The sequence below is a fragment of the Marinomonas phaeophyticola genome, assembly GCF_026966905.1.
GTDB lineage: Bacteria > Pseudomonadota > Gammaproteobacteria > Pseudomonadales > Marinomonadaceae > Marinomonas > Marinomonas phaeophyticola.
Genome location: NZ_JAPUBN010000015.1, coordinates 1 through 57671 on the forward strand (window position 1 = coordinate 1; position 57671 = coordinate 57671).

At 41.2% G+C, this 57671-nt stretch carries 49 protein-coding genes, 2 rRNA genes and 2 pseudogenes (1 of these 53 running past the window's edge); 21 read left to right on the plus strand and 32 right to left on the minus strand.

The window, feature by feature from the left end; translation table 11 throughout:
- The 3 genes from O1D97_RS09105 to uvrD all read right to left on the minus strand — a co-directional run.
- Nucleotides 1-309 (minus strand): 23S ribosomal RNA (locus O1D97_RS09105); the annotation flags it as partial.
- 393 nt (nt 310-702) lie between these two features.
- Nucleotides 703-2240, minus strand: a 16S ribosomal RNA gene (locus tag O1D97_RS09110).
- A 489-nt stretch (nt 2241-2729) separates the two neighbouring features.
- Nucleotides 2730-4928, minus strand: a complete 2199-nt coding sequence (gene uvrD / locus O1D97_RS09115) for a DNA helicase II (RefSeq protein ID WP_269124897.1) — start codon at nt 4926-4928, stop codon at nt 2730-2732.
- Between the two features lie 199 nt (nt 4929-5127).
- Here uvrD and O1D97_RS09120 point away from each other — a divergent pair, with 199 nt between their 5' ends.
- The 3 genes from O1D97_RS09120 (at nt 5128) to O1D97_RS09130 (ending at nt 7520) form a co-directional block, all read left to right on the plus strand.
- Nucleotides 5128-5325: a PA3496 family putative envelope integrity protein gene (locus tag O1D97_RS09120; protein WP_269124899.1), complete on the plus strand. Its 198-nt coding sequence runs from the start codon at nt 5128-5130 to the stop codon at nt 5323-5325.
- A 280-nt stretch (nt 5326-5605) separates the two neighbouring features.
- On the plus strand, nt 5606-6805 hold the full coding sequence (locus O1D97_RS09125; protein ID WP_269124900.1) for an amino acid aminotransferase: 1200 nt from the start codon (nt 5606-5608) through the stop codon (nt 6803-6805).
- An 88-nt stretch (nt 6806-6893) separates the two neighbouring features.
- Nucleotides 6894-7520 (plus strand): DsbA family protein, encoded by a 627-nt coding sequence (locus O1D97_RS09130; RefSeq protein WP_269124902.1) that lies wholly within the window; start codon nt 6894-6896, stop codon nt 7518-7520.
- A gap of 23 nt (nt 7521-7543) precedes the next feature.
- On the opposite strand, the gene O1D97_RS09135 is transcribed toward O1D97_RS09130, so the two are convergent.
- The gene (locus O1D97_RS09135) at nt 7544-8776 is read right to left on the minus strand and encodes an aminotransferase class V-fold PLP-dependent enzyme (RefSeq protein WP_269124904.1); all 1233 of its coding nucleotides are present in this window, start codon (nt 8774-8776) and stop codon (nt 7544-7546) included.
- Between the two features lie 124 nt (nt 8777-8900).
- Here O1D97_RS09135 and O1D97_RS09140 point away from each other — a divergent pair, with 124 nt between their 5' ends.
- Nucleotides 8901-9371, plus strand: a complete 471-nt coding sequence (locus O1D97_RS09140; protein WP_269124906.1) for an Lrp/AsnC family transcriptional regulator — start codon at nt 8901-8903, stop codon at nt 9369-9371.
- Nucleotides 9372-9377: 6 nt separating this feature from the next.
- Here the strand turns inward: O1D97_RS09140 and O1D97_RS09145 are convergent, their stop codons facing one another.
- Nucleotides 9378-10925: a GntR family transcriptional regulator gene (locus O1D97_RS09145; RefSeq protein ID WP_269124908.1), complete on the minus strand. Its 1548-nt coding sequence runs from the start codon at nt 10923-10925 to the stop codon at nt 9378-9380.
- 149 nt (nt 10926-11074) lie between these two features.
- On the opposite strand from O1D97_RS09145, the gene O1D97_RS09150 reads away from it, so the two are divergent.
- Nucleotides 11075-12304: an aminotransferase class V-fold PLP-dependent enzyme gene (locus tag O1D97_RS09150; protein WP_269124910.1), complete on the plus strand. Its 1230-nt coding sequence runs from the start codon at nt 11075-11077 to the stop codon at nt 12302-12304.
- A 5-nt stretch (nt 12305-12309) separates the two neighbouring features.
- Complete coding sequence (locus O1D97_RS09155; RefSeq protein ID WP_269124912.1) at nt 12310-12708, plus strand: SufE family protein; 399 nt, start codon at nt 12310-12312, stop codon at nt 12706-12708.
- An 8-nt stretch (nt 12709-12716) separates the two neighbouring features.
- Here O1D97_RS09155 and O1D97_RS09160 read toward each other — a convergent pair whose 3' ends face one another.
- Nucleotides 12717-13640 (minus strand): LysR family transcriptional regulator, encoded by a 924-nt coding sequence (locus O1D97_RS09160; RefSeq protein WP_269124914.1) that lies wholly within the window; start codon nt 13638-13640, stop codon nt 12717-12719.
- A 209-nt stretch (nt 13641-13849) separates the two neighbouring features.
- Between O1D97_RS09160 and O1D97_RS09165 the strand changes: the two genes are divergently transcribed.
- From O1D97_RS09165 to O1D97_RS09190, 6 genes are all read left to right on the plus strand, one after another.
- Nucleotides 13850-14854: an ATP-binding cassette domain-containing protein gene (locus tag O1D97_RS09165; protein ID WP_269124915.1), complete on the plus strand. Its 1005-nt coding sequence runs from the start codon at nt 13850-13852 to the stop codon at nt 14852-14854.
- Between the two features lie 35 nt (nt 14855-14889).
- On the plus strand, nt 14890-15681 hold the full coding sequence (locus tag O1D97_RS09170) for an ATP-binding cassette domain-containing protein (protein WP_269124917.1): 792 nt from the start codon (nt 14890-14892) through the stop codon (nt 15679-15681).
- A 46-nt stretch (nt 15682-15727) separates the two neighbouring features.
- On the plus strand, nt 15728-17257 hold the full coding sequence (locus O1D97_RS09175; RefSeq protein WP_269124919.1) for an ABC transporter substrate-binding protein: 1530 nt from the start codon (nt 15728-15730) through the stop codon (nt 17255-17257).
- Between the two features lie 113 nt (nt 17258-17370).
- Nucleotides 17371-18294 (plus strand): ABC transporter permease, encoded by a 924-nt coding sequence (locus tag O1D97_RS09180; RefSeq protein WP_269124921.1) that lies wholly within the window; start codon nt 17371-17373, stop codon nt 18292-18294.
- Nucleotides 18295-18298: 4 nt separating this feature from the next.
- On the plus strand, nt 18299-19150 hold the full coding sequence (locus O1D97_RS09185) for an ABC transporter permease (RefSeq protein WP_269124923.1): 852 nt from the start codon (nt 18299-18301) through the stop codon (nt 19148-19150).
- Nucleotides 19147-20907, plus strand: coding sequence for a M14 family metallopeptidase (locus O1D97_RS09190; protein ID WP_269124925.1), 1761 nt, complete (start codon nt 19147-19149; stop codon nt 20905-20907). The genes O1D97_RS09185 and O1D97_RS09190 overlap by 4 nt, the downstream gene beginning before the upstream one ends.
- Nucleotides 20908-20970: 63 nt before the next feature.
- Here O1D97_RS09190 and tcdA read toward each other — a convergent pair whose 3' ends face one another.
- On the minus strand, nt 20971-21750 hold the full coding sequence (gene tcdA, locus O1D97_RS09195; RefSeq protein WP_269124927.1) for a tRNA cyclic N6-threonylcarbamoyladenosine(37) synthase TcdA: 780 nt from the start codon (nt 21748-21750) through the stop codon (nt 20971-20973).
- A gap of 172 nt (nt 21751-21922) precedes the next feature.
- Here tcdA and O1D97_RS09200 point away from each other — a divergent pair, with 172 nt between their 5' ends.
- The gene (locus O1D97_RS09200) at nt 21923-22663 is read left to right on the plus strand and encodes a TrmB family transcriptional regulator (protein WP_269124929.1); all 741 of its coding nucleotides are present in this window, start codon (nt 21923-21925) and stop codon (nt 22661-22663) included.
- A 79-nt stretch (nt 22664-22742) separates the two neighbouring features.
- Here the strand turns inward: O1D97_RS09200 and O1D97_RS09205 are convergent, their stop codons facing one another.
- The 14 genes from O1D97_RS09205 to mnmE form a co-directional block, all read right to left on the minus strand.
- Entirely contained in the window at nt 22743-23159 is a 417-nt protein-coding gene (locus tag O1D97_RS09205; protein WP_191601684.1) for a F0F1 ATP synthase subunit epsilon, read from the minus strand.
- A gap of 62 nt (nt 23160-23221) precedes the next feature.
- Nucleotides 23222-24598, minus strand: a complete 1377-nt coding sequence (gene atpD / locus O1D97_RS09210; RefSeq protein WP_269124932.1) for a F0F1 ATP synthase subunit beta — start codon at nt 24596-24598, stop codon at nt 23222-23224.
- A 28-nt stretch (nt 24599-24626) separates the two neighbouring features.
- Nucleotides 24627-25487, minus strand: a complete 861-nt coding sequence (gene atpG / locus O1D97_RS09215) for a F0F1 ATP synthase subunit gamma (protein WP_191601686.1) — start codon at nt 25485-25487, stop codon at nt 24627-24629.
- Between the two features lie 87 nt (nt 25488-25574).
- Nucleotides 25575-27119 (minus strand): F0F1 ATP synthase subunit alpha, encoded by a 1545-nt coding sequence (atpA, locus tag O1D97_RS09220; protein WP_269124934.1) that lies wholly within the window; start codon nt 27117-27119, stop codon nt 25575-25577.
- A gap of 39 nt (nt 27120-27158) precedes the next feature.
- Nucleotides 27159-27695, minus strand: coding sequence for a F0F1 ATP synthase subunit delta (locus O1D97_RS09225; RefSeq protein ID WP_269124936.1), 537 nt, complete (start codon nt 27693-27695; stop codon nt 27159-27161).
- Between the two features lie 11 nt (nt 27696-27706).
- Nucleotides 27707-28177, minus strand: coding sequence for a F0F1 ATP synthase subunit B (locus O1D97_RS09230; RefSeq protein ID WP_191601689.1), 471 nt, complete (start codon nt 28175-28177; stop codon nt 27707-27709).
- 57 nt (nt 28178-28234) lie between these two features.
- Entirely contained in the window at nt 28235-28492 is a 258-nt protein-coding gene (gene atpE, locus O1D97_RS09235; protein ID WP_009834415.1) for a F0F1 ATP synthase subunit C, read from the minus strand.
- 84 nt (nt 28493-28576) lie between these two features.
- Complete coding sequence (gene atpB / locus O1D97_RS09240) at nt 28577-29398, minus strand: F0F1 ATP synthase subunit A (RefSeq protein WP_191601690.1); 822 nt, start codon at nt 29396-29398, stop codon at nt 28577-28579.
- A gap of 52 nt (nt 29399-29450) precedes the next feature.
- Nucleotides 29451-29855: an ATP synthase subunit I gene (locus tag O1D97_RS09245; RefSeq protein ID WP_269124947.1), complete on the minus strand. Its 405-nt coding sequence runs from the start codon at nt 29853-29855 to the stop codon at nt 29451-29453.
- A gap of 203 nt (nt 29856-30058) precedes the next feature.
- A complete protein-coding gene (locus O1D97_RS09250) occupies nt 30059-30940 on the minus strand; it encodes a ParB/RepB/Spo0J family partition protein (protein WP_269124949.1) in 882 nt (293 codons plus the stop codon).
- A gap of 48 nt (nt 30941-30988) precedes the next feature.
- Nucleotides 30989-31759 carry a ParA family protein gene (locus O1D97_RS09255; protein WP_269124951.1) on the minus strand — a complete coding sequence of 257 codons (771 nt, stop codon included), beginning with the start codon at nt 31757-31759 and terminating at the stop codon, nt 30989-30991.
- Nucleotides 31759-32391, minus strand: a complete 633-nt coding sequence (gene rsmG, locus O1D97_RS09260) for a 16S rRNA (guanine(527)-N(7))-methyltransferase RsmG (protein WP_269124952.1) — start codon at nt 32389-32391, stop codon at nt 31759-31761. The genes O1D97_RS09255 and rsmG overlap by 1 nt, the downstream gene beginning before the upstream one ends.
- Nucleotides 32392-32430: 39 nt before the next feature.
- A complete protein-coding gene (mnmG, locus tag O1D97_RS09265; protein ID WP_269124954.1) occupies nt 32431-34320 on the minus strand; it encodes a tRNA uridine-5-carboxymethylaminomethyl(34) synthesis enzyme MnmG in 1890 nt (629 codons plus the stop codon).
- Nucleotides 34321-35064: 744 nt separating this feature from the next.
- The gene (gene mnmE, locus O1D97_RS09270; RefSeq protein ID WP_269124956.1) at nt 35065-36444 is read right to left on the minus strand and encodes a tRNA uridine-5-carboxymethylaminomethyl(34) synthesis GTPase MnmE; all 1380 of its coding nucleotides are present in this window, start codon (nt 36442-36444) and stop codon (nt 35065-35067) included.
- Nucleotides 36445-36924: 480 nt separating this feature from the next.
- Here mnmE and O1D97_RS09275 point away from each other — a divergent pair, with 480 nt between their 5' ends.
- Together O1D97_RS09275 and O1D97_RS09280 are read left to right on the plus strand one after the other, a co-directional pair.
- Complete coding sequence (locus tag O1D97_RS09275; protein WP_269124958.1) at nt 36925-37596, plus strand: GntR family transcriptional regulator; 672 nt, start codon at nt 36925-36927, stop codon at nt 37594-37596.
- A gap of 236 nt (nt 37597-37832) precedes the next feature.
- Nucleotides 37833-39347 (plus strand): aldehyde dehydrogenase (NADP(+)), encoded by a 1515-nt coding sequence (locus tag O1D97_RS09280; protein WP_269124960.1) that lies wholly within the window; start codon nt 37833-37835, stop codon nt 39345-39347.
- Between the two features lie 110 nt (nt 39348-39457).
- On the opposite strand, the gene O1D97_RS09285 is transcribed toward O1D97_RS09280, so the two are convergent.
- The 8 genes and pseudogenes from O1D97_RS09285 to rpmH form a co-directional block, all read right to left on the minus strand.
- Nucleotides 39458-40474: an Ldh family oxidoreductase gene (locus O1D97_RS09285; protein ID WP_269124962.1), complete on the minus strand. Its 1017-nt coding sequence runs from the start codon at nt 40472-40474 to the stop codon at nt 39458-39460.
- Nucleotides 40475-40508: 34 nt separating this feature from the next.
- The gene (locus O1D97_RS19605) at nt 40509-41102 is read right to left on the minus strand and encodes an NAD(P)/FAD-dependent oxidoreductase (protein ID WP_330221470.1); all 594 of its coding nucleotides are present in this window, start codon (nt 41100-41102) and stop codon (nt 40509-40511) included.
- Nucleotides 41074-41763, minus strand: coding sequence for an FAD-dependent oxidoreductase (locus O1D97_RS19610; RefSeq protein WP_330221463.1), 690 nt, complete (start codon nt 41761-41763; stop codon nt 41074-41076). The genes O1D97_RS19605 and O1D97_RS19610 overlap by 29 nt, the downstream gene beginning before the upstream one ends.
- Before the next feature lie 141 nt (nt 41764-41904).
- Nucleotides 41905-42851: pseudogene (locus tag O1D97_RS09295) on the minus strand (4-hydroxyproline epimerase).
- Entirely contained in the window at nt 42839-43801 is a 963-nt protein-coding gene (locus O1D97_RS09300) for a dihydrodipicolinate synthase family protein (RefSeq protein ID WP_269124964.1), read from the minus strand. The pseudogene O1D97_RS09295 and the gene O1D97_RS09300 overlap by 13 nt, the downstream one beginning before the upstream one ends.
- A gap of 390 nt (nt 43802-44191) precedes the next feature.
- Nucleotides 44192-45847: a membrane protein insertase YidC gene (gene yidC, locus O1D97_RS09305; protein ID WP_269124966.1), complete on the minus strand. Its 1656-nt coding sequence runs from the start codon at nt 45845-45847 to the stop codon at nt 44192-44194.
- A 99-nt stretch (nt 45848-45946) separates the two neighbouring features.
- On the minus strand, nt 45947-46345 hold the full coding sequence (rnpA, locus tag O1D97_RS09310; protein WP_269124967.1) for a ribonuclease P protein component: 399 nt from the start codon (nt 46343-46345) through the stop codon (nt 45947-45949).
- Nucleotides 46346-46353: 8 nt separating this feature from the next.
- On the minus strand, nt 46354-46488 hold the full coding sequence (gene rpmH / locus O1D97_RS09315; RefSeq protein ID WP_191601716.1) for a 50S ribosomal protein L34: 135 nt from the start codon (nt 46486-46488) through the stop codon (nt 46354-46356).
- A 512-nt stretch (nt 46489-47000) separates the two neighbouring features.
- On the opposite strand from rpmH, the gene dnaA reads away from it, so the two are divergent.
- The 6 genes and pseudogenes from dnaA (at nt 47001) to O1D97_RS09345 (ending at nt 54662) form a co-directional block, all read left to right on the plus strand.
- On the plus strand, nt 47001-48539 hold the full coding sequence (gene dnaA, locus O1D97_RS09320) for a chromosomal replication initiator protein DnaA (protein WP_269124970.1): 1539 nt from the start codon (nt 47001-47003) through the stop codon (nt 48537-48539).
- Nucleotides 48540-48573: 34 nt separating this feature from the next.
- On the plus strand, nt 48574-49671 hold the full coding sequence (gene dnaN / locus O1D97_RS09325; RefSeq protein ID WP_269124972.1) for a DNA polymerase III subunit beta: 1098 nt from the start codon (nt 48574-48576) through the stop codon (nt 49669-49671).
- A gap of 117 nt (nt 49672-49788) precedes the next feature.
- Nucleotides 49789-50896: pseudogene (recF, locus tag O1D97_RS09330) on the plus strand (DNA replication/repair protein RecF).
- Nucleotides 50897-53320, plus strand: a complete 2424-nt coding sequence (gene gyrB / locus O1D97_RS09335) for a DNA topoisomerase (ATP-hydrolyzing) subunit B (protein ID WP_269124974.1) — start codon at nt 50897-50899, stop codon at nt 53318-53320.
- A 179-nt stretch (nt 53321-53499) separates the two neighbouring features.
- Entirely contained in the window at nt 53500-53700 is a 201-nt protein-coding gene (locus tag O1D97_RS09340) for a hypothetical protein (RefSeq protein WP_269124976.1), read from the plus strand.
- A 68-nt stretch (nt 53701-53768) separates the two neighbouring features.
- Complete coding sequence (locus tag O1D97_RS09345) at nt 53769-54662, plus strand: DMT family transporter (protein WP_269124978.1); 894 nt, start codon at nt 53769-53771, stop codon at nt 54660-54662.
- A gap of 76 nt (nt 54663-54738) precedes the next feature.
- On the opposite strand, the gene O1D97_RS09350 is transcribed toward O1D97_RS09345, so the two are convergent.
- The 3 genes from O1D97_RS09350 to O1D97_RS09360 all read right to left on the minus strand — a co-directional run.
- Nucleotides 54739-55089 carry a RidA family protein gene (locus tag O1D97_RS09350; protein ID WP_269124980.1) on the minus strand — a complete coding sequence of 117 codons (351 nt, stop codon included), beginning with the start codon at nt 55087-55089 and terminating at the stop codon, nt 54739-54741.
- Nucleotides 55090-55184: 95 nt separating this feature from the next.
- Nucleotides 55185-57152, minus strand: a complete 1968-nt coding sequence (gene fhuB, locus O1D97_RS09355) for a Fe(3+)-hydroxamate ABC transporter permease FhuB (protein ID WP_269124981.1) — start codon at nt 57150-57152, stop codon at nt 55185-55187.
- 3 nt (nt 57153-57155) lie between these two features.
- A protein-coding gene (locus O1D97_RS09360; RefSeq protein WP_269124983.1) for an iron-siderophore ABC transporter substrate-binding protein crosses the window boundary here: on the minus strand, nt 57156-57671 show its 3' portion. Its footprint extends 414 nt past the window's final position; 516 of the gene's 930 nt are visible here — the last part of the coding sequence; its start codon lies beyond the right edge, outside the window; the stop codon is at nt 57156-57158.

Here is a 57671-nt window from a genome sequence, read left to right on the forward strand (position 1 = left end):
GGCCAAGCTTTCCAGCTTGTTCTACTAACACCAAATCAACTTAAGGGCTAATCCCCTTTCGCTCGCCGCTACTTAGGGAATCTCGGTTGATTTCTTTTCCTTCGGGTACTTAGATGTTTCAGTTCCCCGAGTTCGCCTCATTAAGCTATGTATTCACTTAATGATACCCGCAAGCGGGTGGGTTTCCCCATTCGGAAATGTTCGGATCAAAGTTTGTTTATCAACTCCCCGAACCTTATCGCAGATTACCACGTCCTTCATCGCCTCTGACTGCCAAGGCATCCACCGTGCACGCTTGGTCACTTGACCATATAACCCAAAGTAGTTTTTTAATCCCTCACTTTTCTAAAAGAAAAGTCAGTATCAAAACAACACTCAGATCACATACCAACGATGCTTTTGTGTCATCACTGGATTTTACGATTTAGAAAGTCATCCAGGTTATTCTCAATAAAGAGAAAGATGCTTTCCACCGGTTTGACGCTTGATTATCGTCTATTTCAAAAAGTCACATTGTTAAAGAGCAAGTTTAGTGCAAAGCACTAAGTCAGACATTCATGAATAACGCGAACATTATGATGACTGGTCATCACATAATCGCTTTCATCAACCCCTTGCTTAGGACTCTATCCTAGAACAATTGCTGCTATAAAGTAGTCATCAGATAATTTGTGTGAACGCTCACCAGAGCTTCGTATCGTTTAAGGAGGTGATCCAGCCCCAGGTTCCCCTAGGGCTACCTTGTTACGACTTCACCCCAGTCATTGACCACTCCGTGGTAACCGCCCTCCTCGAAAGGTTAAGCTAGCTACTTCTGGAGCAATCAACTCCCATGGTGTGACGGGCGGTGTGTACAAGGCCCGGGAACGTATTCACCGTGACATTCTGATTCACGATTACTAGCGATTCCGACTTCATGGAGTCGAGTTGCAGACTCCAATCCGGACTACGACGCACTTTGTGGGATTCGCTTACTATCGCTAGTTCGCAGCCCTCTGTATGCGCCATTGTAGCACGTGTGTAGCCCTACTCGTAAGGGCCATGATGACTTGACGTCGTCCCCACCTTCCTCCGGTTTGTCACCGGCAGTCTCCTTAAAGTTCCCACCCGAAGTGCTGGCAAATAAGGATAAGGGTTGCGCTCGTTACGGGACTTAACCCAACATTTCACAACACGAGCTGACGACAGCCATGCAGCACCTGTCTCAGTGTTCCCGAAGGCACTCCAAAATCTCTTTCGGATTCACTGGATGTCAAGAGTAGGTAAGGTTCTTCGCGTTGCGTCGAATTAAACCACATGCTCCACCGCTTGTGCGGGCCCCCGTCAATTCATTTGAGTTTTAACCTTGCGGCCGTACTCCCCAGGCGGTCTACTTATCGCGTTAGCTTCGCCACTAAGTCATTACAACCCAACGGCTAGTAGACATCGTTTACGGCGTGGACTACCAGGGTATCTAATCCTGTTTGCTCCCCACGCTTTCGCACCTCAGTGTCAGTATCAATCCAGAGTGTCGCCTTCGCCACTGATGTTCCTTCCTATATCTACGCATTTCACCGCTACACAGGAAATTCCACACTCCTCTATCGTACTCTAGCCTGCCAGTATCGGGTGCCATTCCAAGGTTGAGCCCTGGGCTTTCACATCCGACTTAACAAACCACCTACGCGCGCTTTACGCCCAGTAATTCCGATTAACGCTTGCACCCTCTGTATTACCGCGGCTGCTGGCACAGAGTTAGCCGGTGCTTCTTCTGAGGGTAACGTCACAGCAATCGAGTATTAATCAATTACCTTTCCTCCCCTCTGAAAGTGCTTTACAACCCTAAGGCCTTCTTCACACACGCGGCATGGCTGGATCAGGCTTGCGCCCATTGTCCAATATTCCCCACTGCTGCCTCCCGTAGGAGTCTGGGCCGTGTCTCAGTCCCAGTGTGGCTGGTCATCCTCTCAGACCAGCTAGAGATCGTCGCCTTGGTAGGCCTTTACCCTACCAACTAGCTAATCTCACGCAGGCTCATCTAATAGCGAAAGGTCCGAAGATCCCCTCCTTTCCCCCGTAGGGATTATGCGGTATTAGCATGCGTTTCCACATGTTGTCCCCCACTACTAGGCAGATTCCTACGCGTTACTCACCCGTCCGCCGCTCGACGCCTGTAGCAAGCTACATCGTTTCCGCTCGACTTGCATGTGTTAAGCCTGCCGCCAGCGTTCAATCTGAGCCATGATCAAACTCTTCAGTTTAAGATCTTTTGCTGATAAATCAGCTTGCTTACTCAAATTTAACTCTAACTAAACTTACATGTTTGTTTGATAAATCAAACAAACATGAACGAATTGAAAGTGTTTGGACTCTCGTAAGACTTCAAAATATTTTCGAAGTCTCCAGCGAGCGCCCACACAAATTATCTGATTAACTATTTTAAAGAGCGTGCTAACTAAAATAAGACAAGAAGAACAAACTGCGTTGTTTTTTCTTGTTGGACACTTACTCGTTGTTCTGAGTGGTTGTCCGTGTCAGCGAGGGCGTATATTAAGGATCTACAGATTTAGTGCAACCCTTTTTTGGTATTTATTGTAAAAAAGAGCGATAAAAGTCAATGAGGCACGTTTTAGTATGTTTTTTAATCAAAACAACGCAAGACCAGATCATTAACTGTACAAGCACCCCAAAGCCATCACATAGTTACGGTTACTTACACGATAACATTCAAACCATAAGCTAAATGTATACTACAAGACTTCTAGTTTAGCGAAAGCCAATACCAACCACTTAGTGCCTTCATCATCAAAGTTCACCTGCACTCGCGTTTGTGGCCCTTGCCCTTCACTATTAATAACCAAACCTTCCCCAAAAACAGGGTGATTCACTCTATCTCCCATACTAATATCGATCACTGGTTTTTGCATACTACTTAGAACTGAACTTGTTGGTCGGTTCACCGTCGGTCTTTGCATCGACACAGGACGACTGACTTGTGAACGCAAACGAACTTCTTCAATGCAGCCTGTTGGAATTTCGCTAATAAAGCGTGAAGGGCTATTAAAAGATTCACTGCCGTATAAACGACGAGATTCCGCATAAGTAATGTAGAGTTTTTCCATCGCTCGAGTGATGCCTACGTAACAAAGCCGCCTTTCTTCTTCTAAACGACCCGGTTCTTCAAACGACATTTTACTTGGGAACAAGTTCTCTTCTACACCGGTTAAAAATACTAAAGGGAACTCCAACCCTTTCGCCGCATGTAATGTCATTAATTGAATAGAGTCTTGGTATTCATCCGCTTGGGCTTCTCCAGCATCTAATACCGCTTTATCCAAAAAGGCCATTAATGGGGAACTAAATTCTTCATCATCAGAACTCCAGCTAAAACCACTAGCCGCACTAACAAGCTCTTTTAAGTTTTCTACACGAGCTTCGCCCTTTTCACCTTTTTCTTTTTCATGGAATGGGATTAAACCTGCTTCCTGGATAATCTGTTCAAAAACATCACCTAAACCAAGCTCTGGCTGTTGAATACAAGATGACATCCCTTCAATAAGTTCTAAAAAGCTGCGAATGGCATTAGTGGCTCTTGCAGGCAATAATCCTTGCTGAGCGACCACCTGCGCAGCCTTCCAAAGAGAATACCCTTGATCTCGGGCAAGTTCTCTGAGTGTACCAATACTGCGTTCACCAATCCCTCTTGGAGGAACGTTAATCACACGCTCTATAGCGCCATCATCATTTGGGTCAATTGCCAACCGTGCATAGGCTAATGCATTTTTAATTTCAAGACGATCGTAAAATCGATGTCCACCATAAATGCGATAGGGAACTTGCTCCCTCACAAGGCACTCCTCAACCACCCGTGATTGGGCGTTAGATCGATACAGTACGGCCATATCGCTGAGGTTTGACCCTTTATCACGCCATTTTTTAATAATATCAATTATAAATCGTGCTTCATCTTGTTCATTAAAGCCTGCATATAGTGAAATCGGCTCACCTTCCCCACTGTCAGTCCAAAGCTCTTTCCCTAAACGGTCGTCATTATTACTAATTAATCCATTGGCGGCTTTTAGTATATGCCCCGTTGATCGATAATTTTGCTCTAAGCGAATGGTATTTACATCTGGGAAATGTTTACTAAAGTTGTGAATGTTTTCAATTTTTGCTCCACGCCAACCATAGATAGATTGGTCATCATCTCCTACGGCAGTGATAGAGCCTTGATTACCCACTAAAATACGCAACCAGGCATATTGAATACTGTTGGTGTCTTGAAACTCATCTACCAATACATGAGCGAAGCGTTCTTGGTAATGCCTTAATAAAGAAGGGTTTCCAAGTAAAAGTTCATGAGCTCTTAATAGTAACTCGCCAAAATCCAGTAACCCTCCTTGTTCGCAGGCTTCTTCATAATGGAAATAAAGTTCTTTCATACCTCGAGTAAAAGGATCATGACTATCAACAACGTGGGCCGCTCGGCGACCTTCATCTTTTTGAGCATTAATAAACCAACACACTTGTTTGGGAGGCCAACGAGTATCATCAATATTAAAGGCTTTCATTAGTCGCTTAATTAAACGCAGTTGATCATCACTATCCATGATTTGAAAATTTTCTTTTAATCCCGCATCTCGCCAATGCGCTCGTAATAATCTATGGGCTAACCCATGAAAGGTCCCAACCCACATTCCTTGAGGAGGCACACCAACAAGTTGTTCTATTCGAGCTTGCATTTCTTTTGCCGCTTTATTGGTAAAGGTTACCGCCAACAAGCTATAAGGAGAGAGCTCATAAGCATGCATTAGCCATGCAATCCTATGAACTAGAACCCGTGTTTTACCACTACCAGCGCCGGCTAAAATCAAGGTATTTTGTAACGGAGCTGCAACAGCGTCTCTCTGCTTGTCATTTAAGTCATCTAAAATAAAAGAAACGTCCATTCATTGCCCACCGTATTTAAACTGTCATAAAAGTTACGTATAAAAGATCTTGTTGTTTTAAAAACAGGTTGATTTTTGATCAATAATAGTGTTTTTTAAACATGTTACTTGTTGTATGCCTATTTTGGCTTTTTTCACTGGTCGATGACAGTAATCAATACAATCTCTGTCATCTTGATAGGTTCAGAGAGGAAACGCGATGAGCAAGTCTACTGAAATGTTGAGCGAAGTTAAAACAAATATTCTTTATGCGTCTATGAGTATAGATAATGAGAAAAATGAACAGCATCAAAAAGAGGACAGTGTCCGTATGTTAAAAGCCAGGCGATCGATAGAAGATTATTTGGAAGAAAAGCGCCTACATGAATGCATTGCTAATGGCTGGGATATTAACTAGCCCATATTAACCCGGCTTATACAGGGTTAACATAAAAGCATTGATTGCCGTTTTTGCAATTTGCTTGCATTAGCGTTAGCCCTTTATGCTCTTTTTATTTATACAAAGGTTGGTGTCGATATCCTTTGCCTAGAATTTACACTCCCACATATTATCTTCAATCATATAAAAGAGACTCAAGGTAGCAGTGTCAGACTGCATCGAGTAATATATGCGCGAGAATTTTTAATCACATCTCAAAAATAATAAAAAACGGTATTAACCCTATTGGGGAGTCACCATGTTTGCACATATACAAGCTGCTCCAGCTGATCCAATTCTTGGCCTAAACGACGCTTATAAGAATGAAACTAACCCAAATAAAATCAATTTAGGTGTTGGTGTTTATAAAGATGAGCAAGGCAATACACCTATTCTGCAATCCGTAAAGCAAGCAGAAGAGCGATTATTAACCGAAGAATTAACCAAAAGCTATTTAAGTATTGAAGGTACTGATAATTATCGACAGTCAGTTCAAACCCTACTATTTGGCGAAAATCATCCTATTATTAACAAGAAGTTAGCCCACACCGCCCACACACCAGGCGGGACAGGAGCACTACGAGTAGCCGCAGAATTCATAAAAAAACACCTACCTGAAGCCACTATTTGGGTAAGTAATCCTACTTGGGCCAATCATCAAGCCATTTTTCAATCCGTTGGATTAGAAGTAGGCAGCTACGCCTATTACGATGCCTCTTCTAAAAGTCTAGATTTTGAATCTTTACTGGCAAGTTTATCGCAAATACCTGAAGGCGATATCGTACTATTCCACGGTTGCTGCCATAATCCAACAGGTATTGATCCAACGAAAGAGCAATGGCAGCAATTAGCAAAATTGTGTGGCAAACAAGGCTTCTTGCCTTTATTTGACTTTGCTTATCAAGGTTTTGGGGTTGGTTTAGAAGAAGATGCTCAAGGTCTAAGAACCTTTGCTGAACAAGTACCTGAAATGCTTATAGCGAGCTCTTTCTCGAAAAATTTTGGTCTGTACAACGAACGAGTTGGTGCATTAACCATTGTGTGTGAAACGGCTGACAATGCAGATGCCGCTTTTACGCAAATTAAAAGAGCCGCTAGAACCAATTATTCTAACCCACCAGCGCATGGTGCCGCCATTGTTGCTGAAATTCTATCAAACAAAGCATTACGCAGCTTATGGGAAATGGAATTGCAAAGCATGAGAACCCGCATACATGAGATGCGAGGTTTATTTGTCAGTACTTTACGTTCAAAAGGCGTAGAGCAAGACTTCTCTTTTATTTCAAAACAGCAAGGCATGTTTTCTTTTTCAGGCTTAAATCCTGAACAAGTATCCCAATTAAGAAAACAGTTCGGCATTTATATCGTTGGTTCAGGACGTATTAATGTGGCCGGTATGACACATGAAAATATGGATCCTTTGTGTTCTGCTATTGCAGAAATACTCACGCAAAGTTAGTCTGATAAGATTCATTCTTTTCAATAAAAAGGCAGGTCATTGATTTGCCTTTTTTTATTTCAAAATAACTATTTATTGAGGGTAGATCATGTCTGCAACATTAATTTATTGTTATGACCCTATGTGCAGCTGGTGCTGGGGCTTTAAACCAACTTGGAAAGCGTTACAAAAATCACTACAACCGCTAATTGAATCAAGAGAACTTTCTATCGATTATATGTTGGGAGGATTAGCGGTAGATTCCGATGAACCTATGCCAACACACATGCAGACCATGTTACATGGAACCTGGAAACGCATCTCTGAGCAATTAGGCACTGAATTTAACTTTGACTTCTGGACAAAATGCCAACCTAGACGCTCAACTTACCCAGCCTGTCGAGCCTGCTTAGTGGCCCGAGATCATAATTTAGAAGCAGAAATGACCTTGGCCATACAACAAGCCTACTACTTGGAATCCAAAAACCCATCGGATATTGAAACACTAAGCTACTGCGCAAAGCACATTGGATTGAAGTCAAATGAATTTCAAAAAGCGATGCAACACACTAAAGACCAAGGTTTACTAGAAAAAGAAATTAGCAGTGCTCGTAGCTTAGGATTGAATTCATTCCCTTCTTTAGCGGTACTAAAAGGCGACGAATTAATACATATTCCATTAGATTACCAAAGTCCAACAGCCATGCTAACCAGCATAAAAGAGGCGATACAATAAGTATCGCCATCGCTTTATTTGTACTAGAGGCTGCATTCTAATGCCGTAAGCAATTGATCCACTTCCGCTTCACTTGTGTAATGTACGAACGATAATCTTAAAACACCGGAGGCAGGGTCAATACCCATAGCTTCAAGTAACCTCACTGAATAAAAATGTCCAGCACCACAAATAATACCTTGTTCGGTTAATGATTGAGCTAATTCTTGTGGTGATTGGTGTTTTGGTACTAGGGCAATAACCGCGGCTCGAGTTGATGGACTAGATGGTCCTAATAAAGTGGCGTTTGGATGATGATCAACAAAGGACAGCACTTTCGATAATAAAGGCGTTTCTGCCGCGTGAATCAAAGACCTCACACGCTCAGCCTTCTCTTGAGTTGAATCGGTATATTCGTAATGATGATCATGAAGTGCTTCGAAATAATCTATAACCCCTTTACTGGCGGCGACTTGAGCATGATCAGGACCCGCTGGAACAAACCATTTATGTTTATACGCTTCATTAAAATAGTGCGATTGATTGCCTAATATCGACGCTATTCCTGAACGAATGACCATCACCCCAAGATGAGGACCAAATACCTTATATAAAGAAAAAAGGTAAATATCCGCACCTAACGCATCGATATCAGGCATTTCATGACCCACATACGAGACACCATCAACAAGAGTGTGTACGCCTGCTTGCTTGGCTTTTTTGCAAATTTCTGCCACCGGATTGATATGAGCAATGATATTAGAGCAATGAGGAAAAACTAACAGTTTTGTTTTACTCGTAAACAATACATCTAATTGATCTATATCTAACTGACCTGTTGCTGGATCAACTTGCCATTCTTTTATGGTTATTCCTCGCAGGCCAAGACGTCTCCAAACACCAGAATTGGCTTCATGATCTTGATTTGTAACGATAATTTCATCACCTACCTGTAACATATTAACAAAAGCGTTTGCTAATACATAAGTATTTTGTGACGTAGAGGGCCCTAAATGAACCTCTTCAGAAGTGACATTTAAATAGTCAGCAAGTCGCTGATGAGCAAGGTCCATTTGTGCTCCTGCTTTTTGAGAAGCAGGGTGAAGGTGATAAGGCTGTAATTTTGTTTCTTTATAATAACGGTGCAGATGATTAATCACTTGAGAGCAAGCATATGAACCACCCGCGTTGTCAAAAAAGGCCTGCCCTTGCAAAGAAGCTTCATCAAAAGCGGGGAATTGTGATCGAACAAAGTTGAGATCCAATCTAGGTGTCATAAACATATCCAAACGTCAGTAAATAATGAAACTCTAGTATAGAGACTTATGAATACAAGGTGTTTGCAATCTACAGAGTAAAACGCTAGCTTAATACAAGATTTTTGTATAAAAGAATAAAATAATGACTGAAATACACCTGGATAGAACAGATTATAAAATTATTCGTGCATTAGAGCAGGATGGACGAGCGAGTAATATACAGATAGCGGACATAGTAAACCTGTCTCAATCTCAGTGCTTAAGGCGTATTAGAAAGCTTGAAGAAAACGGCGTTATTGACGGTTATCATGCCCATATTAACTACGAAAAACTGGGTTACAATATAGTGGCGTGGTCGTTAGTTACCGTCAATAAAGATTTACTCAACGCGAGAGATGATGTAATGCGCTTCTTACAAGAAGACAGCCGTGCTGTTTCCGTATTTGGGGTAACAGGTGACGTTGATTTGATGGTAGAAATTCATGTGAAAGACATGCAAGAGTTTACTGACCTTATCGTCAAACATCTGTATCAACATCCCGCTGTTCTCAGTACAAAGTCTTACATCAAACTTGATACAGCAAAACTAAGAGGAATGGCCGTTACCTATTAGATCCTATTAACCAAAATCATGATTAATAAGATCTAACATCGGATTATAAACAGGTTCAATATCGTCCTTATTACTCTTTATATTAGGCTTTTCATTGGTTTTTTGCGCTTTTCCTATAAGAGGAGCGTCTGCCGACACTCTTTCTACAGCTTCAACTGCATCTTCTTCAGCTAAAGCCGTGTCTTCTACACGAATTTGGGAAGCCTCTAGATGACGAATACCAGTCATTAACCATAATAAGGTTTGGTCAATTTCATTGCAGCTAACATTTAATCCAATCCATTCACTGGCGTTTTCTTCGTAGAAAACTCTTCCACCCAAGAGCAAGCCTGGTTTACTCTCCATGTTGAGGCAGAGTGCTTTTAAGTGCTCAGTCAAAGATAAATCACATTGAAGCCAGAGAAAGCGACCTCCTTTTGCAGGCAATAAGCTCATTTTGTTTCCAAACTCCGCTTCTAACTGCGACTTTATACTTTCTGATTTACGCCAAATAGCACGAGTAAACGCATTTAATTTACGACTGATATTTTTGTCTAATCCATGGGACAGCGCCATCTGCATCCCTCGTGATGGCGTTAATTGAGAGGCAAACAAGGTTTCTCGACAGGCAGAAAACTGACCGTCCAAAAGCGCCCAAGCAAGATCATTTCCATATTGGTCAAGGTGTTCAAAACCGCCTATATAAAGAATCCGAGCGTGAGTATCTAATGACTTATAGGTTATTGGGAACGATCCCTTATAACCAAGATAGGATGTCATGTCCCATTCAATCGCTGGCGTGTTGGTATCATCAAGTAACGCAACCCAACGGCGTAAGCTCAAGTTACTGATGAGCTGACCTGCTGGCAGGGCAAACTGTCCTGGCAACACAACTAAACGAATGTTCTTTTCCTCTATACATGTTTTCGCTAGATCTAAATCGGCACCATGAGCTCCCGCCGTAATCACAACCGGTACACGACCTAGAGATAATAACGTTTGTGTTAATCGATGGTCACAAGGCGTTATCACCAGTACATTGTCTTGTTTGTTAGTAAATTGATGAACCGCTTGAGTAAAAAAAGCTAATGCATTATTCGCTAGCCAGACCGCATCAAGATGGCTTTGAATACCAAGTAAGCTCAAATATTGAACAACACTTTGACGAGCTTCTTTTTCACCCTGCCCAATACATTTCTGGCCATTACTTGCCATATTCAATAAGTCGGCTTGCATCAAAGGATTATATTCACCTGTTAACGTAATTTGATCCTGAGCCCTTTGAGACAAGGTTAATCCGAATTGCTTTGATAGTGTTTGATGCTGTTCACCTAACAATGGAATAGCAGCACGCAGCTGTGATCGATGACAAACAAAGTAACCCGATTTAGGTCGAGACTCGATCCAACCGTCTTTTGCGAGCAGTTCATAACCATGAATCGCTGTATTGAGACTCACACTCTGCTCTTTTGCTACCGAACGCAATGACGGCATTTTATCCCCTGCCGAGAGAGCCCCTTTTGTAAGCTGCTCTTGGAACCAATCGATTAGGTTTTGATAAAGAAACGCCGCCACTGTGTGTACCTTTTAATGCTGTTAATTAAATTTCTGTAACTAATAATGGTCTTGAATGAGAGAATTGCCAAGTAAAATAAAAAATAAATGGCAAAAGTCTGCTTTTTTAAAGACTTAAGGTACAATTATAGGCATTAGAAACAGTAAAAATGAGTCCATCGATGATGTTTGACCCTTATTCTATACGGCAAGAATTCCCTATTCTGCAACAACCGGCTTACGAACACGAGCTTACGTATTTAGACAATGCGGCCACCACTCAAAAGCCAAGTAGGGTACTTGAACGTATTCTTGGTTATTACCAAACCGCCAATGCAAACGTACATCGTGGGGCTCACTTTTTAAGTGATAGGGCCACATCCCAATTTGAACAAGCACGTCAAACAGTCGAAAGATTTATTCACGCGCCAGAAAATGGCCAAGTGATTTGGACAAAAGGCACAACGGAAGCGATTAATACCGTAGCATATGGTATCGAACACCTGATTGATCCAGACGATGAGATATTAATCTCCAGTCTTGAACACCATGCAAACTTAGTTCCCTGGCAGCAACTTTCATTTCGAACAGGAGCTAGGTTGAGGATTATTCCTTTTACCTCAGATGGGAAGTGGCAAGCCGAATACGCTAATTACTTTTCTGATCGAACTAAAATTGTCGCCTGCACCCAAGTATCGAATGCAATAGGAGTGCAGCTCCCCATCAAAGAAGTTATCCAACACGCTAAAAATGTAGGCGCAATGACGCTGATTGATGGTGCTCAAGCCATTGCACATTATCCGGTTAGTGTTAGTGAACTCGACTGTGACTTCTACGTATTCTCTGGGCATAAAATGTATGGCCCGACAGGGATTGGTGTTTTATATGGTAAAACCGATGCCTTAGAAAGTTTACTCCCCTGTCAAACGGGCGGCGAGATGGTACTACACGTTACTTATCAGGCAACTGAATTTAATATTTTGCCTTATCGTTTGGAAGCTGGGACACCAAACATTGAGGGTGCGTTGGGGCTCGCGGCGGCTTGTGATTTTTTACAGCAGCACGATCAAGAAGCCGTATTAAAATGGGAGCAATCTTTAGCCGAAAAAGCCTATTCAATATTAGAAAACACCACCGATATTGAGATTTTTTCTCCCAAAAAACATTCCACATTAATCTCTCTGTCAGTAAAAAATACTCATATAATGGATTTAAATGGCTATTTAGATAGTAAGGGGATCGCGGTTCGAGGTGGTAGCCACTGTGCTCACCCACTTATGGCCCAATTAGGTGTATCAGGCACTTTAAGAGCGTCTTTCGCTTGTTATAACACCATGGAAGAAGCGGAGCACTTTGCGAATACGTTATTAGAAGCGATCGAGCTTTTACAAGAGGATTAATCATTATGGAATCGCCATCTCTGTCGAGTATACAAGCACAATTACAAGCTTGTCATAGTAAAGAAGACACGTTTAGAACCCTAGTGACCTTAAGTAAAACATTACCAAGGCTCAGTAACGATGAAAAAGCAGATGAGCATAAAATTAAAGGCTGTGAAAGTGCTGTTTGGCTTATTATTGAGCACAACCATACTGATTTTCCTCAGTTTAAAGCCGACAGTGATGCCAAGCTGATGCGAGGCGTTCTGGCGGCGATTTTAAGCTTAGTGAACGGCAAAAGTACGACAGAAATTCAAGCGATGGATCTCTCCTCCTTAATGTCCAGTTTAAACCTAGGTAGTTACCTCACCAGCTCAAGAACCAACGGGGTATTAGCGATACTAGACAAAATTTCTTGCCGATAAAACCGAAGTTACTTCCTCATAACAATACAGTCGTTGTTAAATTCAGCCATAGACTGAGCAACATTACGGATGGTTTCTGTAAGACTATACAAAGATTTATGCTGGCGGGTATTCGTCGGATACGCTAATCCATAAGGATAGTAAATTGCGGGATCAAAAGGCCGAATAACCACATCATTTCCTTTCCAAACACGAGCCGCAAAAGGCTCCAATACCCCAACCGCCATACCCGCCGCAATCATGGCATAACCAGTATGTGAGGTATCAATCATAATACTTTGTTTTATAAGAGGTTTTACTGAGCTCAAAGCCCCGCCTAATTCACTCCAGTAAATCGGAGAATTATCCACTACAGTCAACACGGATTCACCAATCAAATCCTGTGCCGTAATCACTTCCTTTTTAGCGAGAGGATGATCTGATCTGGCCGCAAACACAAAACGAGCGTTACCAATAAATTCTCTCTCAATGCCAATCAGTTGTGGCAGCTCTAAGCCAATCGCTAAATCCACCGAGTTAGTCTGTAACTTCATGACAAGCTCTGACATTGAATCAGTATGAATCGTCACACGTTCATCAGGAAAGTATTTTTTATGTTCTTGTAACGCCAGAGGTAACAAAGTACTGGCGATGGCCGAGGTGCTGGCAATTTTAATTTCACTGGGCGTTCGAGTACGTATTTTTGCCGCCACAGACTCCAGTTTTTCTAAACCTAAAAAACTCTCTTCTACAGAGCGGAAAAATTCAGCCGCCTCATGAGTTGGGTATAAACGACCTTTACGACGATCAAACAAAGAAAAACCCAATGAATATTCTAGATCGCTCAATAAACGACTTACAGCAGGTTGAGAGACGTGCATTTCTGTCGCCGCCGCCGCGGTTGTTCCCCTTAGCATGATGTAGCGAAAAGCCTCGATTTGCCTGAATTTCATACAGATAGCACCTCATTAAATAACATTTAGTTATCAACTATACGATAATATAAGTGGAAGTCATCGCATTAAATTAACATTATTGAAATAGGTAAAAAATAAGAACTTTTAAGCGATGGTGTTTTTTTATAGCAAACACTTAATTAAACGGGCTTCGGTTAGATTACAGTGCCTGTAACCAAACGCATCTTGATAGTAAGGATTATTTAGTGACAGACATTTCATCCTCCCCAATACTGACAGTCGAAAACCTTTCTGTAGAATTCGGTCATTCTCGCGTTATTGATAATCTCAACTTTTCAGTCATAGCGGGCCGAACACTTGCTATTGTAGGGGAATCAGGTTCCGGTAAATCCGTCACATCACAGTCCATTATGCGACTCGCTGAAAGTACAGGCGCTAGCTATCCATCAGGGCGCATTTTATTCTCCGGTGAACAAGGGGAAATAGACCTACTATCTCAGTCTCAAGAAGCAATGCGTTCAATTCGTGGTAAAGATATTGCCATGATTTTCCAAGAGCCAATGACATCGCTTAATCCCGTTTTCACTATCGGTGACCAAATTTCGGAGTCTCTTTCTTTACACAAAAAATTAACTAAATCCGCAGCGCTCGATGAAAGCATGAAACTGTTAAAAATGGTTCGGCTACCAGATGCAGAAGATATGCTCAATCGCTATCCTCATCAACTATCAGGCGGAATGAGACAAAGAGTCATGATAGCGATGGCATTGGCCTGCCGTCCAAAGGTACTTATTGCAGACGAACCAACCACCGCACTAGACGTTACGATTCAAGCTCAAATTTTAACCATATTGAATGACCTTCAAAAAGAATTAAATATGGCCGTGATTTTTATCACTCATGATATGGGCGTTGTCGCAGAAATCGCCGACGACGTTGTGGTTATGTGGAAGGGTAAAAAAGTTGAACAGGGTCCTGTTAAAGAATTATTCGCAAACCCTCAACACCCCTATACAAAAGCATTATTAGCCGCCGTTCCAAAACTGGGAAGTATGGCTGGAGAACCCTTCCCTAAGCGCTTTCCTATCACAGTAATGGATGGTGAAGGCACCCGCTTAGTCGGTGAAGAGAAAACCCAAGCGACCGCTTGTTATGATAAAAGCCCTTTATTATCAGTACGAGATCTTGTCACTCGCTTCGATAGCAAAAAAGCTTTTTTGGACGTGTCACTCATAGAGTACATGCGGTAGAGAAAGTCAGCTTTGATATATATCACGGTGAAACATTGGCTCTTGTTGGTGAATCGGGTTCCGGTAAATCCACTATTGGTAGAACCATTCAACAATTACAGCAAGCAACTAGTGGTGATATTAGCTTTGAAGGCAACCCTTTTTCCGATATGAGTAAAGCGGATAAACAGAGATTACGTCAGGAAATTCAATACATTTTCCAAGACCCTCTAGCGTCACTAGACCCTAGAAAAACCATTGGGTTCTCTATTGCTGAGCCAATAAAAACCCATAATTTAATTCGTGGTGAACAAAAAATTCAACAAAGAGTATATGAATTATTAGAACGTGTTGGATTAAGCTCTGAACATGCAGATCGTTATCCACACCAGTTTTCCGGTGGGCAGCGCCAACGAATTTGTATCGCCAGAGCACTGGCATCTAACCCTAAATTAATTATTGCGGATGAAGCTTTATCCGCTCTAGATGTTTCTATTCAAGCCCAAATTATTAATCTCTTCATGGAGCTTCAAGAAGAGCATGGCATTGCTTACTTATTTATTAGTCATGACATGGCTGTCGTTGAGAAAATGAGCCACAGAGTGGCTGTTTTGTACCTAGGTCAAGTCGCCGAACTGGGATCTCGTCAGCAAGTTCTAGAAACACCATCCCATCCTTATACACAGCGTTTACTGAGTGCGGTGCCAATTGCGGATCCAACGATTACCCGTAATCTTGGTCGTCTAACCGGTGAAATCCCCAGCCCTGTACGTCGTGTAGGAAATGAGCCCAGTATTGTTCCGCATCGAGAAATCGCTCCGGGACATTTTGTCGCAGATGCACCATAAGAAGAATAATTTTCACAACGATCACAAAAGAACGGAGAGTTGAAAGATGAACAAAAAAAGCACCTTCAAAACAGCATTAAAAACCTTTGCTGTAACCAGTAGTTTGGCCATGGCAAGCTTAAGCTTTGCTAGCACATTAACCGTCTCTTCCCCACAAGACCCTGGCAGTTGGGATCCTATTGACACTTTTTTGGTCAATTGGGCTGCTGTTGCCACTAATATGTATGATGGTTTGACCTACCGAGGTCCAGATCTAAAGTTACAACCAGGTTTGGCTACATCATGGGAGCAGTTAGATGAAGGTAAACGCATTCGCTTTACTTTACGAGAAGGCGTGACATTTCATAACGGTGAAGCATTTAACTCAGCATCAGTAAAATTTACCTTTGATCGCTTAATGGGTGACGAAGGCAGAAAAGGTCCTCAACGATCGAATTACGCAGCCATTGATACCGTTGAAGTTATTGATGATTACACAATCGACTTTCATTTAAAGGCTGCAGACCCTGTTTTGCTAACAAAGCTCGCTGGCTACGGAGCCATGATAGTGCCGCCAAAATACATTCAAGAAAATGGTGAAGACTTCTTTAATACTCACCCAATGGGAACCGGTCCATTCAAATTTTCTTCTTATGAGCCAAAAGTCGGGATTAAGCTAGAAGCGTTCAGTCAGCATTGGGGTGGTGCTCCAAAACTAACTAACCTTAATTATCGTTTTATTAGCGAGCCATCTACTGCCGTTGCAGAGCTTCAGTCTGGACGTGTCGACTTAGTCATTCCGCCAACGATTCCAATAGGAATGATTACCACCATAGAAAAAGACCCAAACCTTACGATAGCAACAACGATCAGTCCGACGGTTTATGCTTTACGTTTCAATACCAGAGATGGCATCACCAAAGATGAGCGTGTTCGTAAGGCGTTAATTTATGGCGTGGATCGTCAAGCCATTATAGATTCTATTTTAGGAGGACAAGCGGCACCTATAGCAAGCTTCCAAAGTGCTATTTCATTTGGTGAAGACCCTACAATGAAGCCTTTACCTTATGATCCGAGCAAAGCCATGCAGCTATTAAAAGCAGCTGGAATCCAGCCAGGAACCAAATTACAAATAGATATTCGTGGTAATAACGCGACTTTTAATGAAGTTTCTCAAGCCGTTGCGAGTTATCTACAAGTTATAGGCTTAAATGCCACCATCAAACCTTATGAAACCAATGTTCTATTAAATGACATTATTCCAGCGGGTAAAACGGGTGAGATGTTTCAACAATCATGGGGAGGTTGGACGCTTGATTATGATAATACGGCTTACTTCATGTATCACACTGGAGAAAAGTGGAATCCATATGACAGCGATCCAGAGTTAGATGCATTGCTTGAGTCTCAACGCTCCATTACAGATAGAGATAAACGCGAAGAGATTTTGAAAAGTATTGCAAACTACACATCAAATCGTGCTTTAGAAATGCCTCTATATAACTTAAATGCCATTTTTGGTGTATCTAAAAGAGTTAAAAATTTCACACCTGTACCTGATAGCCGCTTACGTTTAACAGATGTAACGGTTGAATAGGTCTATGTTCTAACTTTACTCGAGTAAACCGCATTGCTCTATTCATTAACACTTTTATCAATAGAGCAATGCTTACTGTTTTTTGAAAGGCTATCTTTTTAAAGGAAAAAGTCATGGCGAACTTTTTAATGAAACGATTTCTGCAAGCTATTTTTGTACTGCTAGCAGTAACTTTAATCGTGGCTTTTGCAATACGTCTAACAGGGGATCCAGCCCTTATGCTGACTCAAGGAGCCGGCAGTGTTACCGAAGCGGACCTCATGATGATTCGTGAAGCATTAGGTATTAATAAACCCTTTTTCATTCAATATTATGAATTTTTAAAAGGTTTATTCGTTTTTGACTTTGGCCGTAGTTTTATGGGCGGAACACCCGTTGCAGACTTGATCAGTAAATCATTGCCAGCCACATTAATGTTGGCCGCATCGGTTATGTTTGTTTCTATCGTTATTTCCATTCCTTTAGGTATTAAAGCCGCAGTATCAAAGGGAAAATGGGCAGATCAAACCATCAGAATCCTCTCTCTAATTGGTTTATCCTTTCCCAACTTTTGGCTTGCTCTCATGTTGGTTTTAGTTTTTTCAATTTGGCTTCAGTGGCTTCCACCAAGCGGCATGGATGGCTTCGCCAGCTTCTTAATGCCCGCCTTTACCATGGCCATCATTCTAACCGCCACCAATGTTCGACTAGTACGTTCTTCCATGCTGGAAACACTACAGGCGCAATACATTATGGTTGCAAGGGCAAAAGGCTTGAGTGAAAACACCGTCCTTTATAAGCACGCTCTACGTAATTGTGCGATCCCCCTTATTACCTACTTCGGCCTACAATTTGGCGGTCTATTAGGTGGAATCGTTGTGATTGAACGTGTTTTCAATTGGCCAGGACTTGGCACACTTGCTTTTGATGCAGTAAGTGGCCGTGATTACCCAGTGCTACAAGCCGTTATCACCATTCTATCGATGCTTATCGTTGGCGTTAACCTATTGGTTGATATTGCCTATGGCTTGATCGATCCACGCATTCGTACGGAGTAATAAGATGTCAGCGAATCGTTTTAGTGTAAATCTATCTAATTATAAGAGCCTTGAATTTATTCTTGGCGCTTTATTAACGGGCGGCATTTGCTTCTTAGTCGTCTTTTCCGACTTTTTGTTTCAAGGAGCCGATAAAATTAATTTATCCTCTCGCTTATTAGAACCTTTTACTCATCCAGATCACTTCTTTGGAACAGACCCCCTTGGCAGAGATATTATTGCTAGGGTCGTTGCTGGCGGCAAAGTATCACTTCAAGTCGGGTTTTTATCGGTTGCTGGAGCCGTTGTCCTAGGTGTCATTATGGGGCTTATTTCTGGTTACTATCGTGGTTTCTGGGATGTCATTGTAATGCGATTTGCCGATGTTCAGTTAGCCATGCCATTTATTTTATTAGCCATTACTTTTATTGCTATTGTTGGTGGTGGATTAGCGAATATGATTTTCTTGCTAATCATTTCTCAATGGGTACAGTATGCAAGATTAGTCCGAGGGTCGGTACTGTCACTACGCGATCGAGAATTTATCCAATCCGCTGAGGCCATAGGGGTCAGCCATTTTAATATTCTGTTTCGTCATCTTCTACCGAATTTAATTGGACCTGTTATTGTGCTTACAACACTTAATGTAGCCAATAACATCCTACTAGAAAGTAGTTTAACTTTTCTTGGGCTGGGTGTTGATCCATTAACTCCAAGCTGGGGTGGCATGTTAGCGGATGGACGTACTTATATTCAAAATGCTTGGTGGGTGAGTGTCTTCCCTGGATTAGCAATACTGTTAACGGTTCTGGGTTTAAACCTATTAGGAGACTGGCTTCGAGACAGCCTTGATCCTACAGGTAGGACATCACGATGAGCCATATTTTTTCGACGACCATCGAACCAACAATACAGCAATTAATTGAGCAGTTTGGCAAAATAGACTATCAAGAACACCTGATAGAGGCGTGGGTATTTGGCGATAAAGTGCATCGTCAAATGGCTGAAGCAACCCTGTTAAAACGGGGAGTCAAAGCCAAATTACGCAGTGCTTATAAGCCCTTATTGCATTTTTTTATAGAAGATATCGACTTAGTCGCTAATCAGATTAGTCGCATAGAAGTCCATTATCCGTTACATCCCGAAGCATCAGAAAAACGTTTTCTACTAGAAACCTACCCTCTTTCAGCTTTGCTTGGTAACGCTCAGGTTTATTACATTGCGAATACGCAAGCAACTGACTTTTACAATGTCATTCTCCGTTCTGAATCTGGAATCCAGACTCAATATAAAGTGTTTGCACCTAATAAACTTCACCTTGATCTGATTAAGCAGTCTCATCTATCCCCGACGGGTTGGCTGAAAGTCACCAACCCTGCAGGAAAGGTTACTCAGAATGAGCGCCTGTTAACGGATTACGAGATTCTTTTTAACCAAGGCATGTCCGCTATCGCTAAACACTCATGGAAAGAGACAGAACCTTACTTCGAAGAACTGAATATTCACGTTACCTTGCCTTGGAAAGATCAGCCTTTACCCTATAAGCATGAAGTACTCAGCCTGAGTGAAGCGCTACACGAAGACTTTTATTTCTCAATACAAGAATGGTTCAAGGTAAAAGCGGGGCATAACCCTAATGATCGCAAAGGCCAGCCAGGACAAATTGTCCCAGAAATTCATTATGTAGATGAAGGTAGTTTAAGTATTACGATAGAAGACCGTTGCTATCAAACTCAGCACAGTCAGGGACAACAAACATTGACGTTTGCCAACTCTCCACTGAGTATGTCTCAGGTCCAGACAGAGTTAGAAACCATTAGCGGGGTTCAATTTAATACGAAAACGGTTACCGGAAGAATTATTAACGCTTGTTACCATCAAGGAGCAGACTTTCCGGTAATGATCAGTGGGGGACAACATGCAAATGAAACGACAGGCGTTATTGGGACATTACGTGCCGCTCAAATATTACAGCAAAAACAAAATAGCCACTTTACTATTTCTCCTCTTGAAAACCCAGATGGTTATGCTCTGCATCAGCGGCTCATCTCAGATAACCCCCATCATATGCATCATGCGGCTCGATACACGGCATTAGGCGATGATTTAGAATACCGCTCTACAGAACCCTTCTATGAAAAAGATATTCGCTATCAAGCGAGAGCCATCAGCCAAGCGGATTTACACATCAACTTGCACGGTTATCCATCTCATGAATGGACTCGCCCTCTCTCAGGTTATGTGCCTCGAGGCTTTGACATGTGGACCATACCAAAAGGGTTTTTCTTGATTTTACGTCACAGTAAAGAAGAAAAATGGTCTCAATACGCCGAAGACTTCATTCATCTAGTGACCCAAGAGTTGACCAAAATTCCCGGTGTAATGGCATTTAACAAAGAACAAATCGAGCTTTATCAATTGCATGCAGGGGAAGCTGACTTCCGTATTATCAATGGTTTTCCTTGTTTAATTTCACATGGCAAACCTGAGGACATTCCGATACAACTCATCACTGAATACCCAGATGAGACCCTATACGGTAAACACTTTATAACTGGACATAATATACAAACAGCTACGGTACTGGCAGCTTATGAAGCACATCAAGCTTTGTCAGCACGTTTAACACCTTAATATTTACAGCAGTAGAGCATGCTCTTAGAAATATAGAATGCTACTGCTGCATTCCCTACTCTATTAATCCGCCAATTTTGTAAGTTTTTCTAGCACTCGACCAGCGGCGACTAGGCCGAAGGTAGCGGTAACGACAGTGCTTGAGCCAAAGCCTGAATCACAGCCAAGTTTGGTGTTAGCACCCCAGTCAGGACGCTGCAGGCTAATGTTTCCATCTTCGTGTTGATATCTCAGCTGCTCCGTAGAATACACACATTCAATTTCAAATCGTCGTTTGACATTTTTAGGAAAATTACTATGACGCCTTAAAAAGTTTCTTAGCTTAGCGGCCAATGGATCTCTTTCAGTACGGGATAAATCCGCAATTTGAACTTTAGTCGGGTCAATTTGACCGCCAGCACCACCGATCGTAATGATCTTAACTTTATTGCGGCGGCACCATGCCACCATCGCGGCTTTTGGTTTCAGGCTGTCGATTGCGTCGATAACATAATCGTATTGATTATTAAGCAATTCCGCGACATTCTCTGGTGTCACAAAATCTTCAACAGCATTCACTTGGCAATTAGGGTTAATCAACTTAATACGTTCCGCCATCACATCTACCTTCGCTTTACCGACGTTGCCATCTAAAGCGTGTATCTGACGATTCGTATTAGTGATACAAATATCATCCATATCGATTAGCGTAATATGACCAATACCCGATCTCGCTAATGCTTCGGCCGCCCAGGCGCCAACTCCACCAATACCAACAACACACACATGTGCTTGGGTAAAATACTCATACGCTTTGACTCCGTATAAGCGGCGGATTCCACCAAAACGCTGTTCTTCTGACACCTATAACACCTCAAAAATAAATCTGTTATCATTTTTAAATTAAATGCATTTCTAGAATTAAAACTATACTAAAAATCACATTGGTGAACTAACTTCATTAGAACTGAATTCTATTGAACTTTATTCGACCTGCTTTCAGAAAATACCGTAAATCAAAAGGCTTTATAACAGCATGATTCAGCAAGCATTCGAACAACTTGGTTTAACACCAAGAGAAACGCAATTATACCAAACCTTATTACAACTTGGTCATGCCTCTATTCGCGATATCGCTGAAAAAAGTGGCGTAAACAGAGGTGCTGCTTATGAATCACTTAAACAATTACAAGCTAAAGGTATTGTAAGCTATTTCCCTAAAGGTAAGCGTCGCTTCTTTTCTGCTGAAAGTCCCGATATCCTATTAAGGCTAGCGGAAGAGAAACAGCAACGATTAGAGAAAACCATTGAATCCCTGAAAACAACGATTATTCCGAGTTTGCAACAACAACAGCCAAACTATAGCCAGACAAATGTACGCTATTACGAGGGCGATGATGGTATTGAATGGGTACTTAGAGACATTCTGGATGTAGTATCTCAACAGGACCATAAAGAATATTGTGTATTTTCTTCTAAGCCTATACGACCTTATTTATACCGCCCTTTTCCAACTTATACGAAGCAACGAGTCAAGCTTGGTATTAATGTTAAGGTTATCGCTATCGGTGATGGTGGTGAAGATGCCGAATTATCCCAACGTAAATGGATCAAAACAGAAGGTGCAGTAGACGCCAGTTACATTGCTATTTACCCTCCCAAGTGCGCCATTATTTCCTTGGCTAATGATAACTTCCCTTCCGCTGTCGTGCTTGAATCAAAAGACATTTCTAAAGCACAACAAATCATTTTTGATACTTTATGGAAGTTGTTATAAAACTCATGATTCAAGCATAAAAAAAACCACCCAAGTTTTCACAAAGGTGGTTTTTTTGACTCGTAACGCTGTTAGTTAATTACTTATGACGTAATTGACTAATTGTACGTAAGCGAGCAACAGCTTCAGCAAGTTCAGCCGATGCACGAGAAAAATCAATATCAGAGTTTTGTTGACTCAATAATTCTTCTGCGTGTTTTTTAGCTTCTAGTGAAGCCGCTTCGTCCAGATCATGAGCACGAATAGCGGTATCTGCCAAAACAGTAATACGATGTGGTTGCACTTCTAGGAAACCACCCGATACGAAGATAATCTCTTCTTCACCATTTTGTTTAACCACGCGAACAGGGCCTGGAATCAGTGGAGTCAATAATGGCGCATGTCCAGGTTTAATACCTAGATCACCAAAACTACCGGCTGCCACAAGAGTCTCTACCGATCCAGAGAAAATCTCTTGCTCAGCGCTTACGATATCGCAGTGTACTGTGATAGCCATAAGATGCCTCTCTTGTTCAGGCTTAACCGAAGCTCAATTTTATAAGCTTCGGTTATGCATGGTTAAAGTTTTTTAGCTTTCTCAACGGCTTCGTCGATGCTGCCAATCATGTAGAACGCTTGCTCTGGTAAGTCATCAAACTCACCATCTAGGATGCCTTTAAAGCCGCGGATAGTATCTTTCAAAGAAACATACTTACCTGGCGCACCCGTAAATACTTCAGCTACGAAGAAAGGCTGAGACAAGAAACGCTGGATTTTACGAGAACGGTTAACCGTTTGCTTATCTTCTTCAGATAACTCATCCATACCCAAGATTGCGATGATGTCTTTCAATTCTTTATAACGTTGTAATACAGTCTGTACACCACGAGCTACGTCGTAATGTTCTTGACCAATTACAAGAGGATCCAACTGACGAGACGTACTGTCTAGAGGGTCAATCGCAGGGTAGATACCCAAAGCAGCGATATCACGAGACAATACAACCGTTGCATCCAAGTGAGAGAAAGTGGTTGCTGGAGATGGATCTGTCAAGTCATCCGCAGGTACGTATACCGCTTGGATAGATGTGATCGAACCCGTCTTAGTAGACGTGATACGCTCTTGAAGAACACCCATTTCTTCAGCAAGTGTTGGTTGGTAACCTACAGCAGAAGGCATACGACCCAACAATGCAGATACTTCTGTACCCGCCAAAGTGTAACGGTAGATGTTATCTACGAAGAACAATACGTCACGACCTTCGTCACGGAATTTCTCCGCCATTGTCAAACCAGTCAAAGCAACACGTAAACGGTTACCTGGAGGCTCATTCATCTGACCATATACTAGAGATACTTTATCGATTACGTTCGAATCAGTCATCTCATGGTAGAAATCGTTACCTTCACGAGTACGTTCACCAACACCAGCGAATACAGAATAACCACTGTGCTCGATGGCGATGTTACGGATAAGTTCCATCATGTTTACAGTTTTACCAACACCGGCACCACCAAACAGACCAACTTTACCACCTTTCGCGAACGGACAAACAAGGTCGATTACCTTGATACCAGTTTCTAAAAGTTCATTACCAGAAGATTGCTCCGCATAGCTTGGTGCTGCACGGTGAATAGACCAGCTTTCTTCTGCGCCAATTGGACCTTTTTCGTCAATTGGATTACCTAGAACGTCCATAATACGCCCTAGTGTTTTTGTACCTACAGGAACACTTACAGGGTGATTCGTATTGTCTACAACTAGACCACGTTTCATACCTTCTGTTGATCCCATTGCGATAGTACGCACGATACCATCACCAAGCTGCTGTTGAACTTCCAACACCAACTCTTTGCCCTCGATTGTCAGGGCATCATATATCTTTGGCACACTGTCACGTGGAAATTCCACGTCGATGACCGCACCTATAATCTGTACGATTTGTCCGCTACTCATGTTCGGATCCTCTTAATACCAAAATACCTTAAACCGCTGCCGCGCCGCTTACAATCTCAGAAATTTCCTGAGTAATCGCAGCCTGACGAGCCTTGTTGTACACCAACTGTAGTTCATCGATGATATCACCAGCGTTATCTGTCGCGTTTTTCATAGCCAACATTCGAGCGGCTTGCTCACACGCAATATTTTCAACAACTGCTTGATATACTTGAGATTCGATGAAACGAACTAATAACCCATCAAGAATATCAATGGCCTCAGGTTCGTAAATGTAATCCCAGTGGTGTTGTAATTGTTCATTCTCTTCTGCATTAAGCGGTAAAAGTTGCTCAACCGTTGGTTTCTGAGTCATCGTATTTACGAACTCGTTAGAAACAACATATAAACGATCAAGACGACCTTCATCAAATGCATCCAGCATGACCTTAACACTGCCTACTAGGACAGATGCTTCAGGTGCGTCACCTAAACCAGTAACCGCAGCTGCCACATTACCGCCGTAGTTTTTAAAGAATGATACAGCTTTACTACCGATGGCACAGATATCAATTTCAATACCTTCATCAGAATACTGCTTCATGTCTCTTAATGCTGCTTTGAATATATTGACATTCAAACCACCACACAAACCACGATCAGATGAGACTATGATATAACCAACACGCTTCGCCTCACGATCGGTAAGGTAACGGTGTTTGTACTCAGGATTAGCATTAGCCAAATGGCCAATAACTTGGCGAATTCGCTCCGCATACGGACGAGAAGAAGCCATACGATCCTGAGCTTTACGCGTTTTACTTGCTGCTACTTTTTCCATAGCACGAGTAATTTTACGCGTATTGTTAATGCTCGCAATCTGTGTGCGTATCTCTTTTCCGACTGCCATAATGAACTGCCCTTGTGAGAATGTTAATTCACAAACAACAGAGATGGATTGGCGGCGTCTGATTCTAGACCAACGCCACCAAAGCCATTACCAAGTTTGTGTCGCTTTAAACTTCTCGATTGCCGCTTTAAAAGTTGCTTCAATCTCGCCGTTATAATTACCAGTTTTGTTGATGTCAGCCATCAAATCTGCATGTTCGCTGTGCATATAGCCCAACAAAGACACTTCAAAACTGCCAATTTTGCTTGTTTCAACATCTGCAAGGTAGCCATCATTAGCAGCGTAAAGGATAACGCCCATGTCAGCAACAGGCATTGGACTAAACTGCTTTTGCTTCATCAGTTCAGTAACCTGCTTACCATGTTCAAGCTGCTTACGAGTTGCTTCATCAAGATCAGAAGCGAACTGAGCAAAGGCAGCCAATTCACGGTATTGCGCTAATGCTAGACGAATACCACCGCCTAGTTTTTTAACTATTTTAGTCTGAGCTGCACCACCAACACGAGATACCGAGATACCAGCATTCATTGCAGGACGAATACCTGCGTTGAAAGCACTTGCTTCCAAGAAAATCTGGCCATCAGTAATCGAGATTACGTTAGTTGGTACGAACGCAGAAACGTCACCACCTTGAGTTTCGATGATAGGTAGTGCAGTCAAAGAACCTGTCTGACCTTTCACTTCACCTTTGGTAAATGCTTCTACATAGTCCACGTTTACACGAGACGCACGCTCAAGAAGACGAGAGTGTAAGTAAAATACGTCACCAGGGTAAGCTTCACGACCTGGTGGACGACGCAATAGCAATGAGATTTGACGGTAAGCCCAAGCTTGTTTAGTCAAATCATCATATACGATCAGTGCATCTTCACCGCGATCACGGAAGTATTCACCCATAGTACAACCAGTGTATGGAGCTAAGAACAACATAGCAGCAGGGTCAGATGCACCCGCAGCAACGACTGTTGTATATTCCATTGCACCCGCTTCTTCTAATTTGCGAACTACGTTAGCAATAGTAGATTGCTTTTGACCAATGGCAACATAGATACATTTAATACCACTCTCTTTTTGAGCAATGATAGTATCGATAGCAAGTGCCGTTTTACCAATTTGGCGGTCACCGATGATCAACTCACGCTGACCACGACCTACAGGAACCATAGCATCAACTGCTTTGTAACCTGTTTGTATTGGTTGATCTACTGATTGACGTTCGATTACACCAGGTGCAACTTTTTCAACGGCATCAGTTAATTGTGCATTGACAGGACCTTTGCCGTCGATTGGATTACCCAATGCGTCAACAACACGACCTAATAGTTCTGGACCGATTGGAACTTCCAAGATACGACCAGTACATTTAACTTTTTGACCTTCTACAAGGTTTTGGTAGTTACCCAATACTACAGCACCTACAGAGTCACGCTCTAGGTTTAATGCCATACCATAGATACCACCAGGGAATTCAATCATTTCCCCGTACATTACGTCAGCTAGACCGTGAATCAACACGATACCGTCTGCTACGCTGACAATTGTGCCCTCATTTTGGGCATCAGAAGAAACATCAAGATTGTCAATACGCTTCTTAATGATCTCACTGATCTCAGATGGATTCAGTTGCTGCATGCTAAATTCCTCAACCCTGGTTTCGATTTTTTCAAAACACTAGGAGTTTATCGCCTCGGCCAGTTTCGCTAATTTACCGCGTACTGAACCGTCGATGATTAAGTCACCTGTTCGGATAACCACGCCACCAATTAGGCTTGCGTCTGTTTCACTAGATAGCTTGATCGTACGATCTAACTTTTTACCTAATGAAACGGCTAATGTATTTTCCTGTTCAGTTGTCAAAGGAAAAGCGGATGTGACAACAACGTCCACCGCTTTTTCACTATTCAATCTGAATTCGTTAAACAACGCTGAAATAGCAGGCAATAATGACAAACGATTATTTTCCGCTAAGGTAAGCAAAAATGCTTTCCCTTCAGTAGTTGAAACTTCAGAACATACATCAGCTAGAGCACCTGCCTTTTCTTCCGCACTAAAAGAAGGGTTTGCTAGAGCTTGTGAAAATTTCTTATCATTCGCAGAAAGAGCAAATACGCTAAGCATACTGTCCCATTCCACAACCTGATTGTTTTCACGTGCCACGTCAAACGCTGCTTTTGCATACGGGCGCGCGACTGTCTTTAATTCAGCCATTGGACCCTCGCTTAAAGCTCTGCTGCGAGTTTTTCAACTAGCTCGCTATGGGCTTTCTCGTCAACAATGGCTCCCAAAATTTTCTCAGCGCCAGTCACTGCAAGTAGAGAAACTTGAGAACGTAATGCTTCTTTAGCACGCATCACGTCTTGTTCGATCTCTGCCTGAGCGGCTGTACGCAAACGCTGACCTTCAGTCAATGCTTGCTCTTTCGCCTCATCAATAATTTGGTTTGCACGTTTGTTGGCTTGTTCAATAATCTCGGCTGCTTGAGCTTTGCTTTCCTTCAATGCTTGAGTAGCTTGTTCTTGTGCTAACTCAAGATCTCGTGAAGCACGGTTCGCTGCTTCTAAACCATCTGCAATTTTCTTGCTGCGCTCTTCTAGCGCAGCAATGACTGGTGGCCACACGTATTTCATGCAGAACCAGACGAAAATGGCAAACGAAATAGCTTGGCCGAAGAGTGTGAGATTCAAATTCACGCTAATGTCCTCGCTCTAAGTCGTTTAAAAAAGTTTTTACGAAATATACGCAAGAACTTAGCCAGCAACCTGAGCAACGAATGGGTTAGCGAAAGTGAAGAACAACGCAATACCAACACCGATCATTGTTACGGCATCAAGAAGACCCGCTACGATGAACATTTTAACTTGCAGCATTGGAACCATCTCAGGTTGACGCGCAGCGCCTTCCAAAAATTTACCACCTAGTAGACCAAAACCAATCGCAGTACCTAAGGCACCTAGACCGATTAGAAGGGCTACAGCGATCGCAGTAAGACCAACTACAGTTTCCATTTTAACTCCTACATTTTCACAGTTTTAGATTCAAGGTTTATAAAAATTTTTACTAAGTAACACTATTGTCTAATTTAGTAACAATTAATGCTCTTCGTGCGCCATACTCAAGTAAACAATTGTAAGCATCATAAAGATAAACGCTTGCAATACAATTACTAAGATATGGAAAATTGCCCAAGGAACTGACAGAGCCCATTGTACCCAGAAAGGTAAAATAGCAATCAAAATAAAGATCAGTTCACCGGCATATAAATTACCGAATAATCGAAGTGCTAAAGAGATTGGTTTTGCAATCAAGCCAACACCTTCTAAAAGTAAATTAAACGGAATCATCCATTTACCAAATGGTTGTAACGTTAACTCACCAATAAAGCCACCAACACCTTTTACTTTAATGCTGTAATAGATAATTAAAGCAAACACGGAGAATGCCATACCTAAAGTTGCATTCATATCAGTTGTTGGTACAACTTTCATGTATTCAATACCCATTAATCCAGCCAAAGCAGGAAGAAAATCAACAGGTATCAAGTCCATCGTATTCATCAAGAATACCCAGACGAATATTGTTAACGCTAATGGAGCAATTACTTTGCTTTTTCCATGGAAAGTTTCCTTAACACTACCGTCAACAAACTCAACCATTAATTCAACAAAGTTTTGTATGCCTGTTGGAACACCTGCATGCGCTTTTTTCGCAGCTGATCTAAACAACCAAAGAAACAACACACCTAGCGCAATGGAGAACCCCATTGTATCTAAATGAATTGCCCAAAACCCCATTTCTGCCGCTTCTGCTGCACCATGTGCAATGCCCCAGCTACCATCAGGATGTTGACCAAAGGTCAAATTCTGTAAGTGATGCTGTATATACTCAGAAGCTGTTGGATTTTCACTAGCCATATACTATCCACGCCCTTTTAATGATAAAAAACTGTTGTCCCACATCATAGATTCAATGTCGTATGAATGCTGGGCTGAGCCAATGACTCAAAATTGCTAATCCAAAACCACAAAAAAAAGCCCCTGCAACTAAGGGTTTTACCAAAATAAAGACTAAGGACAAAATAACGGAAGTCATTACTAACTTCCCCGCCTCACCTCGGTAAAATGATTTTACTATTTCCTGTGCTGGTCTCACTCCTACTTTTCCAAATACTCGAAAAGCAAAATACAAACTTGGTACTAAACTAGATAAAGCCCCTAATAAAAAAGAATAGGCAACGACTTTGTCAAAGCTAAACCAAACGAAACCCGCGGTCAAAAAAGCAAAGACAAGTTGTATAAAAAGAAATTTAAATACCGATTTCTTTTTTGCCGCTATTAACTCTTTTGAGCTAAGAGGTTTATTACTTACCATCAATATCATTACTCCAATAGCTGTTAGATAACTTAACTTAACAGCTAAGTTTCATTTACAGCTTGGTAAATACTTAACCTAGGATTTTCTAAAATCCGACGCATTATATGGGGAATAAGCCTTTCATTCAACTTAAAGTGATTCAGGATTGATCATATAATTAGAGAATCGCACCATAAACGACATATTACGCTTAATATACTTTAATTCTTATTAAACCATTCACTTATTAGCAGCTCTAAATGCTCAGGATTACGATAATCTATAATCAACTTACCCTTACCTTTCGCCGTAGATTGGATTTTAACATCGGTATTCAGACGCTTACTAATCGTCGCTTCATATTCACTATAATTTAAGGTATTAGGTTTATCTAATGGTTTAGGTTGTTGCATCGATTTGACCAGGCGTTCTGTTTCTCGTACAGATAAGCTCTTTGTAACAACCTGCGAAGCGGCTTGAATTTGAAGGTCATGCTCTAATGGCAATAAAGCGCGTGCATGCCCCATTTCGAGATCGCCATGTTCTAACAAACGCCTTACTTCTGTTGTTAACGTTAGTAATCGAAGAAGGTTTGCTACGGATGAACGAGATTTTCCTACCGTATCAGCAACTTCTTGTTGAGTAAGATGGAACTCCTCAACCAGTCGCTGTAAAGCGAACGCTTCTTCAACAGGATTTAAATCCTCTCGTTGAATGTTTTCAATGAGAGCTAGAACAATAGCGTCACTGTCATCGACATGTCGAACAATAACCGGGACCTGGGTTAATTCAGCTAATTTAGCGGCTCTCCAACGTCGTTCACCCGCAATAATTTCATAACTATTAGCATCAATTGGCCTAACAACAATAGGTTGCATTATGCCTTGAGTTCTAATAGAAGCCGCCAGTTCTTCCAAAAGAGCAGGATTCATATCACGACGCGGTTGGAATTTACCTTTGTGCAGCCAATTTAAAGGCAAATAAGTTAAGCCATTAACTTGCTCAGATTCCGTTATCGCTTCATCTGACGTATTAGAAGACGACACTTTAGGTGCTAATAACGCATCTAATCCTCGTCCTAATCCACGTTTTTTTGTTGTCATGATATAAACCTTAGGTTGAGTTCTAAACCGTTATTTGTTCAATGTTCGTTACTTGGTTTTGTTTTTACGTATAAATTCGGCTGCTAGCGCTAAATACGCCATAGCACCTCGAGATTGCTTCTCATAGTGCAATACAGGCAACCCATAGCTTGGCGCTTCAGCCAAGCGAATATTTCTAGGAATAACAGTATCGTATACTTTAGTGTCAAAATGCTTAACCAACTGCTGAGAAACATCGTGAGTTAAGCTGGGTCTAGGGTCATACATGGTTCTTAAAATACCTTCAATAACCAACGAAGGATTTAGCGATTCCGTAATTCTCTCAATGGTTTGCAACAATGCAGTTAACCCTTCAAGAGCATAGTATTCACATTGAACAGGTATAAGCACTCCCTGAGCAGCAGCCATTGCATTTACTGTCAGCATATTTAAAGAAGGAGGGCAATCAAGCAGAATATAATCAAATTCGTTGTCCACTTCATATAAAGCAGCACGCAAACGTGTTTCTTTGCTCGGTAAATCCAAAAGAACAATTTCTGCACCCGTTAAATCTGAGTTCGCAGGTAATATCGAATAACCAGCGGGATCCGTTGCTAGCATGACGTCTTTAACACCATGGGTACCAACAAGAACATCAAATACACTGGTTGTTAGTCCTTCTTTGGTAATACCGCTACCTGTAGTTGCATTACCTTGTGGGTCAAGGTCTATCACTAATACTCGACGTTTCATTGCGGCTAAAGACGCTGCAAGGTTAACACAAGTGGTTGTTTTACCGACTCCACCCTTTTGATTAGTAACGGCTATTGTTTTTGCCATTAGTTCTTTCCTTTGCGAACCATTCTAACTAGATGACGCTCTGCCTCAACATTGGTTACTGTTAAAGAAGTTATATCTTGAACTTCAACATCATCCGGCAATTGCTGTATTTCAGACTCTGGATAAACGCCTTTCATGGCTAAGAAATTTCCGTTTTCATTGGGCAATGGTAACGTCCAGTTAATCATATCTTCTAGAGAAGCAAACGCTCTTGAAATAACGTGGTCGTAATAACCTTGCTGAGTGTGTTTTTCAACTCTTTCATTAAAAATAGAGACGTTATTTATTCCTAACTCCATTTTAACTTGAGTAAGAAAACGTGTCTTTTTTCCATTACTATCAAGTAATGTGAAATTTTTTCCCGGTAGGCAAATCGCTAAGACCATTCCAGGTAATCCCGGTCCAGTCCCTACATCAATGATCTCATTACCGGTTATAAAAGGTAGGGTGGCAAGACTGTCGAGTAAATGTAAATCAATCATTAACTGAGGGTCACGAATTGCCGTTAAGTTATATGCTTTATTCCACTTTTCAAGTAACTCAAGGTAATTTACAAGAGTTAAAAAGGTGTCGTCAGATAAATCAACGCCCATAGATTGGGCGCCTTTTTTTAAAGTTTCAAAATGTGTCACTGTTGAATCCGTTGGTTAATAGCCAGTTGGCATCAGATTCTAGGCACTTTTTCTAGCAATCGCACGTTTTTTTAAACTGACTAGCAATAAAGATACAGCAGCGGCCGTTACACCAGGGATCCTGGATGCAGCAGCAAGTGTTTCAGGCTTCATTAAAATCAGTTTTTGTTTAACTTCATTTGATAGACCCTCAATGATGCTGTAATCCATATCTTTTGGTAAAAGAGTATTCTCTTGACGGCGCATACGTTCAATATCATCGGCTTGTCGAGAAATATAACCCGCATATTTTACCGCTATTTGCACTTGTTCGGACACTTGATCAGGTACCGAAACTTCAGGTACATTTTTTAAGTTTGCAACATCCGCATATTCAATACCTGGACGACGCAACAAATCCATTAAACTGTACTCATGAGAGATAGGCGTTTCAAGCTTTGGATTAATGATTTCTGATTCCGGTGAGTTAGGAACAATCCAGGTAGATTTTAGTCGGGCTGTCTCAAGTTCAATTGCTTCACGTTTTTTGCAGAACGCTTCCCATCGAGCATCTGAAACCAATCCAAGTTCACGGCCTTTTTCAGTTAAACGTAGATCAGCATTATCTTCACGTAAAATGAGACGATATTCTGCACGACTAGTAAACATTCGGTATGGTTCTTTGGTTCCCATCGAAATAAGATCATCAACTAAAACCCCTAAATAGGCTTCATCTCTACGAGGACACCAAGATTCTTTCCCTTGAGACAATAATGCAGCATTCAATCCAGCTAATAACCCTTGCGCTCCAGCTTCTTCATAGCCTGTTGTTCCATTTATTTGTCCAGCGAAGAATAATCTTGGCATATGCTTTGTTTCTAATGAATATTTAAGATCTTGTGGGTTAAAATAATCATACTCAATAGCATAACCTGGACGAGTAATATGTGCATTTTCAAACCCTTTCATAGAACGCACTAATTCTAATTGCACATCAAATGGTAACGAAGTTGAAATACCATTTGGATAAAGCTCATGGGTGGTTAATCCTTCTGGTTCAACAAATATTTGATGTGAATTTTTATCGGCAAAACGAACAATTTTATCTTCTATTGATGGACAATAACGAGGACCTATTCCATCGATAACACCAGTATACATTGGAGAACGATCCATCCCAGAACGAATAATGTCGTGGGTTTTTTCATTTGTATGGGTAATGAAACAATTAATTTGAGTAGGATGTAGCTCTCTGTTCCCCATATACGACATTACTGGAGTAATAATATCTCCTGGCTGGGATTCCATAACACTAAAATCGACTGTACGAGCATCAATTCTTGGAGGCGTTCCTGTTTTTAAACGATCAACACGAAAAGGCAATGCTCGTAACTTTTCAGCAAGGCCAATTGATGGCGGATCTCCAGCACGTCCTCCAGAATGATTTTCTAATCCAATATGGATTAAACCACCTAAAAAAGTTCCTGCTGTTAACACCACAGTATCACTTAAAAATCGAATACCTGTTTGTGTTACAACACCTCTAGCTTCGCCAGATTCAACAATTAAATCTTCGCATGCTTGTTGGAATAGCCATAAGTTTTCTTGGTTTTCTAACGTATGACGAATAGCGGCTTTATATAAAATTCGATCTGCTTGAGCTCTTGTTGCTCTAACTGCAGGTCCTTTACGTGAATTTAATGTTCTAAATTGAATACCTGCTTTATCGGTAGCTAATGCCATAGCACCATCCAATGCATCAATTTCTTTCACTAGATGGGATTTACCAATGCCTCCAATCGCAGGATTACAGGACATTTGACCTAATGTTTCAATATTATGGGTCAATAAAAGTGTTTGAACCCCCATACGAGCTGAAGCAAGTGCCGCTTCTGTTCCAGCATGACCACCACCAACAACAATTACACCAAAACGACTAGGGAAATTCACAAAAACCTCATACCGATAAATGAATAAAAAACGAACAACTGATTCGAAGGCCGCCTAGTATATCTTCAAATATTGAAAAAGAAAGACTTCCCCAAAGCTAAATACCGGTCATCAATAATATATAAATAGTAGTATTACTATGTAGTTCTTATTTTGTTTATGTTTATATAGCAAGACATATTCTGTTGATAACTTTAAAAAAACTATAATTTTCATTATATTATAGTTTTTGATTCTTGTTATAAACACTAGGGACATCATGTGTTGTGGATAACCCAATCTTGTGGATAACCTAGTCACTTATACACGGGTAAAAAAAAGAGGCTGAGTTGTTAAAAACTGTGCAAAACATACGGACTATCTATCACCAAAGTTATGCACATACGCTCTTAGATTGATTGTTTTTTATAAGATACTGAAATTAAAGTATTTATTATAGTTGTTAAGACGGTTTTTTTTGTTCCTTTTGAAAAAATATCCACAAAAATAAAAGTCTAAAAAAGATAAAATTTTTGATCTTTTTACCTTTTTTGTGCAAAAGTCCTTATTTTTTAAACTATTTTAGCTAGTGAATAACTTCAAATAGGAATTGTTGATAGTTTGAAGAGAATAAAAAATATCTGCAATGTGTATAAAAACACACGTGATATATGGAGAAATAATAGTGATGGCTTTTGGAAGGGCCTGACGCATACTTCTAGCGTAGGACAGGCATTTTGAAGAGAGGTCTATTTATTAATAGTCTTATTTACCAATACAAAATGAACCAAAAATACGTCCTAAAAGATCATCGCTGGTAAAAGCTCCGGTAATTTCACTAAGGGCATTCTGAGCTTCTTTTAGGTCTTCAGCTAAAAGCTCTCCAGCACCAAAACCATGAAGTTGCTCACTTCCCGCGATCAGAAATCTATTGGCTTTATTTAATGCTTCTATATGACGACGGCGAGCAATGAATCCACCTTCCGTTGTACTGTCATATCCCATAATATCTTTTAAGTGTTGGGTTAAGTAATTTAACCCAGTGTGAGTCTTGGCTGATAAGGAAATGACTGGAATACCATTTACGGTTTCAATTTTTGTACTTTCTTGAGTTAGATCGATTTTGTTACGTACTATGGTTAAATGCTTGTGACTTTGTAATTGATTAACAAATTCAGGCCAAATTCTAACTGGATCTAAATTTTGTGTGTTTTCACTGTCAACCATTAATAAAATTCGATCGGCTTTATGTATTTCTTGCCAAGCACGCTGAATGCCTATTTGTTCTACTTCATCTGGGCTTTCTCGTAATCCAGCCGTATCAATTATATGCAATGGCATTCCATCTATGTGAATATGCTCTCTAAGAACATCTCTTGTTGTGCCTTCGATACTAGTAACAATGGCTGACTCTTTACCTGATAAAGCATTTAGCAAGCTTGATTTACCTGCATTTGGTCGGCCTGCAATAACAACATTCATCCCTTCACGAATAATGGAGCCTTGCTTAGCTTCTTTTAAGACGTTTTGTAGATTTTCTTGTATCCCAGCCAAATCCCCCGCCACTTTGCCATCACTAATGAAGTCAATTTCTTCTTCTGGAAAGTCAATAGCGGCTTCAACATAGATACGTAGATTAATAAGTGACTCAAGCAGTAAATCTATACGTTTAGAAAAGGCTCCTTGCAAAGATCGTAGGGCGCATTTAGCAGCCTGTTTAGATGATGAGTCAATCAAATCGGCAATGGCTTCGGCCTGTGTTAAGTCCATTTTGTCATTTAAAAAGGCTCTTTCAGAAAATTCGCCTGGACGAGCTAATCTTGCACCTAACGCTAGTGATCTCTCCAGTAACATATCAATTATTACTGGTCCTCCATGTCCTTGTAGCTCAAAGACATCTTCTCCAGTAAAAGAATTTGGTCCTGGAAAATAAAGCGCTATTCCCATATCTATTTGTTCATTTTCTTTACCTTTAAACGGCACATAGTGAGCATTTCTAGGAGTCGGTATAAAACCAATAATTTGCTCAGCAATGGAAAGACTTGCTGGACCCGATAAGCGGACTATTCCAACACCTCCTCGTCCGGGTGGTGTTGCTTGAGCGACAATAGTGTCTTTATCAATGGATTGGCTAAAGTCTGTCATAAAATGGATTTTTCCTGAGAATAAGAATGATTGTCTAGATTGTCCCTTAGTCTGAAAATAAGCGCAATAATTCTCACGTTACATCAAACATAGAGACGCCAAATCTGGCTACTCAGATTTAGGGCGTATGAAAGGCCTAGCTGAAATTCGAGGTGTTGAATTTGCTTTGAAAAAATACGTTCTGGTTTAAAGCTCATTTTATTAAAGGTAAGTAAATGCACTATAGAGCCTGGATTTATACAGATTTAGGCTCTATAAACACTTTCTTTATCTCTGTTTCAGTATTATTTGATCAATATAGGGAAAAACAAGTTGAATATGTCATTAGGACTGAGGTATTTCGTCTAAGAAAACCTCCGTGACGGGTATTTTTGCGTATAATATATCCCTTATTTATGGTGATCTATCGAGAAGTTTCGTATTGACGAAATCATGATTCTTGATTAATTGTTATTGAAATTTTAGTGAGAGGATAGGACATTGGCTCAAAAAAGGGCTGTCGTACGTCAGAGTTTACCTGATGTGATTGTCGCAGATTTACGTAACCGAATTCTTTCTGGTGACCTTGCTGAAGGTGAGTTGATTCGACAAGAGCTATTAGCTGAAGAATACGATGTCTCTAGAATGCCTGTGCGGGAAGCATTGAAACGCTTGGATTCAGAAGGCCTAGTTGTTTTTATTAACAATAGAGGTGCGACGGTAACAAAACATTCTTTAGACGAGATAGCTGAAATTTTCGATGTTAGGAAGCTATTGGAAGTGGATTTATTTAAAAAAGCGATTCCTCTGATGGAAGAATCGCATTTTAATCAATGTGAAGCATTACTCGATGAAATGGAAGCATCTTATAAAGAAGGTAATGTGGCGGATTGGGGGCCTTTGAACGCTCAATTTCATGGTGTTTTATATCAGGCGGCGAACCAAAAGTTGACAACTCAATTACTTGAGCGAGTGAGCCTACAGGCTAATCGCTATGTAAGCATGCATATAGATCAGCTGAGAAAAGCAGACAATGCCGAACATGATCACCGAGGCTTATTAGAGCTTGCTCGTAAAGGTGATATAGAAGCGGCGGCAGAATTATTGTGCTCCCATCTTGAGAATACCAAGGTACAAATTTTAGAGTTAATTGCCTCAACACGAGGTGAGTAAACCTACCTAGTTTGATTGAAAAGAGTGCTAACCGAACATGGGCTCTTTTCGATCCATATCTTTATCCTTTTTCGTTATTTTTAGTAATACGTTGAACTTTTGAGCTATAGGTGCGCTTAAAACACGCTTATTTGCGAATAGCTTGTACAAATTCTAATTTTGGATACAATATCCATTAATTTCATTTTCTCAACATGAAAATTTTTCTTAAATAAAGACGAATGGAGCGAGAACACATGACTTTCATGCTACATGGTAAACATTTAATTGCTGGTCAGTGGGTAGAATCTGATCAAACATTTGTATCTTCCCCTGCTTTTGGTGAAGCCCATTCATTTTCAAAAGGCTCTTTGGCAGAGGTCAATGCGGCTGTTGAGGCTGCTGAACATGCTTTTTTGGAATACGGATACTCTTCTCGTGAAGTAAGGGCTGAGTTTTTAAATGTTATTGCTGACGAAATAGATGCTCGTGGCGACGACATTACCGCTATTGGGTGCTCAGAGACAGGTCTACCGGAAGCGCGTCTAATTGGAGAACGTGGCCGAACATGTGGTCAGCTTCGATTGTTTGCGGAGCACATTCTTCAGGGTAATTATCTTGATAAACGTCATGATGCTGCGTTACCAGAACGCCAGCCTCTACCAAGAGCCGATCTTAAGCTAATACAGAGACCTATTGGGCCTATCGCTGTATTTGGTGCATCTAACTTCCCCTTAGCCTTTTCCACGGCAGGTGGCGATACCGCAGCGGCTTTAGCGGCAGGTTGTCCTGTTGTTGTTAAAGGCCATAGTGCGCATCCAGGAACTGGTGAAATTGTCGCTGAAGCCATTCATGCTGCGATTCAAAAATGCGGTATGCCTGCTGGTGTCTTCAGTCTTATTCAAGGGGGAAACCGTGACGTTGGCTCGGCTTTAGTTCAACACCCATTGATTAAAGCAGTAGGCTTTACAGGCTCTTTAGCAGGAGGCAGAGCGTTGTTTGATTTATGTGCGGCTCGTTCTGAGCCGATTCCTTTTTTTGGTGAACTCGGTTCTGTTAACCCAATGTTTTTATTTCCTCATGCCGTTTCAAATCGAGGTGAAGCGCTCGCTAAGGGTTGGGCTGGGTCATTAACTATTGGAGCGGGTCAGTTCTGTACTAATCCTGGTATTGCGGTATTACTTGCTGGAGAGGACGCTGATTTATTTGTATCCAATACAAGTGAAGCGTTATCGTCTGTCTCTTCTCAAACGATGTTGACGGATGGTATTGCAGAAGCTTATCGTGCTGGTCAACAGCGTATCGCTTCAACATCTGGCGTGCAAGAGATTCTAAAAACGAGCTGTGATTCTCGTAACGCAACACCTTATTTATATGCCACAACGGCAAAAGAATGGCTGTTAAATGAGTCATTAGCTGAAGAAGTATTTGGTCCATTAGGCGTGATTGTATTAGCTTCTTCCTTAGAAGAAATGCAAAAAGTGGCTACGAACCTTGAAGGACAGCTAACTTGTACTCTTCACCTTGATGAAGCGGATATGAATGAGGCTAAATGCTTTATTCCGGTATTAGAACGTAAAGCGGGTCGTATATTGGCGAACGCGTTTCCAACAGGTGTTGAAGTGTGTGACAGCATGGTACATGGAGGACCTTATCCTGCATCAACAAACTTTGGTGCGACATCAGTTGGAACCATGTCAATTCGTCGATTCCTACGTCCAGTGTGTTATCAAGATATTCCTACGGCACTATTGCCAGCTGATCTTATGTAGCTTTTGCTTCATTATCAGAAAACAATAAAAAGCGGAGTGGCTTAGGCGACTCCGCTTTCTTATGTTTGTTGACCCTGAATGTACTGAACGAGCTGTTCTACATGAGAGGGTTATTTACGTAATTTGAGCAAATCTTCATACAGAGCGCGCGGAATATCAACCGCATTACGTGCTAGGTTGCGCTCACTGGCGGCCTGACGACGTTGCGATGGTAAACGAGCCCCTTGATCAAGGATATCCGCAAATAAGCGTTCTGCGCGAGCGTCGTTAGTATCGACTTTGCCTCCACTGAATAAATTCGGATCAAAAGCAATAATGATTTCGCCATGATAAGGTGCTTCTAAACGGCCTTCTGCTGCTTCCATGCTTTCCTTACTGGTTAAATCATCAATAAGCGGCCCGGCTAATAGTTCAATCATAATCGATAAGGCTGACCCTTTATGAGCGCCAAAGGTTAGCATTGCTCCCGCCATCGCTGCTTCAGGGTCCGTTGTTGGATTGCCGTCTTTATCGATCGCTACGCCTTCAGGTAAGGGTTTATTCGCCCGACGATAAAGTTCTATTTCACCACGGGCAAATTGGCTGGTGGCAAAATCAAAGGTAAAGGGGGCTTTGCCCTGTCTCGGCCAACTAAAAGCAAAAGGATTTGTCCCTAGTGTGCCTCGTGTGCCTCCAGCAGGAGCTACCCAAGCATGGCTTGGTAGCATCGCCATCGCGGCTAAACCTGCTTCCGATAATTTTTCAACTTCAGGCCAAAGTGCTGAGAAATGGAAGCAATTGTTAATTGCTAATGCGGAGATGCCATTCTTTTTGGTTTTTTCAATAAGTAAAGGTAACGATTCATGGAGGGCAAGCAGTGAAATACCGTCATTAGCATTCGTTCGAATAACCGCTGGTCCTGCATCGACAACAGTTGGTTTTGCCGCGCCATTCGCTCGTCCTGATTGAATACTTTCAGTACACATAAATAAGCGATACAGACCATGAGAATGGCAATCTCCCAGCTGATTAGTGTAGATAATATCAGTGATAGAATGGGCATGGTCTTGATTAAAACCATTATCCATAAGAATAGATTCACTGAGTTCTCGTACTTCCGATAAGCTTAACGTTACGTTTTCGTTCATTGTGCCTCCTAAATAGTTAAATACATAAATCTGATTATTTGAAACGCCTTGCTGAATAAGGCTCAAGAGGGATCGTTGGGGAACGACCAAATACGAGGTCAGCAACCATTTCAGCGGTACCTGCGGATTGAGTTAATCCTAGGTGACCATGACCAAAAGCGTAAATAACACGTGTTGACTGAGATGAGTAGCTGATAACGGGCAAACTGTCAGGCATAGAGGGTCGATACCCCATCCATTGCTTTCCGCCCTCAGTCTTGAGATCGGGTAAAAATGCAGCGGCTTTGTTTAATAGAATATCGGCACGTTTATAATTTGGAGCAAGGGATAAGCCACCAAGCTCGACAGCGCCTCCAATTCGAATACCCTCCCCTGCTTTCGATACAACAAAGCCATGATTACTAAAGCTAATATGTGTTTTAAGGTCAAATGCACCGGCAGGTAATGTAGTATTGTAACCACGCTCGGTGTCTAAAGGTAAACTGTCACCTAACGTTTTTGCTAGCTTTTTGGACCAAGCCCCTGTTGCTAATACGATCTGAGTGGCTTGATAGTGGTTACCATGGTCACCTTTTACCGAAGCGGTTTCAGAACTTAAATCAATTGAAGTGATTTCTGTAATGGCGATTTCCCCCTAGTTTCTTAAATTCATTGGCTAAGTGTTGAGTCCATTGAGCTGGGTGAACAACATTTTTCCATTCAGGAGTAAATCCAGCATGGGTAAAGCGAGCATCGATACCGGGTTGGATGGACGCAATGGCTTCTGGACTTTCTAAAAACTCAAACTTCACACCATATTTTTTACGCACATCCCAGCCTGGTTGGGCGGCTTTGAACTCAGTTTCTCCTTCATAAAGTTGTAATTGCCCTTCCCTGCGAATTAAGGCTTCGCCATTGACCTCCTGTATCTGCCTTTCTAGAGCGGCTTTGGATAGTTCCATTAGATTCGATTGCGCTGTTAGTGCATTAACGTAACGGTCTTTCCAACTAGCACGCCAAAAATGCAACATCCATGGCAGAATTTTAAACGCATAAGCCGGATGAATTGACAAAGGCCCAAGGGGATCTAATAACCACTTTGGTGCTTTTTTCATAATGCCTGGAGTGGCAAGAGGTATCACATCGGCAAAGGCAAATGCGCCTGCATTACCTGAAGAGGTTTCCGCCGCGACGCCTTTTCGATCGATTACTAATACTTGTTTCCCTTTTGACTGTAATTTAAGCGCGGTACTGATACCTATAATACCGGCTCCAATCACAATCACATCGTACGGTATTGTGCGGCTCATAAAGTTGGGCTCCTGATAATAAAAAAAGATCCATATAAAGCATGTATTTTTATTCTACATCTACCACTATATCCTTAAACTTTAGAGGATGAGACTACTTTAACGATATGGCTTCATTTTCTATTCTGCTGCGTTGTGCGATTAAATCCCAATACCATTTCGTAGTGGGTCGTTTAGATTATTAATTAACTTTGCTTCTCGTGTAATAAAGGCTTTTCCTGTTATTGACGGTATGATTGCCCCAGGTACGGCCTCCGGATTTGATGAAAGTTGGTAACTTAGCGTGTAACCACTGCCAATGGTACTTTCCTGATAAATTTCCTCTCCCGCTTCTAATAAGTTATCCGCTGCTAAACAGGATAAGCGAGCTGAACTAGCGGTACCACAAGGAGATCGGTCATATGCGTCATCAGGGCATAGAACAAAATTACGGGTGTGGCCTTGCTCGGTTAAAGCCGGTCCAAAAAAACAATATGGTCAATAATACCACCGTTTTCGCCTTCAATTTCGTGAGCGTAGATGGCTTCTCTTATCGCTATCCCTGTTTCGGTTAGTGCTCTAATATTGCTTGGAATGACGTCGATAGGAGCATCATTAATCATATAGAACCAGTTGCCACCGTAGGCAATGTCCCCTGTTACTGTGCCGACGTCTTTTACTTCAATTGAAACGTCTTTTTTAAAACGATAGCTATCTATGTTCCTCATGGTAACCGTGTTTTTATCCGTGAGAGTCACTTCAACAATGCCTACAGGCGTCTCTATTTTATAGGTTCCAACATCAATTTTACCTATATGAGCGAGAGTCGCGGCTACCCCTATGGTTCCGTGGCCGCACATGCCAATGACGGCAGCCGCATCAAAATAGATAACACCGGTAACACATTCGGGATGAGTCGGTTCGACAAGTAGAGCCCCTACCATGGCTTCTTGACCATAAGGTTCTAGGACAATAGAAGGATAAAAATCCTTAAACTCCGTTGCTAAGCGTGCCGCCCGTTCTGCTAAAGGACCTGATCCAAGATCAGGGCCTCCTTCGAGAATTACTCGGGTAGGTTCGCCTTCTGTATGGCTATCTACGATAAGCATTCTGTGATTACTCCACCTTGTTTAGACCAATCTGCAAACCACGTTTTGAACAAGTCATATTGATCTTCACAATATGTACGTTGTGCTGTATTTAGTTCGTCAGTTTCATTGAAGTGTAAGCGATATTCTTCTTCACCGTTTAATACCAATAGGTATTTAAAGAATAGTACAAGTTCTGGGCCTTCATCAAAGCTAGCAAGGACCGACATAGATTCCTCTAACTCCTGCGCTCTAAGACGCGCTTCGGCATTTCCTGTAGCTGCTAGTTTAGATAGTTTGGTGAGCAGTAGGACTTCATTTGGAAGTGCGGTACCAATTCCGGTAATGGCACCAACAGCACCGCATTTAACAAAACCATGATAAACCGCAGTATCAACCCCCACCATAAGCAACACATCGTCATCTTTAGAAGTAATGTTTTCTGCTGCATAGCGCATCGCTTCTTTGCTACCGAACTCTTTAAAACCGATTAGATTTTTATGTTCAGATCGCAATTCAAAGAATAGGTCTGCACGGGTTTCAAAGCCATAGACAGGACTATTGTAAATAATCGATGGAATCGAAGGGGATGCTTCTAAAATCGCTTTAAAATGGTTTTTTTGTGCAGCGATAACAGATCCTCGAGATAAAACACGGGGGATTACCATCAGTCCTGCTGCTCCAACCTTTTCTGCGTGAGCGGCGTGAGCAACCGCTGATTTTGTATTGATTGCTCCAGTACCGACAACAACAGGAATCCCCGCTTTGACTAAGCGTTCTACGCCTTCCATGCGCTGCTCATCTGTTAATAATGGCCAATCACCCATGGAACCACAATAGACAACACCAGACATGCCTGCGGCCATCATTTGTTGGCCCTTTTTAATCAAAGCATCAAAGTCTGGAGTACGGTCTGCTTTACATGGCGTCATGAGAGCCGGTATTACACCGTTGAAAACGTTTTTATTCATTTTGATTTCCTTTGAGGTATTTTGGGATATTGGATACAAAATACAATTAAGAGATTGAATCGTCAATAGAGATTTTCAAATTAAATAACCAAAATACGCTATATGTGTAAATAAAAAGCGTTTTTTTTGAGAGTAAAAGCCGATTTCTATGTTTTATAGAATGAAGTTTATTTTGCGATTAAAGAAAGGATTGTTCATAAACAAGAAGTGGGTTAGTCGTCATCCAGAGACGTTTTCTTTCGGTAGGATAGCTAAGACAAAGAAATACGATAGGTTATGATTACAAAGGAGTATGTTCAGAAACACCTACTTTGTATCAAACCGTTAATACAAAATAAATAAAAAAAGGGCCCACAATGTGAGCCCTTGTTAACGATTTAAAAGTGCTATTTAAGCTTCTCTCTCAATTCGTTTGGTAATGATGTATTGCTGAATAATAGACAAGGTGTTGTTACATACCCAGTACAATACTAAGCCGCTTGGGAACCACAAGAAGAAGAATGTGAACGCAATTGGCATGATTTTCATAATACGTGCTTGCATTGGATCTGGAGGTGTTGGGTTCAACATCTGCTGACCGAGCATACTTACACCCATTAATATTGGTAATACAAAGTATGGATCCATATAAGATAAGTCATTAATCCATAGCATAAATGGGGCATGGCGTAATTCCACACTTTCCATTAATACCCAGTACAATGATAAGAATACAGGCATTTGCACCAAGATAGGTAAGCACCCACCAAGAGGGTTAATCTTTTCTTTCTTGTAAAGCTCCATCATAGCGGCAGACATTTTTGTTCTGTCATCACCATGTTGTTCCCGTAGACGTGTTAATTCTGGGCCAAACTTACGCATTTTTGCCATCGAACGATAGCTTGCTGCAGACAGTTTAAAGAAGACCGCTTTCACACAGACAACGATTAATATAATAGCGACACCCCAGTTAATCACTACGGATTGAATCGCCGTTAATAGCCAAAACAAAGGTTGAGCTAACCACCATAACCAACCGTAATCTACGGTTAAATCAAGGTTTTCAGCGGTTGCTGACAATTGATCTTGAAGTTTAGGCCCTACATAGAATGTGGATGCTAGCGTACCTTGTTGACCCGCCGCTATTTCTACTCCTGTGCCAGTAAAGCCAATAAGATTAAAGTCATTGTTTTTACGTGCTTGTAGGGTAAAAGTCTGTCCTTGCTCAGGAATCCAGGCGGTAACAAAATAATGTTGAAGCAGTGCTATCCAACCTTTTGTTGATGTCACTTTCACCGGTTCTTCAGCCATGTCTGAAAACGACACTTTTGAATAAGGTGTTTCTTCATTGGAAATAGCACCACCTAAATAAGGCTGTAACCCTAAACTGGTTGAGCTACTTGGATCTTCAGAATTATCGCGTTTAATTTGAGCAAATAAATTACCTTTCCAAGCAGAACTAGATAAGTTATTAACCGTAATTAACTGGCGAATTTTGTAGTCGCCTTCAGTGAATCGGAAGGTTTTTGTATACTGAACGCCAAGAGCATCAGTGAAATACAAATTAACATCTAAACTGCCGTCACCTTGCTTTAATTCATAAGACGAATTTTCTGAACTGTATACTGGGCGACCTTCTTTTGAGGCATCAGGACCATTTGGTCCGATAAGGCCGCTTTGAGTTACATAGATACGTTGGGCGTTATTCTCAAGAATAACTAACGGATCGTCTTCATCAATGACTCGTTTATATTGTAATAAAGAGGCACTAACGATATCGCCACCAATTGGATTAATACCAACCTGTAACGTGTCTGTAGTGATGCTAATTAGTTCACCTGATGCAACAACGGAAACCGCTCCTGGTATTTCTGAGCTGTTGGTTGCTGTATCGGTAACAATAGCAGAAGGAATATCGCTATCATTAGCTGTATTTGAAGGGACTGATTGAGAGCTTTGGGCAACGCTTTGAGTGGACGAAGAACCATAATCTTGGTTCCACTGTAAAAACAGCATATAGCCACTGACAAAAAGCGCACCCCATAAAAAGTAACGTCTGAAATCCATGGTATTCAACTAATTATTGTATTGGTTAGACAATAGGTTCAAAAAAGAACCCTTTTAAAAACACGCGTTATTAAAGCAGTCTTTTGCTGTTTTTTCAGCCTATTTTTGCTTTGAACGGTAGTCTTTTGGTTTTTTAGAGGAATTTTTTGTTTTTTTGACGATTTGATCCCATGCTTTATCGAGTCTTTTCAATAAAGTGGCATTATCAATGTCTTTAATTCCTTGTCGAGAAAGAAACACAATATCAAATCCGGCTAGATTCAATTTGTGATGGCGAAATGAATCCCGTACCAAACGTTTGATACGATTTCTTCCAACCGCCCTTTTTTCCGTTTTTTTAGCAACAATTAAACCTAACCTGGCAAGGTCATCATTTCGTTTAGTCGCTAATATAAGGAATTCCCCGGCAAAAACTTTCGAGGTAGTGTGATCGAATACGGTTTTATAATCCCCAGCCGTCAGAAGTCTGACTTGCCGGGGAAAACAAAAGTCGGTCATAAGCGGGATTATGCGCTTAGTGCCTTGCGGCCGCGAGCACGACGACGATTTAGGATTTGACGTCCACTTTTCGTTGCCATACGAGCACGGAAACCATGATTACGTTTGCGTTTTAGAACGCTAGGTTGAAATGTTCTTTTCATCTCTATTTTCTCTCACTGAAGCAGTGTTTCAGTTTTGAGGGTTAGCCTTAGCCAAGCCTCTACAATTTGATTCAAAATCAGGCGGCGGATTTTAATGAAAATCTATCAATAGATCAATGTAAATTAAATGTTTTCTATTAAAAAATTACTCACAATTCAATTCGATTAATTATGCACAGACTTAATAGACGCTTTTTGAATAACTTGCATTGAGCAAACTTAACTTATGCACATGCCGTTTATTGTTGATAACTTTTTCCTTTATATTCATTTAGTTATAGAGAAAAAAACTGTGTACAAAATATCATAAAAAGATTCCTTTACTTGTTGATAACCTTTATAGATATACACAACTAAAAAGATCAATAAACAGGTGTGTATAACTATCTCTGTTATTAACATTATCTCTTTAAATAACCCTTTCAAGTGAATAATGTATTTTTTGTGGATAAGTTTTCTTTAGCGCTGTATGATTCCGCCCTATTTATTTTTTATTATGGAGTAAGCATATTGTGTCTTTGGAGCATTGGGATCTTTGCCTGAAGCGGTTGCAAGACGAATTCTCCGCTCAACAATTCAATACTTGGATTCGACCTTTACAAGTAGAGTCTTCTGAATCCGGTGATTTATTACTAACGGCACCTAATCGTTTTGTCTTAGATTGGGTGACGAATAAATATCAAACTCGTATAAAAGAGCTTTTATCTGAAATTTCAGGTAATGAGCCTGCACCAAGTTTGATTTTTAGTGTTCGTGCTCAAAATATGAACAAGCCATCTACTCCACCACCAAGACCTGCTACGGAGTCTACGCCAGTTGCACTGACTAGAGAGGACGTCTCTCAGCCTTCTTTCCATACTGGGTTTGGTTTGATGGATGCGGAAGCGGATAGTCGTACAGATATCGAATTTGAAGCACCGCTAAAGCTAAAAGAATCGTCGCTTATTGGCTCACTTGAACCATACGAACAAGGTCAATTACCACTGAATTCTACTAATCGAAAAGTCGAAGTCGAAGGTGGGATTAACCACGGCGCAAATTTAAACAACTCTTTTACTTTTGATAACTTTGTGGAAGGTAAATCAAACCAATTAGCTCATGCCGCCGCATTGCAAATTGCGGAAAACCCTGGTGGCGCTTATAACCCTCTTTTTATATATGGAGGGGTTGGTCTTGGTAAAACCCACTTAATGCAAGCGGTGGGTACCGAGTTGATGCGCCATAATCCAAATGCAAAAGTGGTTTACCTGCATTCAGAGCGATTTGTTGCGGATATGGTAAAAGCATTGCAATTGAATGCCATTAATGACTTTAAACGCTATTATCGGTCTGTTGATGCCTTACTTATTGACGATATTCAGTTTTTCGCTGGAAAAGATCGTACTCAAGAAGAATTTTTCCATACTTTTAATGCGTTATTAGAAGGTGGTCAGCAGATGATTCTTACCTGTGATCGTTATCCAAAAGAGATTCAGGGCCTTGAAGATCGATTAAAGTCACGTTTTGGTTGGGGGTTAACCGTTGCGATTGAGCCTCCAGAGCTGGAAACGAGAGTGGCAATTTTAATGCGCAAAGCGGATGAAAGTGGTATCAAGTTATCTTATGATTCTGCTTTCTTTATTGCTCAAAAAATTCGTTCTAATGTACGAGAGTTGGAAGGTGCATTAAAGCGTGTTATTGCAAACTCTCATTTTACCGGACGTGCGATTACGCCTGATTTTGTTCGTGAGTCTTTAAAAGATTTGTTAGCACTGCAAGATAAGTTAGTAAATATTGATAATATTCAGCGTATTGTTGCGGAATATTATAAAATTAAAGTAAGTGATTTGTTATCGAAACGGCGTAACCGTTCAATAGCAAGACCGAGACAAGTGGCGATGTCGTTGGCTAAAGAGCTTACTAGCCATAGTTTACCTGAAATTGGTGATGCGTTTGGTGGTCGAGACCATACAACAGCATTACATGCGATTCGTAAAATTAAAGAATTACAGGATACAGATTCTGATATCCGCGAAGATTATAAACAACTTATGCGAATTTTGACGACCTAATGCTAGGTGTTAAGTTAAGAAAACGGGGATCATAATGAAATTTTCAGTCGTCCGTGAGACGCTTCTTAAACCACTTCAATTAGTTGCTGGTGTAGTAGAACGTAAGCAAACCATGCCTGTATTGGCGAATGTCCTTGTTGAAGTTAAGGATAATATACTTACTTTGACGGGTTCCGATTTAGAAGTGGAACTGATCAGCCATGTGCCATTAGATGAGTGTGAGGAAGGTCGTGTTACTGTTCCCGCTCGTAAATTGGTAGATATTTGTAAAAGTTTACCTGATTCAGCTGTGATCGAGTTCTCATTAGATGAACAAAAAGCGGTGATCCGTTCAGGTCGCTCACGCTTTAGCTTATCTACTTTACCTGCGGAAGAGTTTCCAAATATTCAGGATATGCAGGGTGAGCTTAATGTTGTTGTTGCTCAGTCAAGCGTTCGTCGTTTGATTGAAAGAACAGGTTTTGCCATGGCAAACCAAGACGTTCGTTATTACCTAAACGGTATGTTGCTTGAAGTCGCAGATGGTCAATTACGCGTTGTTGCAACTGATGGCCACAGACTAGCAACCGCGATAGAAGATGCCCAAGTGACTGGCGATTTAACACAAGTTATCGTACCTCGAAAAGGCGTGTTGGAATTAAACCGTTTACTAAGTGATACTGAAGAAACAGTGGAATTGGTGATTGGTTCAAATCACATTAGAGCCAAAGTTGCGGATTATGTTTTTACTTCTAAATTAGTTGAAGGTAAATTTCCTGATTATCACCGAGTGATACCACGCAATAATGAAAAAATCATTATTGCGGATCGGTTGGAATTGCGCCAAGTTTTTTTACGGGCTTCTATCCTATCAAATGAAAAATATCGTGGTGTTCGTCTTATTTTAAAAAATGGCATGTTGCAAGTATTTGCTAATAACCCCGAACAAGAGGAAGCGGAAGAATCCGTTTTGGTTCAGTATCAAGGGGATAACCTTGAAGTGGGTTTCAACGTCGGTTATTTACTCGATGTATTAGGAGTCGTAGACAGTCAAGAAGTGCGGATTTCATTGAACGATTCCAATAGTAGTGCCTTAATTGAAGAATCTCAAAGTCATGCAGCTCAATATGTTGTTATGCCTATGCGTCTTTAGTTTTCAATACAGTACTAGAAATAAAGTATTACTCTAAATCCAAACAGCCCCTGATTGAATCATGTATTTCAGGGGCTGTTTAATATGTAAATGTGCTGAATAAAGGCGTTTAAAATTATGTCGATAGTGCGTTTGGACATTTCCAAAGTACGCAACCTCGAACAGATCTCGTTTTCTCCTTCTCCCCAGGTAAACCTAATAACGGGTGTTAATGGAAGTGGAAAAACATCGATTCTTGAAGGTATCCACCTTTTGTCTTTTGGTCGTTCGTTCCGCAGCCATAAACATAAAACCTATATTCAACATGAAGAAGAAGAATGTGTTGTTTTTGCTCAGCTAAAAGCGAAACACAATGATTTTATTTCGATGGGGTTAAGACGCTCTCGTGATGGCTCTATTGATGTGCGAATTCAAGGAAAAAAAGCACAGTCTGTCGTAGAGCTGGCTGAAAGGCTTCCTGTACAGCTTATTAATCCTGATGCATTTCGATTATTGGAAGGATCTCCAAAAATTCGTCGACAATTTATTGATTGGGGTACCTTTCATTTTGATAATGGCTTTATAAATGCTTGGAGAGGGTGGCAAAAAGCATTAAAACAGCGCAATTCCTTACTCAGACGTGGTAAAATATCCACCAGTTTATTAATGGCTTTTGATCAAGAGTTGATTCGTTTAGGCGATAAAGTAAACCAGTATCGCCAAAATTATACAAATCAACTTACGCCAATCTTTCTATCTGTGTTGGCTGAGTTATCTGACTCAATTAAGGTTCGGTTAGTGTTTTCTCAGGGGTGGGACGCAACAAAAAGTCTTACGGATGCTATGGCTTCCTCCTGTGAAAGAGACATTGATATTGGATATACCCAAATTGGTCCACAGCGTGCGGATTTAAGGGTTAAAACGGATGCTGGAGATGCTCTCGATACGCTTTCTAGAGGACAACAGAAACTGGTTGTTTCTGCATTAAAAATTGCCCAAGGCAAAATGTTAATTGAAATGGGTAGTCCTTTGGTTTTCTTAGTCGATGATTTACCTGCAGAGTTAGATTCTCAACATAGACAAAAGCTGTGCGCTCTATTAGAAGCGTTAAATAATCAAATTTTTATAACCAGTGTTGAGCCAGATATTATGGATTACACTTGGTCCGACACAACCGACGTTCGTCACTTCGAAATGAAGGAAGGCGAATTGTCTTTATCCGAGCGAAGGTTTGCAGGAGAGTTAAATGAGTGAAAATAGTTACGATTCGTCCAGTATCAAAGTACTTAAAGGTCTTGATGCTGTGCGTAAACGACCAGGTATGTACATTGGTGATACTGACGATGGTACAGGTTTGCATCACATGGTATTCGAGGTCGTTGATAACTCGATTGATGAAGCGTTAGCGGGTCATTGCGATACGATTACTGTGACTATTCACCCAGATGAATCCATTTCCGTTTCTGATAATGGCCGTGGTATTCCTGTTGATATACATGAAGAAGAAGGTATATCAGCTGCCGAAGTTATTATGACCGTATTGCATGCGGGTGGTAAGTTTGATGATAACTCGTACAAGGTGTCTGGAGGTCTGCACGGTGTGGGGGTATCTGTTGTAAATGCCCTCTCAAAAAGTCTGACTTTGACTATTCGTAAAGACGGTAAAATTTACGAACAAAACTATGTGCATGGCGTTCCTCAAGCACCGCTTGCTATTATTGGTGAATCAGATGGTGCAGGTACAACGGTGCATTTTGATCCATCAGAAGATACATTCACAAATATTTTATTTGTTTATGACATTCTGGCGAAACGTTTGCGCGAGTTGTCTTTCTTGAACTCAGGGGTGGCGATTCACCTTAAAGATGAGCGTTCTGGCAAAGAAGATTTCTTTAATTATGATGGTGGCTTACGTTCATTTGTTGAGCATTTGAATACCAATAAAACACCGATCAACCAGATTTTCCACTTTATTTGCCAGCGCGATGATTTAGATGATGGTATTGCCGTAGAAGTCGCTCTGCAGTGGAACGAAGGTTTCCAAGAAAATATTTATTGCTATACCAATAACATCCCACAACGAGATGGTGGTGCCCATTTAGCGGGATTCCGTGCCGCTTTGACTCGAACTCTCAATACTTTTATTGAGAAAGAAGGCCTAGCGAAAAAATCCAAAGTGGCCACAACGGGAGATGATAGTCGTGAAGGTTTAACCGCTATCGTATCTGTGAAAGTACCTGACCCAAAATTCTCTTCACAAACTAAAGATAAACTGGTTTCTTCTGAAGTAAAAACCGCAGTAGAACAGGAAATGAGCCGTCGTTTCTCTGAATATCTGTTAGAGTCTCCAGGTGAAGCAAAAATCATAGTGAACAAAATGATTGATGCTGCACGCGCTCGAGAAGCCGCTCGTCGTGCCCGTGATATGACCCGTCGTAAAGGCGCACTAGACATCGCTGGTTTACCCGGTAAGTTAGCGGATTGCCAAGAGAAAGACCCTGCTCTTTCTGAAATCTACCTAGTGGAGGGTGATTCCGCTGGAGGTTCTGCAAAACAAGGTCGAGATCGTCGTACACAAGCTATTCTGCCGTTGAAAGGTAAAATACTAAACGTTGAAAAAGCGCGCTTTGATAAAATGCTATCTTCTGTGGAAGTCGGTACCTTGATCACAGCATTAGGTTGCGGAATCGGACGTGATGAATTTAATGTCGAAAAATTGCGTTACCACAGTATCGTTATTATGACCGATGCCGACGTGGATGGATCACACATTCGGACCTTGTTATTGACCTTCTTCTTCCGTCAAATGCCAGAAGTGATTGAGCGCGGACATATCTTTATTGCACAACCTCCACTGTTTAAAATCAAACGAGGTAAGCAAGAACAGTACATCAAAGATGAGCACGCTTTAGAGCAACATTTAATTGAAGTGGCTTTAGATGGCGCTAACATGTTTGTTAATGCTGATGCGCCGGCTATTCAAGGCGAGCCTTTGTCAAAAATGATGCATGATTACATCCGAATTGAAGACGATATCAAACGTATGTCTCGTGTGTATCCTAAAGATGTTATGGGTAAACTACTGTATTGCAAACCGCTGACTCAGGAAAGCTTGAAAGAAGAGGCGTCGGTAATTGAATGGGTTGAAGCAATACGTTCTATGATGCCTCTTGATGCTCGTACAGGCTTCCGTTTTGATTTCTCTGTTGAGTTTGATGTTGAACGTGGAGATTACTTACCTGTTGTTGAGATTATGTCTCATGGTGTTTCGAACCGTTACCGTTTTGAGGCCGCCTTCTTTAATTCTCCGGAATACAAGCGAATTGTGGCTATGTCTGATTTAGTGGGAGAAATCTTCAGTGAAGAATCTTTCATTAAGCGTGGTGAGCGACGTCAAAATGTTGAAACGGTTGAAGAAATGAAAGCTTGGTTGATGAAAGAAGCTTCTCGCGGTATGACCATTCAACGATACAAAGGATTGGGAGAGATGAACCCTGATCAGCTTTGGGAAACGACTATGGACCCTGAAGCACGTCGCATGTTGCGAGTGACCATAGACGATGCCGTTGCGGCGGATCAAATGTTCACTACCTTAATGGGTGATGAAGTTGAACCTCGTCGTAACTTTATCCAAGACAATGCTTTGTCAGTAGAGAATTTAGACGTTTAATCTTAAGCTTTTATCTATACAAAAAGCGATTAGAGCGAAAGCTCTAATCGCTTTTTTTCTGTATTTCAAAAATCTTTCAGAATCTTGGGTTTTAGTTTAAATGTTAATCATTATTATTATTGACCTAAAGGAGTGGGAGGACGATTATGTAGAAATGCAAGAAACAACAAGAGAAAATAATGTGTAATGTAGGTCAAGTGAGTCATCAAAAGTCTCGCACACTGTCGTTATCCAATGGTGATGCTAATGTTACGTGGATATTTGGGCATTCTCATCACAATCTGGTTTCAAAGAACTTTGATAAAGCCACATTTCTCGTTCGCCCTACTTTTGGCAAAGGCATGGAGTCCATTAATTCTGATCGAGTCAATGAAAAATAGATTAGCTCTAATGAGTTCACTGTTTTTAACTCTATTAATGCGATTTTTTATTATATGGTATCGATACTATGAGACTTTTGTTTGCACGGCTTCCGTTAGGATTGCAGTATAGTTTGTTATCTGCATTGGGATTTTCGTTAATGATGAGCTGTGTAAAGTTGGTCAGTTCTTATCATATTCCCGTGTTTGAGATCATCGCAGCAAGAGCCTTGATTTCATTATTGATTAGCTATGTGGACATTAAGCGAAAAAGAATTGCGGTTTTAGGGAGTAATAAAATGCTTCTGTTTACTCGAGGCACTGTTGGTTCTTTAGCTCTGTTGTGCATTTACTATTCGGTCACTGTGATGCCGTTAGCTGAAGCGACAATTTTACAGTATCTTCACCCAGTATTTACGGCCGCGTTAGCGGTATTTCTACTGAAAGAAAGGCTTCAATTTTCAACCGTCGTATGTCTTGTATTCTGTTTATCTGGACTCTTGGTAATGGTAAGCCCTAATATCGCTACGGATACGGTAACAGCCTACCCTATCTGGGGCATCATTGCGGCGGTCGTCGGATCGTTTGGCAGTGCGATTGCTTATATTATTGTGAAAAAATTAAGTCGGGTAGAAGATAGCTCAGTGATTATTTTTTACTTCCCCTTAGTTGCATTACCTCTTTCTTTGATATTGCTGGGGGACGATTTTGTCATGCCTAACATGGAGTCTTTTATACTTTTAGTGTTTGTGGGTCTATTTACACAAATTGGTCAGGTAGGTATGACGAAAGCCATGCAGTACGAAGTCGCCAGTAAAGTCACCGCCTATTCTTATATACAGGTTGTTTTTGCCATGGTATTTGGCATTCTACTGTTTTCTGAAGTGCCTTCTGTATTTACTCTAGTAGGAGGCGGGCTTATTTTGACTGGGGCGTTTATCAATGTTTTTGGAGGCAAATCAAAGAAAGCGATGATTCAATAATATCCAGCTGTGATCCTTTAGTATAAAACGGTTGATGAGTATCAACCGTTTTTTTATCATAGGGGCAGATACCGTCTTAAACTTCAGCCGCGGTTACAGAAAATTCAACAAGTACATTTTGGCTGGCCATACGCGCTTCAACGCACGCTCGTGCTGGTTTTGGTTTGTCCGCTATCCAAGCATCCCAAACGTTATTTAACTCGGTAAAGTCTTTCATATCTCGAATGTAGATAGTAACGGACAGCATACGCTCAGCAGACGATCCTGCTTTTTCTAACAGTCCTTCAATTTTTTCTAAGCAACGACGAGTTTGTTCCGCGGTATCCCATTCATCTGAACCCGCTGTCTGTCCACATAAATAAATTGTACCGTTGTGCTTAACGATACGGCTCATACGTTCTGTGGACTCAATGTGAGTAATTTCCATTTTTAGCTGCCTCTTAAAGTAGTCGGTTTTGTTAACGTTACCATTATAAAAAAGAATTAGAGTTTATTTGAACATGTTTAGCTATGAATGATAAGTCATACAGAGTTTCTGTTTTTTAATAGGATCAGAATAAAGTAACTTCCTCCAATGATAGCGACGACAGTCCCCGCGGCTAATTGATTTGGATAGATAATGATTTGCCCTAACCAGTCTGATAACTGTAATAATGTGGCACCAATTAATGCAGAAAAAAAGAGTTGAGGCACCACTTTTTTTGCACCTAAAAGTCCTGCCAAATGCGGAGCTACAATACTAACAAATGCAATGGGGCCAACAAGCGCGGTAATAAATGCACATAATCCGGCACTGATCATGAGTAAGATAATAAAGCTTTTTTGTACAGAGACACCTCTAGCCGCAGCGGTGATACGACCAATGGATAACAGTGTTAGCCACCTTTGTAGTCCAACAGCAACGACGATAAATAGAGTCACTCCAACAATTAAGGAAATCGCTTGGTTCGGTGTCACTCGGTAAGTGGAGCCAGAGAGCCAGCGAAGGATATCATAGACATCATCAGTACCTGTCATTAAGACACCTTGGATAAGTGTTTCTATTAATGCCGTTAAGGCTACGCCAGTAAGAATTAATGATGTTGGAGCAAAGTGAAAACGTTTACCTAACAATAACAAAGTGCCCAGAATACTCATACTTCCAACGAAAGCGACTAGGGGGCCTAATTCACTAACACGTATTCCAAGCAGTAAGCTGACAAGAATTAAGGCTAAAACGGCTCCAGCAGAAAGGCCTAATAAATCGGGACTTGCTAGAGGATTGTGGATCAAACGCTGTAACATGACACCGGCCACAGCCATACCTGCACCCGCAAATAAACTGGCCGCTAACCTAGGCCAACGTAAAGGCCAAGCAAACTCATTAGGTAAATGAAATTGATATATATTATTGTCTATATGAGTAAAAACGCCTAAGAAGATTACACTTAGTAGAGCACCAGTCATTAATATAATTGTTCTAATTGACAGCGTTCTAGAGCCTTGAAGTGCCATAAACGCATGCTGGCTTTGCGGCTTTTTGTTACCACGGTGGCGAATTAATATAATTAATAAAGGGGCACCAATTAATGCGGTTGTTAACCCTGTGGGAACCAGATCAAATGTTAATGTATTTGCGAATAACGCCATACCATCCGCAATCATTAATAAGCTAGCCCCAAGCAAGGTCGATACTATTAATTCGGATGTGGCGGTACGTGCGCCTAAAAACCGTGCCGCATTTGGTGCAACTAACCCAATAAACCCAATAATTCCTACCATGGTTATTGCGCTTGAAAGTATCCATAAACCACTAATAATTAAAGTAACAAATAACCATACTACGTTGAGTCCTCGAGCGGCCGCAGCGGCTTGCCCTAATCTGAGTAAAGTGAGTGGTTTGCCTGCAAAAGCCAGAATAGTAAGTAGCAGAAGACAGTGAGGCCAAAACCATTGAACTTTATCCCAGCCGTTTTGGCTTAAATCCCCTGCTCCCCAAATAAATAGGTTTCGAGCATACTGATCGTTTAGCAAAATCAATGCTGTAGTAATGGCGCCAAAAAGCAAGTTGACGGCCATACCTGAGAGTATCAAAGATAATCCGGATAAATTACGGACACCTGATATTAACAAGACAAACCCTAATGCCAGTGCCGCGCCTGACATAGCGGCAAAAACTTGAAACTCTGTCTGTCCTTGAGGCCAAAAAATGGCGAGTACAATTAATCCTAACCAAGCACCACTGGACGTTCCTAAGGTTACCGGAGATAGCAATGGGTTAAGTGTAAGTTGTTGAATTACGCTCCCAATACATCCCATTACAGAGCCTACTAACAGTGCCATCACCAGTCTAGGAAGCCGAGAAAATCCCCAATCAATTTCATCGAACCCTTGTGCTTCCTGTCCTGAAATAATGGAGAGTTGGGTTGAAATTGATAACGAGGAATCGATTTGTAAGTAGCAAACCGCCGTAAATAAAAAGGCGTTTACTAAGAGGAAAGCGCGTATCATTGTTTAGGGTGCCACCGATAATAATGCGGTTGTCAGCGCTTCGGCTAAATATTTTAAAGACATGGCTCCGCCATATGTCCAGGTGGATTCAACTGAAGCGGTGTGTTTGTTAATCACAAACGGCATGGCTTGCCATAACCTAGATTCTTGGAGTTTTTTCACTTGATAAAAAGGCTCGAAATATAAAAGAATACCTTGATCTATTTGTTTAAGGCTCTTTAAACGTTGTTGATTAATTCCCCACTGACTGGTTGGTAATGACAATGCTGGCTCTATGCCTAAACGGTTAAGAGCGTATTGAGGCATAGAGTTGTCTCCATATACATAGGCAGAGGTTGTTGAGGCAAATCGTAGGCTGGTTACGGGGGGAATACCGTTAGGAAACGAACGTTTTAGTTGATTTGATAAAGTGTTAAAAACCTCTTCTCTAGCGGTGAGTTTCTGCTGTGCTAATGCTGTCTTATTGAGTAATTTGGCTATTGTTAAAAAAGCTAAATCAGCTTGCTTTGCATTATTGTG

What these genes read in the sequence shown, in the direction of transcription:
- O1D97_RS09250 (WP_269124949.1), bottom strand. Translation starts at nt 30,940, where the DNA reads ATGACAACAAAAAAACGTGGATTAGGACGAGGATTAGATGCGTTATTA.
- yidC (WP_269124966.1), bottom strand. Translation starts at nt 45,847, where the DNA reads ATGGATTTCAGACGTTACTTTTTATGGGGTGCGCTTTTTGTCAGTGGC.
- O1D97_RS09160 (WP_269124914.1), bottom strand. Translation starts at nt 13,640, where the DNA reads ATGAAATTCAGGCAAATCGAGGCTTTTCGCTACATCATGCTAAGGGGA.
- atpB (WP_191601690.1), bottom strand. Translation starts at nt 29,398, where the DNA reads ATGGCTAGTGAAAATCCAACAGCTTCTGAGTATATACAGCATCACTTA.
- O1D97_RS09185 (WP_269124923.1), top strand. Translation starts at nt 18,299, where the DNA reads ATGTCAGCGAATCGTTTTAGTGTAAATCTATCTAATTATAAGAGCCTT.
- O1D97_RS09135 (WP_269124904.1), bottom strand. Translation starts at nt 8,776, where the DNA reads ATGACACCTAGATTGGATCTCAACTTTGTTCGATCACAATTCCCCGCT.
- atpA (WP_269124934.1), bottom strand. Translation starts at nt 27,119, where the DNA reads ATGCAGCAACTGAATCCATCTGAGATCAGTGAGATCATTAAGAAGCGT.
- O1D97_RS09155 (WP_269124912.1), top strand. Translation starts at nt 12,310, where the DNA reads ATGGAATCGCCATCTCTGTCGAGTATACAAGCACAATTACAAGCTTGT.
- O1D97_RS09175 (WP_269124919.1), top strand. Translation starts at nt 15,728, where the DNA reads ATGAACAAAAAAAGCACCTTCAAAACAGCATTAAAAACCTTTGCTGTA.
- O1D97_RS09125 (WP_269124900.1), top strand. Translation starts at nt 5,606, where the DNA reads ATGTTTGCACATATACAAGCTGCTCCAGCTGATCCAATTCTTGGCCTA.
- O1D97_RS09345 (WP_269124978.1), top strand. Translation starts at nt 53,769, where the DNA reads ATGAGACTTTTGTTTGCACGGCTTCCGTTAGGATTGCAGTATAGTTTG.
- O1D97_RS09255 (WP_269124951.1), bottom strand. Translation starts at nt 31,759, where the DNA reads ATGGCAAAAACAATAGCCGTTACTAATCAAAAGGGTGGAGTCGGTAAA.
- O1D97_RS09190 (WP_269124925.1), top strand. Translation starts at nt 19,147, where the DNA reads ATGAGCCATATTTTTTCGACGACCATCGAACCAACAATACAGCAATTA.
- mnmE (WP_269124956.1), bottom strand. Translation starts at nt 36,444, where the DNA reads ATGACAGACTTTAGCCAATCCATTGATAAAGACACTATTGTCGCTCAA.
- O1D97_RS09180 (WP_269124921.1), top strand. Translation starts at nt 17,371, where the DNA reads ATGGCGAACTTTTTAATGAAACGATTTCTGCAAGCTATTTTTGTACTG.
- rpmH (WP_191601716.1), bottom strand. Translation starts at nt 46,488, where the DNA reads ATGAAAAGAACATTTCAACCTAGCGTTCTAAAACGCAAACGTAATCAT.
- atpE (WP_009834415.1), bottom strand. Translation starts at nt 28,492, where the DNA reads ATGGAAACTGTAGTTGGTCTTACTGCGATCGCTGTAGCCCTTCTAATC.
- O1D97_RS09120 (WP_269124899.1), top strand. Translation starts at nt 5,128, where the DNA reads ATGAGCAAGTCTACTGAAATGTTGAGCGAAGTTAAAACAAATATTCTT.
- O1D97_RS09150 (WP_269124910.1), top strand. Translation starts at nt 11,075, where the DNA reads ATGAGTCCATCGATGATGTTTGACCCTTATTCTATACGGCAAGAATTC.
- rnpA (WP_269124967.1), bottom strand. Translation starts at nt 46,345, where the DNA reads ATGACCGACTTTTGTTTTCCCCGGCAAGTCAGACTTCTGACGGCTGGG.
- fhuB (WP_269124981.1), bottom strand. Translation starts at nt 57,152, where the DNA reads ATGATACGCGCTTTCCTCTTAGTAAACGCCTTTTTATTTACGGCGGTT.
- uvrD (WP_269124897.1), bottom strand. Translation starts at nt 4,928, where the DNA reads ATGGACGTTTCTTTTATTTTAGATGACTTAAATGACAAGCAGAGAGAC.
- atpD (WP_269124932.1), bottom strand. Translation starts at nt 24,598, where the DNA reads ATGAGTAGCGGACAAATCGTACAGATTATAGGTGCGGTCATCGACGTG.
- O1D97_RS09340 (WP_269124976.1), top strand. Translation starts at nt 53,500, where the DNA reads ATGTGTAATGTAGGTCAAGTGAGTCATCAAAAGTCTCGCACACTGTCG.
- O1D97_RS09280 (WP_269124960.1), top strand. Translation starts at nt 37,833, where the DNA reads ATGACTTTCATGCTACATGGTAAACATTTAATTGCTGGTCAGTGGGTA.
- O1D97_RS09200 (WP_269124929.1), top strand. Translation starts at nt 21,923, where the DNA reads ATGATTCAGCAAGCATTCGAACAACTTGGTTTAACACCAAGAGAAACG.
- atpG (WP_191601686.1), bottom strand. Translation starts at nt 25,487, where the DNA reads ATGGCAGTCGGAAAAGAGATACGCACACAGATTGCGAGCATTAACAAT.
- O1D97_RS09300 (WP_269124964.1), bottom strand. Translation starts at nt 43,801, where the DNA reads ATGAATAAAAACGTTTTCAACGGTGTAATACCGGCTCTCATGACGCCA.
- O1D97_RS09245 (WP_269124947.1), bottom strand. Translation starts at nt 29,855, where the DNA reads ATGGTAAGTAATAAACCTCTTAGCTCAAAAGAGTTAATAGCGGCAAAA.
- dnaN (WP_269124972.1), top strand. Translation starts at nt 48,574, where the DNA reads ATGAAATTTTCAGTCGTCCGTGAGACGCTTCTTAAACCACTTCAATTA.
- O1D97_RS09285 (WP_269124962.1), bottom strand. Translation starts at nt 40,474, where the DNA reads ATGAACGAAAACGTAACGTTAAGCTTATCGGAAGTACGAGAACTCAGT.
- O1D97_RS19610 (WP_330221463.1), bottom strand. Translation starts at nt 41,763, where the DNA reads ATGAGCCGCACAATACCGTACGATGTGATTGTGATTGGAGCCGGTATT.
- O1D97_RS09350 (WP_269124980.1), bottom strand. Translation starts at nt 55,089, where the DNA reads ATGGAAATTACTCACATTGAGTCCACAGAACGTATGAGCCGTATCGTT.
- O1D97_RS09130 (WP_269124902.1), top strand. Translation starts at nt 6,894, where the DNA reads ATGTCTGCAACATTAATTTATTGTTATGACCCTATGTGCAGCTGGTGC.
- O1D97_RS09140 (WP_269124906.1), top strand. Translation starts at nt 8,901, where the DNA reads ATGACTGAAATACACCTGGATAGAACAGATTATAAAATTATTCGTGCA.
- O1D97_RS09225 (WP_269124936.1), bottom strand. Translation starts at nt 27,695, where the DNA reads ATGGCTGAATTAAAGACAGTCGCGCGCCCGTATGCAAAAGCAGCGTTT.
- gyrB (WP_269124974.1), top strand. Translation starts at nt 50,897, where the DNA reads ATGAGTGAAAATAGTTACGATTCGTCCAGTATCAAAGTACTTAAAGGT.
- O1D97_RS09205 (WP_191601684.1), bottom strand. Translation starts at nt 23,159, where the DNA reads ATGGCTATCACAGTACACTGCGATATCGTAAGCGCTGAGCAAGAGATT.